52 protein-coding genes and 1 tRNA gene (2 of these 53 running past the window's edge) are annotated in these 56,283 nt (G+C 70.2%); 23 read left to right on the forward strand and 30 right to left on the reverse strand.

Annotated elements, in window-relative coordinates:
- The 3 genes in view from ACUP6Y_RS00235 to ACUP6Y_RS00245 are tightly spaced (at most 16 nt apart) and all read right to left on the reverse strand, a layout consistent with a single transcriptional unit that may run on beyond the window.
- Window positions 1-851, reverse strand: the 5' portion of a protein-coding gene (locus tag ACUP6Y_RS00235; protein ID WP_462553590.1) for an MFS transporter. Its footprint begins 370 nt before the window's first position; the window shows 851 of its 1,221 coding nt (coding positions 1-851); the start codon lies at window positions 849-851; its stop codon lies off the left edge, out of view.
- The gene (locus ACUP6Y_RS00240; RefSeq protein WP_462553591.1) at window positions 848-1,915 is read right to left on the reverse strand and encodes an LLM class flavin-dependent oxidoreductase; all 1,068 of its coding nucleotides are present in this window, start codon (window positions 1,913-1,915) and stop codon (window positions 848-850) included. Before ACUP6Y_RS00240 ends, ACUP6Y_RS00235 begins: the two co-directional genes overlap by 4 nt.
- Before the next feature lie 16 nt (window positions 1,916-1,931).
- Window positions 1,932-3,053: an acyl-CoA dehydrogenase family protein gene (locus ACUP6Y_RS00245; protein WP_462553593.1), complete on the reverse strand. Its 1,122-nt coding sequence runs from the start codon at window positions 3,051-3,053 to the stop codon at window positions 1,932-1,934.
- A 210-nt stretch (window positions 3,054-3,263) separates the two neighbouring features.
- Between ACUP6Y_RS00245 and ACUP6Y_RS00250 the strand changes: the two genes are divergently transcribed.
- From ACUP6Y_RS00250 to ACUP6Y_RS00275, 6 genes are all read left to right on the forward strand, one after another.
- Entirely contained in the window at window positions 3,264-4,511 is a 1,248-nt protein-coding gene (locus ACUP6Y_RS00250; RefSeq protein ID WP_462553594.1) for an LLM class flavin-dependent oxidoreductase, read from the forward strand.
- A 25-nt stretch (window positions 4,512-4,536) separates the two neighbouring features.
- Window positions 4,537-5,499: an LLM class flavin-dependent oxidoreductase gene (locus ACUP6Y_RS00255; RefSeq protein WP_462553595.1), complete on the forward strand. Its 963-nt coding sequence runs from the start codon at window positions 4,537-4,539 to the stop codon at window positions 5,497-5,499.
- Between the two features lie 67 nt (window positions 5,500-5,566).
- Window positions 5,567-6,766, forward strand: a complete 1,200-nt coding sequence (locus ACUP6Y_RS00260; RefSeq protein WP_462553596.1) for an acyl-CoA dehydrogenase family protein — start codon at window positions 5,567-5,569, stop codon at window positions 6,764-6,766.
- A gap of 52 nt (window positions 6,767-6,818) precedes the next feature.
- Window positions 6,819-7,889, forward strand: coding sequence for an aldo/keto reductase (locus tag ACUP6Y_RS00265; RefSeq protein ID WP_462553597.1), 1,071 nt, complete (start codon window positions 6,819-6,821; stop codon window positions 7,887-7,889).
- Between the two features lie 33 nt (window positions 7,890-7,922).
- Window positions 7,923-8,966: an aldo/keto reductase gene (locus ACUP6Y_RS00270; RefSeq protein ID WP_462553598.1), complete on the forward strand. Its 1,044-nt coding sequence runs from the start codon at window positions 7,923-7,925 to the stop codon at window positions 8,964-8,966.
- On the forward strand, window positions 8,963-10,297 hold the full coding sequence (locus ACUP6Y_RS00275; RefSeq protein ID WP_462553599.1) for an NtaA/DmoA family FMN-dependent monooxygenase: 1,335 nt from the start codon (window positions 8,963-8,965) through the stop codon (window positions 10,295-10,297). Before ACUP6Y_RS00270 ends, ACUP6Y_RS00275 begins: the two co-directional genes overlap by 4 nt.
- Before the next feature lie 65 nt (window positions 10,298-10,362).
- Here the strand turns inward: ACUP6Y_RS00275 and ACUP6Y_RS00280 are convergent, their stop codons facing one another.
- Entirely contained in the window at window positions 10,363-11,832 is a 1,470-nt protein-coding gene (locus ACUP6Y_RS00280; RefSeq protein ID WP_462553601.1) for a SidA/IucD/PvdA family monooxygenase, read from the reverse strand.
- Between the two features lie 79 nt (window positions 11,833-11,911).
- Here ACUP6Y_RS00280 and ACUP6Y_RS00285 point away from each other — a divergent pair, with 79 nt between their 5' ends.
- Both ACUP6Y_RS00285 and ACUP6Y_RS00290 read left to right on the forward strand, forming a co-directional pair.
- The gene (locus ACUP6Y_RS00285; RefSeq protein ID WP_462553602.1) at window positions 11,912-12,415 is read left to right on the forward strand and encodes a flavin reductase family protein; all 504 of its coding nucleotides are present in this window, start codon (window positions 11,912-11,914) and stop codon (window positions 12,413-12,415) included.
- Between the two features lie 55 nt (window positions 12,416-12,470).
- Window positions 12,471-13,436, forward strand: a complete 966-nt coding sequence (locus ACUP6Y_RS00290; protein ID WP_462553604.1) for a hypothetical protein — start codon at window positions 12,471-12,473, stop codon at window positions 13,434-13,436.
- A 185-nt stretch (window positions 13,437-13,621) separates the two neighbouring features.
- On the opposite strand, the gene ACUP6Y_RS00295 is transcribed toward ACUP6Y_RS00290, so the two are convergent.
- The 4 genes from ACUP6Y_RS00295 to ACUP6Y_RS00310 all read right to left on the reverse strand — a co-directional run bounded on the left by ACUP6Y_RS00295 (window position 13,622) and on the right by ACUP6Y_RS00310 (window position 17,668).
- Entirely contained in the window at window positions 13,622-15,313 is a 1,692-nt protein-coding gene (locus ACUP6Y_RS00295; RefSeq protein WP_462553605.1) for an ATP-binding protein, read from the reverse strand.
- A 129-nt stretch (window positions 15,314-15,442) separates the two neighbouring features.
- Complete coding sequence (locus ACUP6Y_RS00300) at window positions 15,443-16,231, reverse strand: MBL fold metallo-hydrolase (RefSeq protein ID WP_462553606.1); 789 nt, start codon at window positions 16,229-16,231, stop codon at window positions 15,443-15,445.
- 13 nt (window positions 16,232-16,244) lie between these two features.
- Window positions 16,245-16,949 (reverse strand): sterol desaturase family protein, encoded by a 705-nt coding sequence (locus ACUP6Y_RS00305; RefSeq protein WP_462553607.1) that lies wholly within the window; start codon window positions 16,947-16,949, stop codon window positions 16,245-16,247.
- Window positions 16,946-17,668, reverse strand: a complete 723-nt coding sequence (locus ACUP6Y_RS00310; RefSeq protein ID WP_462553608.1) for a FadR/GntR family transcriptional regulator — start codon at window positions 17,666-17,668, stop codon at window positions 16,946-16,948. Before ACUP6Y_RS00310 ends, ACUP6Y_RS00305 begins: the two co-directional genes overlap by 4 nt.
- A gap of 100 nt (window positions 17,669-17,768) precedes the next feature.
- Between ACUP6Y_RS00310 and ACUP6Y_RS00315 the strand changes: the two genes are divergently transcribed.
- Window positions 17,769-18,563, forward strand: coding sequence for an SURF1 family protein (locus ACUP6Y_RS00315; RefSeq protein WP_462553609.1), 795 nt, complete (start codon window positions 17,769-17,771; stop codon window positions 18,561-18,563).
- The gene (locus ACUP6Y_RS00320; protein ID WP_462553610.1) at window positions 18,560-18,895 is read left to right on the forward strand and encodes a DUF3817 domain-containing protein; all 336 of its coding nucleotides are present in this window, start codon (window positions 18,560-18,562) and stop codon (window positions 18,893-18,895) included. Before ACUP6Y_RS00315 ends, ACUP6Y_RS00320 begins: the two co-directional genes overlap by 4 nt.
- Before the next feature lie 9 nt (window positions 18,896-18,904).
- On the opposite strand, the gene ACUP6Y_RS00325 is transcribed toward ACUP6Y_RS00320, so the two are convergent.
- Entirely contained in the window at window positions 18,905-19,183 is a 279-nt protein-coding gene (locus ACUP6Y_RS00325) for a hypothetical protein (protein WP_462553611.1), read from the reverse strand.
- Between the two features lie 171 nt (window positions 19,184-19,354).
- Here ACUP6Y_RS00325 and ACUP6Y_RS00330 point away from each other — a divergent pair, with 171 nt between their 5' ends.
- Both ACUP6Y_RS00330 and ACUP6Y_RS00335 read left to right on the forward strand, forming a co-directional pair.
- Window positions 19,355-19,864 carry a peptidylprolyl isomerase gene (locus ACUP6Y_RS00330; protein WP_462553613.1) on the forward strand — a complete coding sequence of 170 codons (510 nt, stop codon included), beginning with the start codon at window positions 19,355-19,357 and terminating at the stop codon, window positions 19,862-19,864.
- A gap of 10 nt (window positions 19,865-19,874) precedes the next feature.
- Window positions 19,875-20,795 (forward strand): rhomboid family intramembrane serine protease, encoded by a 921-nt coding sequence (locus ACUP6Y_RS00335; RefSeq protein ID WP_462553614.1) that lies wholly within the window; start codon window positions 19,875-19,877, stop codon window positions 20,793-20,795.
- A gap of 256 nt (window positions 20,796-21,051) precedes the next feature.
- Here ACUP6Y_RS00335 and ACUP6Y_RS00340 read toward each other — a convergent pair whose 3' ends face one another.
- Window positions 21,052-21,558: a cell division protein CrgA gene (locus tag ACUP6Y_RS00340; RefSeq protein ID WP_462553616.1), complete on the reverse strand. Its 507-nt coding sequence runs from the start codon at window positions 21,556-21,558 to the stop codon at window positions 21,052-21,054.
- Between the two features lie 44 nt (window positions 21,559-21,602).
- On the opposite strand from ACUP6Y_RS00340, the gene ACUP6Y_RS00345 reads away from it, so the two are divergent.
- Window positions 21,603-22,409, forward strand: a complete 807-nt coding sequence (locus ACUP6Y_RS00345; protein ID WP_462553618.1) for a DUF881 domain-containing protein — start codon at window positions 21,603-21,605, stop codon at window positions 22,407-22,409.
- A gap of 9 nt (window positions 22,410-22,418) precedes the next feature.
- Here ACUP6Y_RS00345 and pknB read toward each other — a convergent pair whose 3' ends face one another.
- Genes pknB through ACUP6Y_RS00380 form a run of 7 tightly spaced genes read right to left on the reverse strand, consistent with a single transcriptional unit; the run spans window position 22,419 to window position 31,524 of the window.
- Window positions 22,419-24,329: a Stk1 family PASTA domain-containing Ser/Thr kinase gene (gene pknB / locus ACUP6Y_RS00350; RefSeq protein WP_462553619.1), complete on the reverse strand. Its 1,911-nt coding sequence runs from the start codon at window positions 24,327-24,329 to the stop codon at window positions 22,419-22,421.
- Complete coding sequence (locus tag ACUP6Y_RS00355) at window positions 24,326-25,867, reverse strand: serine/threonine-protein kinase (protein ID WP_462553620.1); 1,542 nt, start codon at window positions 25,865-25,867, stop codon at window positions 24,326-24,328. Before ACUP6Y_RS00355 ends, pknB begins: the two co-directional genes overlap by 4 nt.
- Complete coding sequence (locus ACUP6Y_RS00360; protein WP_462553621.1) at window positions 25,864-27,396, reverse strand: peptidoglycan D,D-transpeptidase FtsI family protein; 1,533 nt, start codon at window positions 27,394-27,396, stop codon at window positions 25,864-25,866. Before ACUP6Y_RS00360 ends, ACUP6Y_RS00355 begins: the two co-directional genes overlap by 4 nt.
- Window positions 27,393-28,787: an FtsW/RodA/SpoVE family cell cycle protein gene (locus tag ACUP6Y_RS00365; protein WP_462553622.1), complete on the reverse strand. Its 1,395-nt coding sequence runs from the start codon at window positions 28,785-28,787 to the stop codon at window positions 27,393-27,395. The genes ACUP6Y_RS00360 and ACUP6Y_RS00365 overlap by 4 nt, the downstream gene beginning before the upstream one ends.
- Before the next feature lie 5 nt (window positions 28,788-28,792).
- Window positions 28,793-30,319, reverse strand: a complete 1,527-nt coding sequence (locus ACUP6Y_RS00370) for a PP2C family protein-serine/threonine phosphatase (RefSeq protein ID WP_462553623.1) — start codon at window positions 30,317-30,319, stop codon at window positions 28,793-28,795.
- 10 nt (window positions 30,320-30,329) lie between these two features.
- A complete protein-coding gene (locus tag ACUP6Y_RS00375; protein WP_141005251.1) occupies window positions 30,330-30,794 on the reverse strand; it encodes an FHA domain-containing protein FhaB/FipA in 465 nt (154 codons plus the stop codon).
- Complete coding sequence (locus ACUP6Y_RS00380) at window positions 30,787-31,524, reverse strand: FhaA domain-containing protein (protein ID WP_462553624.1); 738 nt, start codon at window positions 31,522-31,524, stop codon at window positions 30,787-30,789. The genes ACUP6Y_RS00375 and ACUP6Y_RS00380 overlap by 8 nt, the downstream gene beginning before the upstream one ends.
- 157 nt (window positions 31,525-31,681) lie before the next feature.
- Here ACUP6Y_RS00380 and ACUP6Y_RS00385 point away from each other — a divergent pair.
- Window positions 31,682-31,765: transfer RNA gene (locus tag ACUP6Y_RS00385), tRNA-Leu, on the forward strand.
- Between the two features lie 480 nt (window positions 31,766-32,245).
- Here the strand turns inward: ACUP6Y_RS00385 and ACUP6Y_RS00390 are convergent.
- Genes ACUP6Y_RS00390 through ACUP6Y_RS00405 form a run of 4 tightly spaced genes read right to left on the reverse strand, consistent with a single transcriptional unit; the run spans window position 32,246 to window position 35,073 of the window.
- Complete coding sequence (locus ACUP6Y_RS00390; RefSeq protein ID WP_462553625.1) at window positions 32,246-33,703, reverse strand: ThiF family adenylyltransferase; 1,458 nt, start codon at window positions 33,701-33,703, stop codon at window positions 32,246-32,248.
- Window positions 33,664-34,254 (reverse strand): Mov34/MPN/PAD-1 family protein, encoded by a 591-nt coding sequence (locus ACUP6Y_RS00395; RefSeq protein WP_462553626.1) that lies wholly within the window; start codon window positions 34,252-34,254, stop codon window positions 33,664-33,666. Before ACUP6Y_RS00395 ends, ACUP6Y_RS00390 begins: the two co-directional genes overlap by 40 nt.
- Window positions 34,238-34,702, reverse strand: a complete 465-nt coding sequence (locus ACUP6Y_RS00400; RefSeq protein WP_462553627.1) for a hypothetical protein — start codon at window positions 34,700-34,702, stop codon at window positions 34,238-34,240. The genes ACUP6Y_RS00395 and ACUP6Y_RS00400 overlap by 17 nt, the downstream gene beginning before the upstream one ends.
- Before the next feature lie 59 nt (window positions 34,703-34,761).
- Window positions 34,762-35,073, reverse strand: a complete 312-nt coding sequence (locus tag ACUP6Y_RS00405; protein WP_462553628.1) for a hypothetical protein — start codon at window positions 35,071-35,073, stop codon at window positions 34,762-34,764.
- A gap of 227 nt (window positions 35,074-35,300) precedes the next feature.
- On the opposite strand from ACUP6Y_RS00405, the gene ACUP6Y_RS00410 reads away from it, so the two are divergent.
- Window positions 35,301-35,600 carry a hypothetical protein gene (locus tag ACUP6Y_RS00410; RefSeq protein ID WP_462553629.1) on the forward strand — a complete coding sequence of 100 codons (300 nt, stop codon included), beginning with the start codon at window positions 35,301-35,303 and terminating at the stop codon, window positions 35,598-35,600.
- Window positions 35,597-36,700 carry a helix-turn-helix domain-containing protein gene (locus ACUP6Y_RS00415; RefSeq protein WP_462553630.1) on the forward strand — a complete coding sequence of 368 codons (1,104 nt, stop codon included), beginning with the start codon at window positions 35,597-35,599 and terminating at the stop codon, window positions 36,698-36,700. The genes ACUP6Y_RS00410 and ACUP6Y_RS00415 overlap by 4 nt, the downstream gene beginning before the upstream one ends.
- 936 nt (window positions 36,701-37,636) lie before the next feature.
- Here ACUP6Y_RS00415 and ACUP6Y_RS00420 read toward each other — a convergent pair.
- From ACUP6Y_RS00420 to ACUP6Y_RS00440, 5 genes are all read right to left on the reverse strand, one after another.
- Entirely contained in the window at window positions 37,637-37,975 is a 339-nt protein-coding gene (locus tag ACUP6Y_RS00420) for an IclR family transcriptional regulator domain-containing protein (protein ID WP_462553631.1), read from the reverse strand.
- Window positions 37,976-38,140: 165 nt separating this feature from the next.
- Window positions 38,141-39,313 (reverse strand): acyl-CoA dehydrogenase family protein, encoded by a 1,173-nt coding sequence (locus ACUP6Y_RS00425; protein WP_462553632.1) that lies wholly within the window; start codon window positions 39,311-39,313, stop codon window positions 38,141-38,143.
- A gap of 131 nt (window positions 39,314-39,444) precedes the next feature.
- Window positions 39,445-40,311, reverse strand: coding sequence for a 3-hydroxybutyryl-CoA dehydrogenase (locus ACUP6Y_RS00430; RefSeq protein ID WP_462553633.1), 867 nt, complete (start codon window positions 40,309-40,311; stop codon window positions 39,445-39,447).
- Window positions 40,311-41,357: a Glu/Leu/Phe/Val dehydrogenase dimerization domain-containing protein gene (locus ACUP6Y_RS00435; RefSeq protein ID WP_462553634.1), complete on the reverse strand. Its 1,047-nt coding sequence runs from the start codon at window positions 41,355-41,357 to the stop codon at window positions 40,311-40,313. The genes ACUP6Y_RS00430 and ACUP6Y_RS00435 overlap by 1 nt, the downstream gene beginning before the upstream one ends.
- A gap of 50 nt (window positions 41,358-41,407) precedes the next feature.
- Window positions 41,408-44,881 (reverse strand): indolepyruvate ferredoxin oxidoreductase family protein, encoded by a 3,474-nt coding sequence (locus ACUP6Y_RS00440; protein WP_462553635.1) that lies wholly within the window; start codon window positions 44,879-44,881, stop codon window positions 41,408-41,410.
- A gap of 194 nt (window positions 44,882-45,075) precedes the next feature.
- Between ACUP6Y_RS00440 and ACUP6Y_RS00445 the strand changes: the two genes are divergently transcribed.
- On the forward strand, window positions 45,076-46,197 hold the full coding sequence (locus ACUP6Y_RS00445; RefSeq protein ID WP_462553636.1) for a PucR family transcriptional regulator: 1,122 nt from the start codon (window positions 45,076-45,078) through the stop codon (window positions 46,195-46,197).
- Between the two features lie 358 nt (window positions 46,198-46,555).
- On the opposite strand, the gene ACUP6Y_RS00450 is transcribed toward ACUP6Y_RS00445, so the two are convergent.
- The 4 genes from ACUP6Y_RS00450 to ACUP6Y_RS00465 all read right to left on the reverse strand — a co-directional run bounded on the left by ACUP6Y_RS00450 (window position 46,556) and on the right by ACUP6Y_RS00465 (window position 49,631).
- Window positions 46,556-47,194 carry an RraA family protein gene (locus ACUP6Y_RS00450; RefSeq protein ID WP_462553637.1) on the reverse strand — a complete coding sequence of 213 codons (639 nt, stop codon included), beginning with the start codon at window positions 47,192-47,194 and terminating at the stop codon, window positions 46,556-46,558.
- On the reverse strand, window positions 47,187-47,843 hold the full coding sequence (locus ACUP6Y_RS00455; RefSeq protein ID WP_462553638.1) for an RraA family protein: 657 nt from the start codon (window positions 47,841-47,843) through the stop codon (window positions 47,187-47,189). The genes ACUP6Y_RS00450 and ACUP6Y_RS00455 overlap by 8 nt, the downstream gene beginning before the upstream one ends.
- Window positions 47,840-48,508 carry an RraA family protein gene (locus ACUP6Y_RS00460; RefSeq protein ID WP_462553639.1) on the reverse strand — a complete coding sequence of 223 codons (669 nt, stop codon included), beginning with the start codon at window positions 48,506-48,508 and terminating at the stop codon, window positions 47,840-47,842. The genes ACUP6Y_RS00455 and ACUP6Y_RS00460 overlap by 4 nt, the downstream gene beginning before the upstream one ends.
- 208 nt (window positions 48,509-48,716) lie before the next feature.
- Window positions 48,717-49,631: a LysR family transcriptional regulator gene (locus tag ACUP6Y_RS00465; RefSeq protein ID WP_462553640.1), complete on the reverse strand. Its 915-nt coding sequence runs from the start codon at window positions 49,629-49,631 to the stop codon at window positions 48,717-48,719.
- A gap of 203 nt (window positions 49,632-49,834) precedes the next feature.
- Here ACUP6Y_RS00465 and ACUP6Y_RS00470 point away from each other — a divergent pair, with 203 nt between their 5' ends.
- From ACUP6Y_RS00470 to ACUP6Y_RS00495, 6 genes are all read left to right on the forward strand, one after another.
- Window positions 49,835-51,415 (forward strand): sugar ABC transporter ATP-binding protein, encoded by a 1,581-nt coding sequence (locus ACUP6Y_RS00470; protein ID WP_462553641.1) that lies wholly within the window; start codon window positions 49,835-49,837, stop codon window positions 51,413-51,415.
- Window positions 51,412-52,557 (forward strand): ABC transporter permease, encoded by a 1,146-nt coding sequence (locus ACUP6Y_RS00475; RefSeq protein ID WP_462553642.1) that lies wholly within the window; start codon window positions 51,412-51,414, stop codon window positions 52,555-52,557. The genes ACUP6Y_RS00470 and ACUP6Y_RS00475 overlap by 4 nt, the downstream gene beginning before the upstream one ends.
- Before the next feature lie 33 nt (window positions 52,558-52,590).
- The gene (locus ACUP6Y_RS00480; protein ID WP_462553643.1) at window positions 52,591-53,379 is read left to right on the forward strand and encodes an SDR family NAD(P)-dependent oxidoreductase; all 789 of its coding nucleotides are present in this window, start codon (window positions 52,591-52,593) and stop codon (window positions 53,377-53,379) included.
- 35 nt (window positions 53,380-53,414) lie between these two features.
- Window positions 53,415-53,813, forward strand: a complete 399-nt coding sequence (locus ACUP6Y_RS00485; RefSeq protein WP_462553644.1) for a cupin domain-containing protein — start codon at window positions 53,415-53,417, stop codon at window positions 53,811-53,813.
- Between the two features lie 356 nt (window positions 53,814-54,169).
- Window positions 54,170-54,904 carry a hypothetical protein gene (locus tag ACUP6Y_RS00490; RefSeq protein WP_462553645.1) on the forward strand — a complete coding sequence of 245 codons (735 nt, stop codon included), beginning with the start codon at window positions 54,170-54,172 and terminating at the stop codon, window positions 54,902-54,904.
- A 429-nt stretch (window positions 54,905-55,333) separates the two neighbouring features.
- Window positions 55,334-56,283 carry the 5' portion of a sugar ABC transporter substrate-binding protein gene (locus ACUP6Y_RS00495; RefSeq protein WP_462553646.1) on the forward strand. 43 nt of this gene lie beyond the right edge of the window, so 950 of the gene's 993 nt are visible here — the first part of the coding sequence; its start codon is at window positions 55,334-55,336; its stop codon lies off the right edge, out of view.

Raw genomic sequence — 56,283 nt, forward strand, 5'->3', positions numbered from 1 at the left:
GACACCGCGGTCACCCGGGTCATCCCGAACCGGGCCGCCAGCGGGGCCAGTGCCAGCCGCGAGGTGAGCTGCAGGGTGCCGACCGCCAACGGCAGACTGGCCGCGGTGCCGGCCGAGAAGCCGACGTCGCGGAAGTAGGTCACCATCAGCAGCAGGAACGCCGCGTTCGCCCCGCCCTGCAGCACGAACGCCACCAGCAGCAGCCAGAACCGGCTGTTGCGCAGTGCCTCGCCGAGCCGGACGCCGGCCCGGTCGGCGAGCAGCGCGGAATGCATCGCCCGGCTGGGTACGACGAACGCGTGCAGCGGGATCGCGGTGAGGGCCAGCACGGCGCCCAGCACCAGCAGCGACGGCCGCCAGCCGATCTGGGTGTCGAGCCACCCGGTCAGCGGGTAGAAGAAGCTGGTCGCGAAGCCGGTGATCATGGTGACCACGACGATCGCGGTGTCCCTGCGCTTCTCGTCGGTGGCCACGACCAGCACCGCGAAGGCCGACTCGTAGGTCGACGCGGCCAGCGAGAAGCCGATCAGCACGAAGGCGAGGTAGAGGTGGGGCAGGGAGTGGGCGGTGGCCCACAGCCCGACGCCGGCCACGCCGACGACGGTGCCGAGGGTCATGATCAGCCGGCCGCCGTACCGGTCGAGCATCCGGCCGATCGGGACCGCGGTGAAGGCGCCGACCAGGGTCGAGAGCGTCGCCGCGCCGGCCACGGCCGTGCGGGAGGCGCCGAGGTCGGCGGACATCGGCACGAGGAGCACGGTGAAGGACTGGATCAGCGCGCCGTAGCCGATGGTGTTGGTGACGATGAAGGCGATGACCAGCCGGGTGCTGGTCGGGGGCGCTGGGCTCATCCGCGCAGCAGCGGGAGCAGCTGGTCGCCCTGGCGCTTGATCTCGTCGAGGTACGGCGTGTCCGACAGCACGAAGTGGGTGACGCCGAGGTCGGCGTAGCGGCGCAGCGACTTGGCGACGTCCTGCGGCGAGCCGACCAGCCAGGTGGTGGCCGCGCCGCCGCCGCCGACCTTGCCCGGCGTCGTGTAGAGGTTGTCGTCGAGGACCTCGCCGCGCCCGGCCAGGTCGAGCAGCCGCTGCTGGCCGACGGCGGCGCGGCGGTGCGCGTCCTGGGTGACGGCGCCCTGCTGCGCGGCCATCTGGGCGACCTTCGCCTCGGCGTCCGCCCAGGCCTGGTCGGTGGTGTCGCGGACGAAGGTGGTGATCCGCAGGCCGAACTGCAGCGGCGCGTGCCGGCGCCCCACCTCGTGCTCGAGCGCCCGCAGCCGCTCGATCCGCTCGCGTACGCCGTCGAGCGGCTCGCCCCAGAACAGCTGGACGTCGGCCTCCGCGGCGGCGGTGCGCTCGGCGGCCTCGGAGGCGCCGCCGAAGTAGATGGTGGGGTGCGGGCGGCCCTCGCGCGGCGTGATCCGCGGCGCGACCGTCGAGTCGGTCACCGAGAAGTGCTCGCCGTGGAAGGTGACGTTCTCCTCGGTCCACAGCCGGCGGATCAGCTGGATGAACTCGGTCGTGCGCGCGTAGCGGTCGGCCTGCTCGGCGTCCGCGTCGCCGTACGCCGCCAGGCTGTCCTTGCCCGAGACGATGTTGACCCGGACCCGGCCACCGGTGAGGTGGTCGAGGGTCGCGACCGACGCCGCGAAGTTCGCGGGGCGCCAGTAGCCCGGGCGGACGGCGATCAGCGGCTCGAAGGTCGTGGTGCGCGCGGCGAGCGCGGTGGCGACGGTGAAGGTGTCGGGGCGACCCCACGTCGTCCCGATCAACGCGCCCTTCCAGCCGTGGTCCTCGAGGGCGCGGGCCTGCTCGGTGAGGGTGTCCAGGCTGTTGTGGTCCGGCGCGATGTGGTCGTCGCCGCGGTGGCCGGGCTCGGTCTGGTTGGGGATGTACCACAGGTACTCGGCGGTCATGATCTTCCTCCGGGAGTCAGCGGGCGAGACTGGTGAGTTGGGCGGCGCGGACGTCCGGGGTCTGGCCCTGGACGAGGATGAAGAGCACGGAGCGGGCGTGCAGCTGGGCGGTGTCGGTGCCGGCCAGGCCGCGCCCGGAGCGGGCGACGAGCAGGGCCCGGGTCACGACCGACAGCGCGTCGCCGCTGGCGACCTTGGTGTCGAGCCGCTCCTGGATCCGGTGCGCCCCGCCGCCGGCCCGCACGGCCTCGTCCGACAGCTCGTAGGCGCGGGCCCGGATCTCCTCGATCCGGGGGCGCCATACGGCGGCGACCTCGCGGGCCAGGGGGTGCTCGGCGCGGTCGAGCTCGTCGAGGACGCGGCGGGCCAGGCCGAAGTGGTGGGCGCGGGCGTCGCTGGCGGTGCCGAGGTCCTCGTGGCGCCACCGCTCGAGCGTCTGGACGCCGAGCACGTGGCCCTCCGGCACGAACACCTGGTCGAGCACCACCCGCTCGGTGCGGCTGCCCTCGACCGCGCTGAGCTGCAGCGGGGTGGCGTGCAGCCGGTCGCCGACCTCGACCAGGGCGGTGACCACCCGGTCCGGCTGCGAGCCGGCGGCGGGGTGGACGGCGGCGACGGTGATGGCGGAGTTCAGGCCCCAGCCGCTGACCCAGGAGATGGTGCCGCTGAACACCCAGCCGCCCTCGACCTCGTGGGCGAGGATCGCGCTCGTGGGATAGCGGCGTACGTCGCTCACCGCCGCGCCCAGCAGCAGCTCGCCGCGCAGGATCCGCAGCGCGAGGTCGGGCAGCGGGTGGCCGGCGGCGCGGACGGTCGCGATCCGGGCGGCCAGGGGAGCATGCTGCGCCCAGACGAGCCAGGTGTTGAAGCAGCCGCCGGCGAGGATCTCGTGCAGCCGCCGGTCGGTGGCGCGGTCCAGCTCGCGCCCGCCGAACTCGCGGGGCGCGAGGTGGTTGAGCAACCCGAGCTCGCGCAGCTCCGCGATCCGCTCGGGGGTGACCCCGCCGACCTCGGTGGCCAGCGCCGTCGGGGCGAGCACGCGCTCGGCGTACTCCCGCACGCGCTGCACGAAGGGATGGCCGTCGGCTGTGTCCACGGCCTCGGCGGCCGGGGTCGCCACCAGTTCGGGGGGCGTCATCTCTCAACTCCTGGGATTCAGGAGGTCCCACCAGCAAGCGAGTGCCGGCTGCGGGCCGCGACGCTCGCGACGACGCCGGCTGCGGGTGGGACCCCGGTGACCACGATGTGGACGCTATCTTAGTCAAGCAACTAAACTCAATCGAACTACTACAGTATCTGGACAGGGGTGCTGATCCAGACCGACGCAGGGGAGTAAGGGGACAAGCGCATGACCGACGGGCCGCAGCTGCACCTGAACGTCAACATCCTCAACGCGGGCGTGTTCGGGGGCTCGTGGCGACTGCCCGGCACCGACGGCACCGCCAGCTACGGGATCGAGCACTACACCGACATCGCGCGCCGCGCCGAGGAAGCCTGCCTGGACGCGGTGTTCCTGGCCGACGGGCCGGTGCTCGACCCGCAGATCCGGCACCGCCCCAACAACAACCTCGAGCCGACGACCGTGCTCGCGCGGATCGCCGCGCGGACCGAGCGGATCGGGCTGATCGCGACCCTGTCGTCGTCGTACAACGACCCGCGCGAGCTGGCCCGCCGCTTCGGCGACCTCGACGTCGTCACCGGCGGCCGGGTCGGCTGGAACGTCGTCACCACCGCCGGTCCGGTGGCCGCCGCGAACTTCGGCCGCGAGGGCGAGCCGGACCACGCGCTGCGCTACCGCCGCGCCGCCGAGTTCGTCGAGCAGGTCGTCGCGACCTGGGACGTCGCCGAGCGCCCCTCGCCGCAGGGCCGGCCGGTCGTGGTCCAGGCCGGCGGGTCCAGCGACGGCAAGCGGCTGGCCTCCCGCGTCGGCGAGGTGATCTTCTCCGCCGAGCAGGACGTCGCCAAGGCCCGGGAGTTCCGTGCCGAGCTGCGCGCCGGCGCCGCGGACTTCGGTCGCGACCCCGGCGAGATCGTGGTGCTGCCGGGCATCTCCACCGTCATCGGCAGCACCGAGGCCGAGGCCCGCGAGCGTCGCACGCTGCTCGACGACATCCTGCCCGACGCCTACGCGCGCGGCCGGCTGGCCGGTCAGCTCGGCTTCTCACTGGACGGCCTCGACGACGACCGGCCGATCCCGCCCGAGCTGCTGTCCGACCCCGACGAGGCGGGCGGCTCGCAGACCTTCTACCGGGTGGTGCGCGGCATCATCGACCGGGAGAACCCGACCCTGCGCCAGCTGCTGCGCAAGCTCAGCGGCGGCGGTGGCCACCGGATCGTGGTCGGCACGCCCGAGCAGATCGCCGACGACATCGAGCTGTGGTTCCGCACCGGCGCGGCCGACGGGTTCAACGTGATGCCCGACGTGCTGCCCTCGGGCTTCGACCAGTTCGTCGAGCACGTGGTGCCCGAGCTGCAGCGCCGCGGCCTGTTCCGCCGCGAGTACACCGGCTCCACGCTGCGCCACCACCTCGGCCTCGGACTCCCGCCCGCGCCGCGCCCCGTGGCCGACCGCGCCCCGCTCGAAGCCGCCCGCTGACCCGGATCCAGGAGGACGACACCCGATGACCACCATCCCCCCGCGCGCCGTGCTCGTGGAGCTCGCCGTGGGCGCCACGCCCGGCAGCGTCCCCACGGTCGCCGAGGCCGCCCGGATCGCCGTCGCCGCCGAGGCGGCCGGCGTCACCGCGCTGCGCCTGGTCGACGAGCTCGCCGACGGCGCCGTGCTCGACCCGTCCGTCGTGGCCGGCTTCCTCGCCGGTACGACGACCGCGCTCGGCTATGTCGTCGACGTGCCGACGACCCGCAACGCGCCGTACAACGCGGCCCGGCGGATCCTGTCCCTGGACCGCGCGGTCGGCGGCCGGGTCGGCCTCGCCCTGCGCCCCGGCGCCGGCGACGAGGTGAGCGAGGCGGTCGCGCCCGATCCCGCGGCCGCGGATCCGGTCGAGCGCTGGGCGGAGTACGCCGACGTGCTCGCCCGGCTCTGGGAGAGCTTCCCCGCCGAGGCGCTGGTGGGCGACCAGGACGCCGAGGTCTTCGCCCGTGACGAGCTGATCCGTCCGATCGCGCACCACGGGCGCTACTACCGGGTCCGCGGCCCGCTGGACGGACCGTCGTCGGTCCAGGGGCGCCCGGTGCAGGTCGTGGTCGACACCGACGCCGTCGACCTCCGCACGCTCGCGCCGCTCGCCGACGTGGTCGTCGTCGACCGGGAGCGTGCCGCCGGGTACGCCGCGGCCCTCGCCGACGCACTGGCCGCCGTCGGTCGCTCGCGCGAGGACGTCGCGCTGCTCGGCCGGGTCCGGCTCGACCGCGCCGACCTCGCGACCCCGATCGCGGTGCTCGCCGAGCTCGAGAGCTGGGCGGCGGCCGACGGTCTCGACGGCTTCGACCTCGCCGGTGACGACCCGCTCGCGCTGGTCGACCTCGCCGGTCGACTGGGGTCCCGCGGCGGCGACACCCTGCGCGCCGCGCTCGGCCTGACCCCGGTGGCCGACCGTCTCGCCCGGGCGGACGTCGCATGAACCACCCCACGAAGCTCTGCGTCTCCCCCGCTTCGCTCCTCCGCCGCACGACTTCGCGGGGACCCCGGTGAGCGCGCTGCCCACCGACACCGTGCTCACCCCGGCCTCGATCCGGGCCGCGGTCGCACCGGTGCTGGCCGAGCTGTCCGCGACCTCGCGCGAGCGCGAGGGGACTCGGGACTATCCCCACACGCTGGTCCGCCGACTCGCCGATGCCCGGATCACCCTGATCGCCGTGAAACGCGAGGACGGCGGCGCCGGCGGCGACCTGCGCGATCTCGCCGACCTGGTGATCGACATCGCGCGCGCCGACTCCAGCGTGGCGCAGTCGTTGCGCTCCAGCTTCCTGACGTCGTGGACGGTCGTCTCCGACCCGGCCGCGCCGCAGCGCGAGCGCACCCTCCAGCGCCTGCGCGCCGGACACCTGTTCGCCGGCACCGCCAACGAGCGCGGTGGGGCGGCCGGCGGCGTCGCGACCACGCTGCGCACGCGGGCCGACGGGGTCCGGGTCGTCGACGGCGAGAAGTACTACTCGACCGGGAGCCAGTACGCGACCTGGTTCGGCGGCACCGCCGTCGACGAGCAGGGCCGGCTGGTCCGGTTCTCGGTGCCCGTCGACCGGGACGGCGTCGAGGTGGTCGACGACTTCGACGCCGTCGGACAGCGGCTGACCGCGTCCGGGACCACCCGGCTGCACGCCGTACCGGTCGAGGACGACGAGTGGAGCCTCGCCAAGGACACCCCGCCGCGCAACCCCTGGCAGGGCTCGCTGGCCCAGCTCTACCTGGCCGCCGTCGAGGCCGGCATCGCCGCGGCCGCCCTGGACGACGCGGTCCGGTTCGCGCGCGAGGTGGCCCGCCCGATCAAGCACTCCACCGCCGAGACCGCCGTCGACGACCCGTACGTGCGTCACGTGGTCGGCGAGATCGCGGCCCGGGCCAACGCGGCCCGCGCGGTGGTGCTGCTCGCGGCCGAGGTGCTCGGCGCGGTGCCGGCGGCCGGCGACGACGAGGTGCGCGAACGCGGCGCCGAGGCGTCGGTGACCGTCGCGCAGGCGCAGTACGTCGCGATCGAGTCCGCCCTGCGCGCGGCCGAGCTGCTCTTCGACGTCGGCGGCGGCTCGGCCACCGACCGCGACCACGCGCTGGACCGCCACTGGCGCAACGCGCGCACCGTGGCCAACCACAACCCCCGCAGCTGGAAGGCCGGCGTGACCGGCGGCTGGCTGCTGGTCGGCGAGGAGCCGCCGACCACCGGACTGTTCTGACCCTCCCCATCCAGGCGTCGCGACCGAGTCGGCGCCGTACGAAAGGAAACCCATGTCCCTCGAGCTGACCAGACGACTCGGGCGCACCGGAGTCCGGATCAGTCCGCTGACCCTGGGCACCATGAACTTCGGCCGCTGGGCCGAGGAGCCCGAGAGCATCGAGATCATCCACGCCGCCGTCGACGCGGGGATCACCGTGATCGACACGGCCGACGCCTACGGCAGCGGCCGGTCCGAGGAGATCGTCGGCAAGGCGCTGGCGAGCGCGTCGGTGCCGCGCGAGGACCTCTTCCTCGCGACCAAGTTCCACGGCCAGATCGGCGACAACCCGCAGCACGCCGGCAACAGCCGGCGCTGGATCACCCAAGCCGTCGAGGACAGCCTGCGTCGCCTGGGCACCGACTACCTCGACCTCTACCAGGCTCACCGACCCGACCCGCACACCGATCTCCTCGAGACCCTGGTGACCCTCGACGGCCTGGTCCGCGCGGGCAAGATCCGCTACTACGGCACCTCCACCTTCCCGGCCCACCAGCTGGTCGAGGCGCACTGGCTCGCCGAGAAGCACGGCCTGATCGCGCCGCACACCGAGCAGCTGCCGTACTCCATCCTGGTGCGCGGCGTCGAGCGCGAGGTGTTCCCCGTCGTCGAGAAGTACGGCGTCGGCGTGATCTCCTACGGACCGCTCGCCGCGGGCTGGCTCTCGGGCAAGTACCGGATCGGCGTGGAGCAGCCGGTCTCCCAGCGGGCCGACCTGATCCCGGGCCGCTTCGACATCGGCCTGGAGCGCAACGAGCGCAAGCTGCGCGCCGCCGACGCCCTGGCCACGCTGGCCGAGGAGAACGGGCTGAGCCTGATCGACCTGGCCGTCGCCTTCGCCCTCAACCACCCGGCGATCAGCTCGGTCATCATCGGCCCGCGCACGCCGGACCACTTCGAGGCCTACCTCAAGGCGGCCACCGTGCAGCTCGACGACGCGATCTTGGACCGCATCGACGAGATCGTCGACCCGGGCACCCAGTTCCTCGAGCGCGACACCGGCCAGCACACGCCGTCCCTGCAGCCCGCGGCCCTGCGCCGCAGCCACGCCGTCGTGGGCCCGCCCGCGGCCAACCGGCACTGACCCCCGACCGAAACCACCAGCGAGAGACGAGACATGAGCGAGCAGACCTTCCCCCACTACCACCGCGTCCACCAGGCGGCCGAGAACCGCTACGAGCAGGTTCCCTACCGGCGTACCGGCCGCTCCGGGCTGGACCTGCCGGCCTTCTCCTTCGGCCTGTGGCAGAAGTTCGGCGCCGACTACGCCTTCGACAAGCAGCGCGACATCATCCTGCACGCCTTCGACCTGGGCATCACCCACTTCGACAACGCCAACCGCTACGGCCCACCGCACCGCGGCGCGGAGCAGACCTTCGGCCGGGTGCTGCGCAAGGAGCTCGGCGCCTACCGCGACGAGCTGGTGCTCTCGACCAAGGCCGGCGGCGTGATGGGCCCGAGCCCCTACCTCAAGGGGGGCAGCCGCAAGAACCTGCTGACCTCGCTGGACTGGAGCCTGCGCGACCTCGGCACCGACTACGTCGACATCTTCTACCACCACACCCCCGACGAGACGACGCCGCTGGAGGAGACCGCGTCGGCGCTCGCCACCGCCGTCCGCTCCGGCAAGGCGCTCTACGTCGGCATCTCCAACTACAAGACCGACCGCGCCGCCGCGATCGCCGCGCTGCTGAAGGCCGAGGGCGTCCCGCTGCTGATCCACCAGCCGCGCTACTCGATCTTCGACCGCAGCATCGACCAGAACGGCCTGGCCCAGCTCGCCCTCGACGAGGGCTTCGGGCTGATCGTGTACTCGCCGCTCGCTCAGGGCCTGCTCACCAACAAGTACCTCGAGTCGATCCCCGAGGGCGCCCGCGCCGAGAACTCCGAGTTCCTCGACAAGTCCCTGATCGACGAGACCTACCGTCAGCGCACGGCGGAGCTGGTCAAGCTCGCCGAGGCCCGCGGCCAGTCGCTGGCCCAGCTCGCGCTGCAGTGGGTGCTGCGCAACCCCGCCGTCACCTCCGCCCTGATCGGTGCCAGCTCGACCGAGCAGCTCGACCACAACGTGCAGGCGGCCCAGGGGCCGGAGTTCACCGCCGAGGAGCTGGCCGTCATCGAGGAGTACGGAGTCCACGGCACCGGAGTCGTCCTGCGATGACCCTCCACCTCGTCGCGTCCCTGATGACGCCCGGCCACTTCCGAGCCGCCTGGCGCCTGCCGCACAACGACCCTGGCGACCACCTGTCGATCGACTACTTCCAGGGACTGGCCAGGGTCGCGGACGAGGTGGGCCTGGACGCGATCTTCCTGGGCGACGCCCCGGCGCTCTCCCCGGAGATCGCGTCCCACCCGGCCAACGGGATCGACCCGCTGGTGCTGCTGGGCAACCTGGCCGCGATCACCGAGCGGGTCGGGGTGCTGATCACCAGCTCGACGACCTACAACTCGCCGTACAACCTCGCGCGGCGGTTCCAGGCGCTCGACATCGTCACCCGGGGCCGGGCCGCGGTGAACCTGGTGACCACCTTCGCGGGCGGCGCCTCGGCGAACTTCGGGTACGCCGAGAACCCCGACAAGGAGACCCGCTACCGCCGCGCCTACGAGTTCCTGCAGGTGGTGCAGGGGCTGTGGGACGGCTGGGAGCCGGGGGCGATCCTCGCCGACAAGGAGGCCGGGCGGTACGCCGACACCGACCGGATCCACCCGATCGAGCACCGCGGCGAGTTCTTCACCGTGCGCGGCCCGCTGCCGACGCCGGCCGGACCGCAGGGCCGTCCGGTGGTCTGCCAGGCCGGCGGCTCCGAGGGCGGTCTCCGGCTCGGCGCGGAGCTGGCGGACGTGATCTTCACGGTGGCCCAGACCCAGGACAAGGCGGTCGCCTTCCGCGACGACATCCGGGCGCGGGCGGTCGCCGCCGGCCGGCGCGCCGACGACGTCAAGGTGTCGCTGGGCGTGATCGTCCTCGTCGGCACCGACGAGGACGACACCGCGGCGCGCTTCGAGGAGCTCTACGCCACGGTGCCGGAGGAGCAGATCGCCCGCACCACGCTGGCGCTGCTCGGCCTGGGGGATCGGGACCTGGACACCCCGATCTCCCTGGCCGACCTGCCCGAGGTGCCGGTCGGTGAGGCCGGCTCGGCCGGCTTCCAGGTCAGCACCCGCGGCATGCTCAAGGACGGTCCGCTGACGCCGCGCGAGCTGGTCCGGCGCACCGCCGGGGTGGCCGGCGGTGGACACCGGCTGCTGGCCGGCACCCCCGAGCAGATCGCCGACGACCTCGCTGCCTGGTACGCCGCGGGCGCGGCCGACGGCTTCACCATCATGTACGCCGACACCTCGGTCGACTTCGAGAGGTTCGCCCGGCTCGTCGTACCGCTGCTGGTCGAGCGGGGACTGTTCGTCCCCGGCGAGGTCGGCAGCACGCTGCGCGAGCGGCTCGGGCTGCCCTTCCCCGCGCAGGCGCGTGGGTCGGAGCGGCTGGTCGGCTGACCGGCTGACCGGCTGACGGCGGAGCCGGGCGGGTGATCCTCGCCCGGCTCCGCCTTCTCGCGCGCTCAGGTGACCGGCACCGCCCGGTCCTGGTTGTCGTCCTGCGGGCTCCACACCGCGTGGGCGTAGGCCGCGCGGTGGCCGGGGTCGGGCGCGGCCGAGGCCGTCGATGCGGGGGCGGGCAGGGCCAGATCCTCGAAGAACAGGTCGCGACCGAGCGCGTCGACGAGCCGGGGCACGCCGGTCGACAGGCTGGCGACGTCGCCGACGGGCAGTCCGAAGCTCATGGCGGCGGCGGCCGAGAACACGTGGATCCGGCCCAGCCACGGCGCCTCGCCGGGGTGCCTCTCCTCCAGCTCGTAGCCCGTGCCGAGGTAGGGCCACCGGCCGAGCGCGGGATCGGCCAGCTCGGCCGGGGGCTGGTAGCGGTCCTCCCACAGCGCGATCCGGTCGGCGATCGGGCCGAGGTCGGGGCTGGTGGCCGGGTCGTACTGGTAGCCGGTGCCGGCGATCGCGAAGTCGAAGTGGTGCGTGCCGTCGGCCGCCTCCACGCGTAGGCCCGCGCCCTCGGGAGCCGCGGCGGCCCAGCCGGCGGACAGATGCACCCGGAAGCCGTCGTGTGCCGCGGCACGCTGGACCGACTCGAGCGTGCAGCTGCGTCCGGCGCGGGCGGTGGCGACCTTGAGCTGCCACCGGTCGGCGTCGCTGCGGCGGTGGAAGTTCTCCCGGCCGCCGAGGTTGGGCGGCGGGAAGCCGCCGCCCTGGACGATCAGCTCGGGACGGCGGGTGAACAGGTGGACCTCGGCCGCGCCGGCCTCCAGCGCGGTGCCGGCCGCGTCGAGCGCGGAGGCGCCGGCGCCGACGACGGCGACCCGGCGACCGCGCAGGGCGGCGAAGTCGATGTCGTCGCCGGTGTGCGCCCACAGCGAACGTGGCAGGTCGGCCAGGGCGTGCGGGACCTGGGGCCCGCCGGTGCCGGCGACGCCGTTGGCGAACACCAGCTTGCGGGTGGTCTCGGTGACCCGGCGGGTGGTGCCGTCCTCGGCGGTGAGCTCGAGCTCCGCGGCGACGTGCGTGGGGTGGCCGGTGAGCCCGACCAGGCGGGTCCGGTGCCGGACCGGGACGCGGACGATGCCCTCGACCCAGGTGAGGTACTCCGCCCACTCCAGGCGGGGGATCCGCTCCAGCTCGTCGTACGCTGCGACGCCGTGGCGGCGCTCGTACCAGCTGCGGAAGCTCAGCTCGGGGAAGCCGAACTCCGGCTCCGGCCAGGCCTTGGGGGTCCGCAGTCGCCGCATCCGGGCGATGGTGGTCCACACCCCGGCGCCGCCCGGCGCGGCGGCGTCGATCACCGACGTGGCGGCGATCCCGGCCCGCCGCAGCGCGAAGCCGATGGCCAGGCCGGCCTGGCCGCCGCCGACGACCAGGACGTCGTGGTCGGTGTCGGTCTCCCGGACCCAGGGGGCGGGCGGGGCGCCGAACAGTCGGTGGATGCGGGCGCCGTACTCGTGGTCGCTCTCAGGCGGTGGTGTCATGCATTGGACTATATCTCCAGTAACTTACTCGTCTTACGGTATGTTCATGTGTCATGCAGTCATCGATCCAGCGGGCCCCATGAGCATCTTCCCGACGAACCAGGACCTCGACCCCTCCCGGCTCCGCAAGGCCTTCGGCGTCCATCCCACCGGCGTGGTCGCCGTCGCGGCGGTGGTCGACGGCCTGCCGGTGGGGCTGGCTGCCTCGTCGTTCCGCTCGGAGTCGCTCGACCCGCCGCTGGTCTCCTTCTCGATCGCGGCGGGATCGAAGACCTGGCCGGACCTGCGCCGCTCGCCCCGCCTGGGCGTCACCGTCCTGGCCGAGCACCACGGCACTCTCGCCCGGCAGCTGGCGGGCGAGCCCGACCAGCGCTTCGCCGGCGTCGGCGTCTCGGCGTCCGACGACGGCGGACTGGTGATCGACGACGGGGTGGCCTGGTTCGACACCTCGATCTACCGGGAGGTGGAGGCAGGCGACCACGTCATCGTGCTGCTGCGGATCCACGCGGTCGAGCAGCCGGACGCCGGAGCCCCGCTGATCTTCCACCGCTCGGCCTTCGGTCGGCTCGCCGTGTCGCTGTGAGTCGCCCGTAGCGAAGGTCGGACCGCCTACCCCGCCTCATGGCAAGATTCGGCGCGTGAGTCGTGTGGGGAGTCTGGGTGCCGTGCTGGCCGGTGCCCTCCTCCTGACGGCGTGCAGCGGCGACCCCGAGCCGGTCCACCAGGTGGTGCCGACGCCGGAGGCGGTGGTCACCGAGTACGACGCCTCGAAGGAGCCGTCCGCCGCGGTGCTGACCCTGGTGCCGTCCGCCGCGACCACGCTGGCGGTCACCGACTTCGACCAGCTCCGCCTGGTGCTGGGCTTCTCGACGCTCGACGGCACCACGCCCGCGCCGGAGCGGGAGAGGTTCTGGCGTCGTCTCCCGCGCACCGCCGCACTGTCCGAGGGCCTGCTGCGACCGGTCGACCAGCGGCTGCGCAACCAGTTCGGGATCAGCCAGGACGACGTCGCGTGGGAGGCGAGCTGGACCGGCGCCGACGGAGCCGAAGGCTGGGTGCTGGCGTTCCACGACAAGGTGCCGATGCCTGCCGTCCACCGGGCCGTCGAGGCCGGCGTCGGCCGGCTGGCCGGCGCGGTCGTCGACGACCAGCGCCACCTGGTCACCTCCGCCGCCCCGCCCGCCGTCGCCGACTCCTGGGGCGCCGACCCCGCGCTCGTCGCGCTCACGGGCAGCGAGGCGGTCTCGACGTACGTCGAGCGCGGCTGCACCCCCTTCGACCAGGTCTTCGGCGCCGGCATGGAGCAGCAGCTCGCCGCGGCGCCGGCCGCCGCCCTGCACGGGCTCGACCAGCTCGACGCCTGGTCGGTGGCGCTCGGCACCGAGCTGGTCACCGCCCAGCTCGGCGCGAAGCGCAGCGACGCCTTCGACCGGGTCCGGCTGGCCGACGTGATGCCGCCGACCGACCCCGAGTTCGGCCTGGTGATGAGCCGCGGCGTCGCCGACCCCGCCAGCGGCCGGCTCGGCTATGTCCTCGACGACCCCGCCGCCGCGGCCCGGCTCACCCGCCAGGGTCACCTGCCGTTCACGGTCTGCCCGAGCTGATCCCGAGGGCGACCCCGGTGCTCGGTCCGCTCGTTCGCAATGACGGGTTCGCCGCGTCGGGCCCAGGGCGATTGGTTTGTTGCACCAGCCGTCGAGGAGCACCTCGTCGCCCATGGCTCACACGTTGCATCGCATGCTCGCTGCTCGTTCTGGAGAGCGAGATGCGCTTCCTCGGATCCAGCTGCTCAGGACGACGACGCTCGTAGGTATCGCCGATGGCGGCTTGTCGCGGGGGCGGTCGCGGTCACCCGACCCATGGCCACCAGCCGTCTCAGGATCGGGCGAAGCGAACCTGGCGTCTTCCCGAGCAGCGCCGACAACTCGTTGACGTCCAGCGGATTGAACTCGTTCAAGGCGTTGACGACGTCGCGCTCCGAAGGGCGTAGACCCGGCTCAAGGCTCCAGAGCTCGTACTCCTCGCCACCGATCTCGCGGAGAAGGCCTGCGTTCACCAGTTCTGTCAGGAGGTCTCGGGCGTCGTCGGAGTCGATGCGGAGATCGGCACGGAGTCGGGAGGCGGAAACGGTACCTTCGCGTCTGGCCATCAGGAGCGCGGCGTCCTCGCGCCAGGTGAGTGGGTGGTCGGTGAGGTCGCGAAGCCAACTCCTCAGTGCGGGGATCTCGGCGCCGTGTCGCCGGAACTCGACGGAGACCTGGTCAGCGGTCGCACTGAAGCGTGGCCGGTCGAGGGCGTGCGCCTCCATCTCGTGGATCATCAGCTTGACCCCGCCGCCCTGCCCTTCGACCGTCAGACCGGCTCCGCTTGGAAACGGCACGCTTTGAAGAAGCTGCATCAGTGTCTGGTTGCGGCACCTCGACGTGCCGTCGTCCAGGTTCTCCAGGGTCTTCCCGCCCCACAGACCACCCGGGCTGGTGACGATGACTCGGTCGGGGTAGACATCGACCGTGACCGGCTGCCCGCGGAACAGCTCGTGGTACTCGCGATGCACCACCGCGTTGGCGATCGCCTCGCGCAAGACCTCGCGCGGAATCTCGAGATGTTCCTCGCGCGCGACGCCGTCCACGACGGAGTAGGTGCGCAAGTTGCGAGCCACAGCCTGCACTGCCTGGTCGATCGCCTCGGGAAGCGGCCCTTCGCAGGCAAGTCGATCGACGAAGCGGACCTTGGCTCCCGGCATCGACTTCTCGTTGGCTGGGTGGACAGTCACGTCGATCAGGAGCCGCGGGAGGAACTGCTGCGGATAGATCCCCGCAACGACCAAGCCCGCGAGCCTGACGACGCCGTCCTTGGTCGTGGCGTTCAGTCGAGCGAGTTGAACAGTCCGATCGGCCGCGCCGCGCAGTGCCTTGGACTCTCTCTTCAGATCTAGGAGCTTGTCGATCAGGACGGGATCGAGGTCGGTGACGTCGGCCTCCGGGATCGGTGAGCGATCGGATTCCTGGGGGACAAGAGTCCGTTGCATCTCGAAGATCTCGGTCGGCGACAACTTGATGTCCTTGTCGTCGACCCGCTTGTAGCTCCCGCCCTGGACACCCTTCGCCTTGACGTAGCAGGGCTTGGTGCCCAAGTCGTTCTCGGCGATCCGGATGAGCAGCACCGATCCGTCATCGACGAAGTGGCGTTCCATCGCATATGCCGGCGGCATCGCCAGCCGGCCTCCACTGCCACCATCCCCGATTCCGTCGACGAACTGGTCCCGTACGCGCTCCAGGTCGAAGCCCTCGGTGGGAGTGAATCCCACCGACTCGTCCAGCCCGAGCAGCAGGTAGCCGCCGTGAGTGTTGGCGAAGGAACTGACGGTGTCCCAGACGTTCGCTCCGAGTCCGCCGCCGCAGGCCTTGACCTCGCAATCGGCATCGTCGGTCGCTTGACGGCGGAGCCGTGCGACCAAAGTCTCGAGTTGGTCTGCCTCCATTGCCCGTTGCTCCACTCGTCTCGATGAAGCTCGTTTGAAAAACGACCTCACTGTACCTCAATGAGGTCTCACTGTACCTCAGTGAGCATTCAGTGACGTCTACTGATTCAGTGACAGATCCACGCGGTGTCAGGTGGGCCGTTGCGCGGACTTCCTGAGCTCGTCGTACTGCGCCTGGTCGTGGGCGCAGATCACGCTCACCTCGGCGTTGGTCCGGGCCAGCTCCTGGAGCCGCTCGAGGTTGGCGACCCGCTGCCTGTTGTCGACCGCCATCAGCCGCTGGAACGCGGCCAGTGAGACGGGGCAGGTCGGCGGGTCGGCGAGCTGGCCGCCGTGGAAGAAGGCGTCGCCGGCGTGGAGCAGCCAGCGGCCGTCGTCGCGCCGTACGGCGACCCCGGCGTGGCCGCGGGTGTGCCCCGCGAGCGGGACGATCACCACGTCGTCGGCCAGCGCGGTGACCGAGGCGAACCCGAACCAGTCGTCGCCGTCCTCCTCGTGCAGCGTCCACCGCGGCGCGTGCGCCCACTGGCCCGCGACATAGCGTGCCCTCTCGTTGAGGCGGGGGCGGGTGGCCGCGGCGTGCTCGGCCCGGTGGACGTGGATCCGGGCGTTCGGGAAGTCGCCGATGCCGCCCGCGTGGTCGAGGTCGAGGTGGGTCAGCACGATGTCGGTCACCTCCGCCGGGTCGTGGCCGCGCGCCCGCACCTGCGCCAGCGCCGTCTCGCCCGGGTCGAGGTCGGGCCGCACGGCCGCGAGGAACGGACGGCCGAGGCGCCGGCGGTCGGCCAGGTCGCCGGTGCCGAAGCCGGTGTCGACCAGCGCCAGCCCGTCGGGTCGCTCGAGGAGCAGGACGTGGGCGACCATGGGGGGAGCGAGGGCGGGCCTCATGGTCGCGCAGTTGAGGTGGGAGATCCGCACGGCGCTCAGCCTGTCACGCGTCCCGGTCGTGCAGGCGCTGAACCGTCGGCGAGGTCGGCACCGTGCTCGGGTCGGGAGCGGTGCCGAACAGCCGGTCCGCCGTGCCCGCGCTGGTGACGGTGAACCAGTAGTGCTCGCTCTTGTAGTGGTGCAGCCGGTGGTTGCGCCAGACCTTGCGGTACCACGCCGACCTCGGCCGGTAGTCGCTGTGGAGCAGGTAGTGGGTCCACTCGTAGGCGGACGTGATCGCGTAGACCGCGCTCAGCAGCGTGAACATCGCGCTCGTGGTCGGGGTGACCAGCCAGGCCACGAGGGTCCAGGTGGGGGCCAGCCACAGCTGGGCCTGCCAGGGGATGAAGACCAGCGGGATCGCGCGCGGGTCGGCGTGGTGGGCACGGTGCTTGCGGGCGAGGAGGGGGTCGAGGGTGAGCCGCCCGAGCTGTCGCGGGCGCCAGTGCAGGACGAACACGTGGATCACCCACTCCACGACCGGCAGCATCGCCACCAGCCCCACCGGGATCGCCAGCTCCCACCAGCTCCCCGGCCCGGCGTCGCCCCGGCCGGCCTGTACTCGACCGATCAGGGCGGCGACCAGGCAGGTGGCCAGCAGGTACGGGCTCGGGTGGCGCCAGAACTCGGCGTGGACCTGGCCCATCGTGAGATTGGTACGGCGCCCTCCGACGTACCGCTCGTCGAGGTCCGCCTCCCGGCGGCTCACCGGTCCTCCCCCATGGCCGCGAACGCGCCGAGCAGCGTGTCGGCGGTCGGGGTGAGCACCCGGGCCGCGGCCGCGCGGGCGGTGGCGGCGTCGCCGGACCGGACGGCGGCGGTGAGCAGCAGGTAGGGCTCGACCTGCCCGACCTCCCCGGCGAGGACGGTCGCGAGTGCGGGGAGCGCGGGCTCGTAGGCGGCCCGCAGGCTGTTGAACATCAGCCGGAACACCATCGAGTCGGCGCCGTCGGTGAGCAGGTCCCAGTAGTCGAGGGCCAGCACCTGCCAGTCGACGGCGTCGGTGGTCTCGGTCATGGTGTCGGTGACCGCGTCGAGGCCGGACGCCAGCGTCGGCCCGCCGCGCTCGGCCGCGAGCGCCGCGATCCCGGGTCCCACCTCGGCACGCGCCTCGAGCACACTGCGGCCGATCGAGGTGTCGAGCCGGTCGCCGCGGACCAGCAGCCGGGGCAGCAGGTCGAGCCCGGCGGCGCGGCGGAAGTCGCGGACCACGGTCGCGCCGCCGTGGCGTACCTCGACCAGCCCGGTCGCCGCGATCCGCTGCAGCGCCTCGCGCACCGCCGGCCGGGAGATGCCGAGCACCTCCGCGAGCCGGCGCTCGCTGGGCAGCGGCTCGCCGGCCGCCAGCTCGCCGTCGACCACGTCGTCGACGAGCTGGTCGACGACCTGGTCGGCCACGGAGCGGCGGGTGACGGGACGCAGGGCCATGGCGCTCACGTTAGGCCGGACTGGTCGTGTGGTCAAGTGGTAAGACCAGTTGGTCGATCCCGGTGCCGGCCGGCGGCAGTCCGGCTCGTAGGCTGCTGGCGTGGCGCGCTGGTGGAGCATGAGGCTGTGGGGCGCCCATCTGCTCGGTCTGGTCTGCGTGGCGATAGCGGTGGGCATGGGCGGGTGGCAGTACGACGCCTGGCAGGCCCGCCGCGACGCCGAGCGGGTCGACCTGACCCACGCCGAGCCGGTGCCGATCACCGAGCTGATCGGCCCCGACGACCCGTTCCCGACGATCGGCCTGGGCCGGCCGGTGGAGGTGCGCGGCACCTTCCTGCCGGAGGGCACGGTGCTGGTGTCCGGCCGGGCCGGCGCGGCCGGAGCCGACGGTGGCTGGCTGGTCACGCCGATCACGGTCGGTGACGCGTCGGCCCCCGCCGTACCCGTGGTGCGGGGGTGGGTCCCCGCCGGTACCGATCCCGCCACCCTGCCCGCGCCGCCGGCCGGCGAGGTCGACCTGGTCGGCTGGCTGCAGCCCCCGGAGGGCAGCGGCCAGGTCGACGACGACCCGCGCGACGACGTGCTGCCCGAGCTGCGGATCGCCGACCTGGTGCAGCGCGTCGACCAGGACCTGTACGGCGCCTACGTGGTCGCCGAGGAGCCGCTGGCCGCCGACGCCGCGGCCGGGGTGGACGGCGCGACGCTCGACCAGCTGCCGGAGGCGAGCCGGTTCACCGGGCTGCGCAACATCCTGTACGCGATCGAGTGGTGGGTGTTCGCGGCCTTCGCGGCCTTCTTGTGGTGGCGCTACGTGCGCGACGCCACGGCGGAGCGGGACGTGGAGGAGGCCGACGCGGAGGCGGCCGGGGACGTCGTCGTACCCTCGGACTCGTGACCAAGCTCTTCAACGTCTACCGCGTGCTGGCGCTCGTGGTCGGCGTGCTCCTGCTCGTCGGCACCGTCGGCTCGCTGCTGAAGTACCTGCTCGAGGACGGCACCACGCTGCAGCGGCTCGGTGACGACCTCACCCCGATCTGGCTGGTGCATGGCTGGATCTACATCGTGTACGTCGTCGTCGCCTTCCTGCTCACCCAGAAGGCGCGCTGGACGATCCCCCAGCTGCTGCTGATGCTGGTGGCGGGCCTGATCCCGGGCCTGATCTTCTGGGTCGAGCGCAGGGTCGCCCAGCGCCTGCGCGAGGACCACGCGGAGCTCGCCCAGGGCTGAGGTCCCGGCTCAGCCCTGCGGCTCCTCCGGCAGCGGGTCGGTCAGCGGGTCCGGCCGCTCGTCGGACGGCGGCGGGACCTGGTCGGGCTCGTCGATCGGCTCGGGCGCGTTGTCGACGAGCAGCTCGTCCGGCGCCGGCGGTGCCGGTGGTGCGGGTGCGGGCGGCGTGGCCGGCTCCGGGGCGGACTGCCACGGCGAGTCGTTCCCTCCGCCCTGCAGCCTCTTCGCCACCGCGGTCACCACCGCCCCCAGCGCACCGAGGACCACCAGCTTCTTCAGCTTTCCCATGCCCTGCGCTCCCTTCGTCGTTCCCGACCCGGTCGGGTCGACGACTCCATCCCACCACGCGCCCGGTGGCGGGGGTCAACCCCTGCCGGGCCTGTGGTCGGGCGGGTGGGCGTCAGTAGGATCGACGTCGTTCCGCATCACACCCGCACCAGCTGGAGACGAGGCACTTCCATGGCAGAGCAGCAGGCCGTCCTGAAGACCAACAAGGGCGACATCACGCTCAACCTGTTCCCGAACCACGCGCCGGAGACGGTCGCCAACTTCACCGGCCTCGCCTCGGGCGAGAAGTCGTACGACGCCGGCAACGGTCGCACGGGCAATTTCTACGACGGGCTCACCTTCCACCGCGTCATCCCCGGCTTCATGATCCAGGGCGGCTGCCCGCTCGGCACCGGCACCGGCGGCCCGGGCTACACCTTCAAGGACGAGCCGCACCCCGAGCTGGTCTTCGACAAGCCGTACCTGCTCGCCATGGCCAACGCCGGCCCGGGCACCAACGGCTCGCAGTTCTTCATCACCGTCGGCAAGACCGACTGGCTGAACTTCAAGCACACCATCTTCGGCGAGGTCGCCGACCAGGCCGGCCGCGACGTCGTCGACGCCATCGCCGCCGTCCAGACCGGCCCGATGGACCGTCCGGTCGAGCCGGTCGTCATCGAGTCCGTCGAGCTCGTCGGCTGACCCACCCCGCATGCCTACCCCTCCGGTCGGAGTGCCGACCTGCTACCGGCACTCCGACCGCGAGACCTGGATCCGCTGCCAGCGCTGCGACCGCCCGATCTGCCCCGACTGCATGCACGAGGCGTCCGTGGGCTTCCAGTGCCCCGAGTGCATCGCCGAGGGGCGCGCGTCGGTGCGCCAGGCCAGGACGGCGTACGGCGGTCAGCTCACCGGCAGCCCCGGCGCGGTCTCCATCGCGCTGATCGGCATCAACGTCGTCGTCTGGATCGCGATCATGGCGACCGGTCGCTACGGCAGCCGGCTCTTCGAGCTGTTCGCGCTCGCGCCCCGAGGGGCGTGCCGCGAGGGCAACGGCGCCTGGTACCCGTTCATGGACGAGGCCTCGTGCGCGGCCGGCACCACCGCCCACTGGGCCGGCGGCGTCAGCGACGGCGCGCCGTGGCAGCTGCTCACCTCGGTGTTCACCCACGTCGAGCCGCTGCACCTCGCCTTCAACATGTTCGCCCTGTGGGTGCTCGGTCCGCAGCTCGAGGCGCTCTTCGGCCGCAGCCGCTACCTGGCCCTCTACCTGCTCTCCGGCCTCGCCGGATCGGTGGCCGTCTACTGGCTCTCCAGTGAGCAGGGCACCACCGTCGGCGCCTCCGGAGCCGTCTTCGGTCTGATGGGCGCGCTCGTCGTGGTCGGCCTCAAGCTCGGCGCCAACATCCAGAGCCTGCTGCTGTGGATCGGCATCAACGTCGTACTCACCTTCACGCTCTCGAACGTCTCCTGGCAGGGCCACTTCGGCGGCCTGCTCGGTGGCGCCGCCATCGCCGCCGTGCTGGTGCTGGCCCCGAAGGAGCGTCGTACCGCGATCCAGGTCGCCGGCCTCTCCGCGATCGGCGCCCTGCTCGTCGTCGCCGCCGTGCTCCGCACCCTCACCCTCACCTGACCCGGCTCGAACTGACTCCGAGATCCCGCCGACCCGGCGCAAACGAACGCATCTCGGCGTTCACTTTGCGCCGGGTCGGCGTTTTCCCCAGGGTTCTCCACCGATGTGGACGAATGACAGCGGTGTGTTTCGTGGCCGGCCTGGGCGAGTTACACCGAGGTAGTTTCTCCCCAGCTGTGGAGATCCCTGGGGAAAACCACACCGCGCCGGGGACCACGAGAGGTCCACCGGCGCGGCGTACGAAAGAGGGGGAGGACTACTCCCAGCGGGTGGCGAAGGCGAAGCCGACGGCCATGAAGCCGATGCCGACGAACAGGTTCTTCTGGCCCAGGTCGTTGAGGATCGGGATGTCCTTGGGGTCGTTGCCCGTGAGGAAGATGTAGAAGAGGCAGATCCACAGCAGCCCGATGAGGAAGCACGCGAGCATGCTGACCACCACGCCGCGGCCACGGCCCAGGGGGGTCGACGGGTGGGCGGAGATCATCAGGCCGAGGAACAGCGCGATGAACCCGATCAGGTAGTTCTTGGCCTCGAGGTCGGCGAAGAACGACGGGCCGCCGGGCTGGCGCACCTTGCCGTTGGCGCCGATGCTGCCGAACCCGTCAGTGGGCCGGATGCCGAAGTAGTAGTAGAGGATCCAGGCGATGCCACCGAGGATCAGCAGCAGCGCGATGGCGAACCGCACGCTCATCAGCGGGCCGCGATCGGGGTCGCCGAAGACCTCGCGCTCCTTGCGCTTCGACAGGCGGGACGACTTCGCCACGGGTGGCTCCTCGATCAGGTTCTGTGGTGGTGGACACTGTCAGTATGACGGGTGCCCACGCCGGAGGTACGACGGGCCGCCGACCCGACGCGCAGAGGCGCTCCCGGCTGTGGCGGGTCGGCACGCCGGCGGTCGTGCTGCTGAGCGGCGCGCTGCTCGCCGTCTCGGCCACCAACAGCGAGGGCTCGGACCTGCGCCCCGGCCGCTACACCGACCTCGCGGGCCTGGTGGAGGGCGAGGCGGCGGACTACCGCAAGGTCGAGCAGCAGTACCAGGACCTGTCCGAGCAGGTCGACCGACTCAGCGAGGGGGTCGGTGACAAGAGCGTGCGCGACGCCCGGCGTGAGATCGCCAAGCTGCGCGACCCGGCGGGGATGACGCCGCGCACCGGCCCGGGCCTGAAGGTCACCCTGTCCGACGCGCCCGAGGAGCTGCTCGACGAGGCGGTCGAGCGCAACAAGCATCTCGACCCCGACGACCGGCTCAACCTCAACCGGTTCGTGGTCCACCAACAAGACATCCAGGCCTTGGTCAACGCGCTGTGGAAGGGCGGCGCGACGGCGGTCACGATCGCCGGCCAGCGGGTGATCTCGACGACCGGCATCCGCTGCAAGGGCCCGGTCGTCCAGCTCCAGGGTGAGCCGTTCCCCCAGCCCTACGTCATCGAGGCGGTCGGCGACCCGGACGAGCTCTACTCCGCGGTCGCCGGCGACCCGATCGTCGCCGGCTACCGCAAGGACGCCGACAACCCGCTGATCAAGATGGGCTGGGACCTCGACGTCGAGGACCGGATCGAGGCGCCGGCGTACGACGGACTGGTCGACCTGCAGTACGCCCGCCCCCTGCGCTGATCGGCAGGCCTATCGCCGTACCCGCCCCAGCGGGTTGAGCGGGTCGGTCCCGGCGGCCACCTCGGCGCCGTCGCTGACACCGTCGCCGTCGGTGTCCGGATTGGCGGGGTCCGTGCCGCGGGTGGCCTCGTCGGCGTCCGGCAGGCCGTCGCCGTCGGTGTCGGTGACCGGGGGTGGCGGCGCGGGCTCGTAGGTCGACACGAAGATGACGACGTTGGAGCCCTTGGCCAGGGTGCCGTTGGCGGGGATCTGCTCGGTGACCCGTCCCTTCTTCTGGCTGGAGTCGTCGGGCCGGGCCTCGCGGACGACGGGCACGAAGCCGGCGTCCTTGATCGCCTGCTCGGCGGCGGCCTGCTTCATGCCGACCACGCTCGGCACCGTCTCGGGGCCGTCGGAGAGGCACAGTTCGACGGTGGCGTCCTGGTCGACCATGGTGTTGGCGGGCGGGCTCTGCTCGACGACGGTGTTCTTCGGCTCGTCGGTGTCGCACTCGCGCTCGCTGATGTTGCGCTCGACGATGCCCGCGTCGACGAGGGTCTGGATCGCGTCCTTGCGCTTCTGCTCGACCACCGAGGGCAGCGCGAACTGCCCCTTGCCGAGGGAGACCACGAAGTTGATCCGGCTGCCCTCGGCGACGTAGTCGTCACCGACCGGGTCCTGCTCGATCACCCGCCCGGCCTCGATGGTGTCGTCGTTGCGGACGCTCACGGTGCCGACCTCGAAGCCGGCCTTGCCGATCGCGGCGCGGGCGTCGTCCTCGGTCATCCGGACCAGGTTGGGGACCCGTACGGGCGGTGGCGTGGTGTCGAAGAGCCGGGGCAGCACGAAGAACGCGGTGCCGATCAGCGCGGCGATCAGGACGCCGAGGAGGATCCACAGGGTCGCCCGGCTGCGGCGGTCGCTGTCGCGGTCCCGGCTGGGCGGCAGCGGCTGCCGGATCGCGGTCTCGGCGTGCTCGACCGGCGCGGCGTGGCGCGGTGTGACGGCCGCCGTCTCGCTGGTCTGGGCCGACAACGCTGCGGGCAGCACGGCCTGCACCGGCCGACCCGCGAGATAGCGCTCGATGTCGGCGCGCATCTGGGCGGCCGACTGGTAGCGGTCCTCGACCCGCTTGGCGAGCGCCTTCATCACGATCGCGTCGACCTCGGGGGTGAGGTCGTCCTCGTGCCGCGACGGGGGTACGGCGGGCTCGCGGACGTGCTGGTAGGCGACGGCCACGGGGGAGTCGCCGACGAACGGCGGCCGCCCGGTGAGCAGCTCGTAGAGCAGGCAGCCGGCGGAGTAGACGTCGGAGCGGGAGTCGACGGTCTCGCCGCGGGCCTGCTCGGGGGAGAGGTACTGGGCGGTGCCGACGACAGCCGCGGTCTGGGTCATCGAGGACTGGGCGTCGCTCATCGCGCGGGCGATGCCGAAGTCCATCACCTTGATATCGCCCGACGGGGTGAGCATCACGTTGCCGGGCTTGATGTCGCGGTGGATGATCCCGGCGCGGTGGCTGTAGTCGAGCGCCGACAGCACGCCGCTGGTGATCTCCAGGGCCCGCTCGGGCAGGATCTTGCGGCCCTCGCGCAGGATGTCGCGCAGGGTGCGCCCGGCGACGTACTCCATCACGATGTAGGGGACCACCTCGGTGCTGCCGTCGAGATGGGTGGTGCGCTCCTCGCCGGTGTCGTAGACCGCGACGATCGCGGGGTGGTTGAGCGACGCCGAGGACTGGGCCTCGCGGCGGAACCGGGCCTGGAAGGTGGCGTCGCTGGCCAGGTCGGTGCGCAGCCGCTTGACGGCCACGACCCGTCCGAGCCGGGTGTCGGTGCCCTTGCGGACCTCGGCCATGCCGCCGCGGCCGAGGAGCTCACCGAGCTCGTACCGTCCGCCGACGACGGGCCGGCCGGGGCCGGGCTCGTGCGGAGGAGTGGTCACTGGGCACCACCTGTCAGGTCGGTGGGTGCAGTGGGCAGGGTGATCGGGTCGCTCGGCGTCGTGGGCGCCGTGGTGGGCTCCTCGGGCTCCGGACCCCAGTAGTAGACGACGATCGCGTCGCCCACGGTGAGGGTGCCGTTGCGGGAGAAGCGCGAGACGGTGCCCTCGTCGCAGCCGTCGTTGGTCGCGGAGTCCTGCTCCCAGGTGACCTTGAGGCCGTCGGACTTCAGGTCCGCGACGGCGTCGCGGTAGTTCTTGAAGCAGGTGTACTGCTCCTGGTCGACGTCCACCGTCTTCGGCGCCTCCGTGGTGGGCTCGGTCGTCGGCTCGGTGGTGGGCTCCGTGGTGGGCTCGGTCGTCGGCTCGGTGGTCGGCTCCGAGGTCGGCGTGTCCTCGGCGACCGGAGTGTCGTCGCCGCGGTCGCCGAGCAGCAGCACGGCCGCGACCACGGCGAGGATGACCAGCACGACCACGGCGATCGCGATCGGCCACGGCGACCGGCGCTGCTCGTCGTCGGCGTCGGGACGTGCGTCGCCGGCGTACGCCGAGGGGCTGCCGAGGCGGCGCATCGGCTGCGACGGCGGGTTGGGCGCGGGCGTCGGGACCGGGACGGACGGCACCACGCCGGTCAGCACCTGGGTGTGGCCGTCCTCGGGCTCCTCGGCCGCCGCGGCGGCGACCTCGGGGGAGCGGAGCGCGGCGGCGAAGGCGGCGCCGTCGGCGTACCGCTGCGCGGGGTCCTTCGCCAGCGCCCGGCGGACGACGGCCGCCAACGGCCCCGGCACACTCGGCGGCAGCTGGGGCACCGGCTGCTGGAGGTGCGCGAGCGCGGTCGCGACCGGCGTCTCGGCCTCGAACGGGCGCCGCCCCGACAGGCACTCGAAGGCCACGACGCCGAGGGAGTAGACGTCGGAGGCCGGCGTCGACGGGTTGCCGCGGGCCTGCTCGGGACTGAGGTACTGGGGCGTGCCCATCACCGAGCCGGTGCGGGTCAGCGCGACCGAGTCGAGGGCGCGGGCGATGCCGAAGTCGGTGATCTTGACCGTGCGGTCGGAGGTGACCAGCAGGTTGGCCGGCTTCACGTCGCGATGCACGATCCCGGCGCGGTGCGCGACGCCGAGCGCCTCGGCGGCCTGCGCCATCAGGTCCTGCACGACCGCGACGTCCAGGGTGCGCCCGCTCGCGCGGGCGTTGGACAGCAGTGCGGACAGCGGCTGGCCGTCGACCAGCTCCATCACGAGGTACGGCGGCAGGTCGTCGCCGGCGCCCTCGGCATGGCCGCCGGCGCCGGCGCCGTAGTCGTAGACCCCCGCGATCCCGGGGTGGTGCAGCGCGGCGGCACTGCGCGCCTCGCCCTCGAACCGGCTGCGGAACATCGCGTCGTCCGCGTACTCCGGCTTGAGGACCTTCACCGCGACCGGCCGGCCGAGCCGGGTGTCGGTCGCGCGCCAGACCACGCCCATGCCGCCGGTGGCGATCATGGAGTCGAGGCGGTAGCGACCGGCCCGGTCGGCGTACCTGCTCTGCTCGGAGGTCACTTCTTCAACACCGCTTCCATCACTGCCTTCGCGATCGGACCACCGAGCTGGCCGCCCGCGATCTCGCCGCACGCCCGGTCGGGCGCCTCTTCGATCATGACTGCCACCGCCACCTCGGCGTCCTCCGCGGGCGCGAAGGACACGAACCAGGCGTACGGCGGCTTCCCGCCCGCGCTGCACAGCGAGTCACCGCGCTGCGCCGTGCCGGTCTTGCCCGCCACCTTGACGCCGTCGATCGCGGCGGGCGAGGCCGTGCCGTTGTCGACGGTGGCCTCGAGGAGCTGGGTGAGCTCGCCGGCGGTCTGTGCGGACACGGCGTGCTCGTTGAAGACCTCGGGCTCGGTCGTGCGCAGCACGTTGAACCCGGCGGTCTGCACCTTCTCGACGAGGTACGGGCGCATCAGGGTGCCCTGGTTGGCGATCGCCGCGGTGACCATCGCCATCTGCAGCGGCGTGGCCTGGACGGTGTTCTGGCCGATGCCGGTCTGCGCGGTCTCGGCGAGGCTGAGCTCGCGGGTGCCGCCGCCCTCGCTCTGCGGCACCTCGACGCTGGTCGGGTAGACCGACTGCACCTGGCCCTGCAGGTCGCGCAGGTAGTCGCTGTTGAACCCGAACGCCTCGGCCTGGGCCCGCATCTTCTCCGGTCCGACGTCGACCGCGAGCTGCGCGAAGGTCGTGTTGCACGACCACTCCATGGCCGTGGCGAAGGAGATCTTGGCGGGACTGCACTGGCCGCGCCCGTCGTTGCCGATCTTGTGGGTCGTGCCCGGCGGCTGGTACGTCGCGCCCGCGGCCACCTGCTCGCCGGCGTGGGCCTTGTCGTTCTCGATCGCGGCGGCCGCGGTGACCAGCTTGAAGGTCGAGCCGGGGAACAGCCGGGTGCGGATCGCGCGGTTGAGCAGCGGCTCCCGGTCGTCGGCGTCGAGCTCCCGATAGGCCGCGGACGCCTTCGCGGAGTCGTGGGTGGCCAGCTCGTTGGGGTCGTACGACGGGTAGCTGGCCATCGCCAGGATCCGGCCGGTCTTGGGCTGGATCGCCACCACCGAGCCCTCGCCGCGGGGCCCGAGGGTGTCGCGCAGGCCCTCGAACGCCGCCTTCTGGGCGGCAGCGTCGAGGGTGAGCACGACATTGCCGCCCTGCGCGGTCTCGCCCTTGAGCAGGTCGACCAGTCGGGTCACGAACAGCTGCGGGTCCTCGCCGGTCAGCACGGCGTTCTGGCTGCGCTCGATGCCGGTCTGGCTGCCGAGCTGGAGGTAGCCGGTCACCGGGGCGAACATCCGAGCGCCGGACTCGGGGTAGACCCGCAGGTACTTGTAGCGGTCGTCGACCGGCTTGCTCGTCGCGACCGGCTCGTCGCCGACGATGATCTGGCCCCGCTCGCGGCTGTAGGACGCCTCGGCGACCCGGGCGTTGCGCGGGTCCTTGTTATAGGAGCCGGACTTCACGAACTGCACGTAGGTCACGTTCGCCATCAGGGCGACGAACAGGAACATGCAGAAGATCGAGACCGCTCGGATGGGCTTGTTCATCGCCACTCCGGCCTGACCTTGACGACCTGGGTGGACTGCTCGTCGGGATCGCCCCCGTCGTCGGCCGCCAGGTCGGGCAGCGGCCGGCGGGCCTGGTCGGAGATCCGCAGCAGGATCGCGATGATCACCCAGTTCGCGACGAGGGACGAGCCGCCGTAGGACAGGAACGGTGTGGTGAGGCCGGTCAGCGGGATCAGCCGGGTGACGCCGCCGATGACGACGAACACCTGCAGTGCGAAGACCGCGGCCAGACCGGTGGCGACCAGCTTGCCGAATCCGTCGCGGGAGATCAGCGCCGCGCGCAGCGCCCGCTCCACGACCAGGCCGTAGAGCAGCAGCACCGCCATCACGGCGGTCAGGCCCAGCTCCTCGCCGATGGCGGCGAGGATGAAGTCGGACTCGACGTACGGCACCCGCTGGGGCATGCCGTCGCCGAGGCCGCGGCCCACCAGTCCGCCCCAGGCGAAGCCGTAGAGCGCCTGCACCAGCTGGTAGCCCTTGCCGTCGGCGTCGGCGAACGGGTGCAGCCAGATGTCGACGCGGCTCTGCACGTGGCCGAAGAGGCGGTACGCCGCCGTGGCGCCGCCGAAGAACAGCAGCGCGCCGACCACGAGCCAGCCGGGACGCTCGGTGGCGACGTACAGCATGACCAGGAAGAGGCCGAAGAAGAGCAGGCTGGAGCCCAGGTCGCGCTGCAGCACCAGGATGCCGAGGCTGACCACCCACATCATCAGCACCGGGCCGAGGTCGCGGCCGCGGGGCAGGTCGACGAAGACCACCCGCCGCCCGGCGAGCGCGAGCGCGTCGCGGTGGACGACGAGGTAGCCGGCGAAGGTGATGACGAGCAGCAGCTTGGCGACCTCGCCGGGCTGGAAGCTGAAGGGCCCCAGCGAGATCCAGATCTTGGCGCCGTTGATGGAGGTGCCGAGGCCGGGGACCATCGGCAAGATCAGCAGCACGATCGCGGCCAGGCCGGAGGTGTAGGTGAACCGGGCCAGTAGCCGGTGGTCGGGCAGCGCGATCAGGGTGCCGACGAAGAGCGCGACACCGAGTGTCATCCAGGTCAGCTGCTGGCTGGCCAGGCTGGTGTCCTTGGCCAGGTCGACGCGGTGGATGATCGCCAGGCCCAGGCCGTTGAGGGCCGCCACGACGGGCAGCAGCACCGGGTCGGCGTACGGCGCGACGATGCGGACCGCGACATGGGCCGCCACCACGAGCAGGGTCAGCCAGCCGCCGTACCCGATCAGGTTGGCGGGCACCTCGCCGTCGACGCCGAGGCCGACGGCGGCGTAGGCGCCGATGCCGACGATCAGGGCGAGCACGAGCAGGAACAGCTCCGCACCCCGCCGGCGGCGGTGGACGAACCCCATCAGAGCCGAGTTGGTGGCCATCGGCCTCACGACCCCTGGGGGCCGAGCGTGGTCAGGTCGGCCGCGCCGCCCTCGGTCGGGGTGGTGAACGGCGAGGCCGAGTCGGTGGGCGGCGTGGTGGGCGGCGTGGTGGTCGGCGTGGTGGTCGGGGCGGGGGTCGTCCGGTCCTGGGACTGCCGGCCGTTGGCGCCGATCCGGGTGATCGCGGCGCGCGCCCGCTCGACGCTGCCGTAGATCATCGCGCCGCCCCGGACCTCCTCCTGCGTGGACTCCTGCAGGTCCTCGACCTCGAGGTCGGAGACCTCGTAGACGTGGGACAGGCCCGGCACGTCGACGCCGCGGTAGATGACGACATAGCCGTCCTGCTCGCCGACGTAGTACTTCTGCTGGCTCCACCAGTACGCCGTGCCGAGCGCGATCCAGACCAGGCCGAGCGCGATCGCGGCCGCCAGCACGCGTCGGGCCCAGGCGAAGCGCGGCGGCGGCTGCGGGGCATAGCGCAGCGCCTCCGGGTCGACGATCGGGTCCTCGGGGATGGCGTAGCCGACCCCGGCGGGGATCTCGGCGGTGACCGGCTCGAGCTCGCCGGTGTCGCCGGAGCGGTGGCCGCGGAACAGGCCGCGCGCCCGCCGCCGGCTCATGTCGGCCGCGGCGCCGACCACCATCGGGTCGCCCGGTGTCCGCTCGGCCGGGTCGACGACGTCGGCGACCACGCAGGTCACGTTGTCGGAGCTGCCGGCGTCCAGGCTGGCCCGGACCAGCTCGATCGAGCTGAACTCCGGCGTCCCGTCGCCCAGCAGCGCGGTGATCCGGTCGTCCTCGAGCACGCCGCACGCGCCGTCGCTGCACAAGAACAGCCGGTCGCCCGGCACCAGCTCCAGCGCGAACAGGTCCGGCTCCACGTCGTGGAGGCCGTCGAGCGCCTTGAGGATCAGGTTGCGGTGGGGGTGGACCCGCGCCTCCGCCTCGGTGATCCGGCCCTCGTCGATCAGACTCTGCACGAAGGTGTGGTCGTTGGTCAGCTGGGAGAGCTCGCCGTCGCGCAGCAGGTAGGCGCGCGAGTCGCCGATGTGGCCGACCGCGAGCCGCTGGCCGTCGAAGAGCGCGACCGTGGCCGTCGTACTGGTGCCGTTGAGGGCGGGGTCCTGGTCGACCTGCGCGCCGATCGAGACGTGCGCCTCGTGGAGGCCGTCGTTGACCCGGTCGATCACGTCCACCGAGCCGGGGGACTCGTCGAGCTGGCGCAGCTCGCCGATCGCCGTACCGGAGGCGATGTCGCCGCGGGCCGCCCCACCCACGCCGTCGCAGACGGCGAGCAGCCACGGGCCGGAGTAGCCGGAGTCCTGGTTGTCCTTGCGCACCCGGCCGACGTCGGACACGGCGTACCCGTCGAGCTGGAGCAGCGGGCGGGTCACCGGGAGGGGTACGTCGACCGTGTCGGGCTGGGGGTCGTGCGGCACCCCCTGCGCATCGATCGGTACCTCGGGCGCGGCGTCGGGGACGGGCACCTCCTCGGTCTCCGGGGCCGGGGAGTCGTTGCCGGGGTCGGTCATGCGGCCATGCCTACTTCCTCAGCTCCACGATGGTCTTTCCGATTCGGATCTGCGAGCCGAGACCGACCGGGACAGGCTGGGTGAGCCGCTGGCTGCCGAGGTAGGTGCCGTTCGTGGAGCCGAGGTCCTCGACGTACCACTGGCCGCCGGACTCGACGATGCGCGCGTGCCGGGTGGAGACGTAGTCGTCGTCGAGGCGGATCGCCGCGTCGTTGCCGCGTCCGATCAGCACCGGCGCCTGCGAGAGGTCCGCCACGATCCCGGTGTTGACACCCTGGACCACCTCGACCTTGGTCGGCTGGCCGCGGCGCGGGCTGGCCGGCTTCGGCGCCCGCGGCTGCTTGCCGGGCGCCGCCGGCGCCGGCACCCGGGCCCCGAACATGTCGGAGCGGATCACCGAGATCGCGGAGAGCACGAAGATCCACAGGATCGCGAGGTACGCGATCCGCACGAGGAACAGGGTCAGCTCAGACACCGCCGGCCTCCTGGAGCAGTCGGAGCACGAGCGAGGTGTGCCCGATCTGGACCCGCGAGCCGTCGCGCAGGGCCGCCCGCGCGACCTTCTGCCCGTCCACGCGGATTCCGTTGGTCGAGCCCATGTCGTGGACCTCGACGTGGACGGGGCCGGCGGTCGTCGTACCGGACCGGGGGGGCGGGCTCGTGATCAGGAACTCGGCGTGTCGCCGGCTCACCCCGGGGTCGTTGATCCGCAGGTCGGCCTCGCTGCCGCGCCCCACGACTAGTCCCGGCGCCTGGAGCGGGTGCTGGGTGCCGTTGACCTCGAGCACCGCGCGGGTGCGCTGGGTGCTGGATCGCCGGCTCTGGTCGGTGACCTCCGCCTCCGCCTGGCTGCGCACCCGGAACCGTCCCGTCCCCAGGTCCTCCGCCGACTCGAACACGATCCGGATCGGGCCCGGGAAGACGTACGACTGCAGCTCGGCGTGCTCGCTCAGTTGGGTCGACAGCTCGCTCTCCAACGCCGAGTCGTACGGCGCCAGCCGCTCCAGGTCGCCCTCGGACAGCTCGACCACGAAGCTGTTGGGCACCAGCCGCCGCTGACGCGACAGCACCTGCGCCTTGTTGTCGAGCTCGCGCTGCAGCGCCGCGGCCACCTCGACTGGCTGCACCGCACTGCGGAAGGTGCGCGCGAACACGCCGGAGATCGCCTGCTCGAGCCGCTGCTCGAACCGCTGCAGTCCACCCACGTCGCTCGCCCTCCTTCCGCACGCCTCACTCGCCGAGCCCCCTGCCCGACAGTCCCACGATCGTATCGGTGGCGCCCCGCACGACCCGGGACCTTCGCTGCCCCGCCCCCCGTTTTGGGCGAGGGGTCCTGGCTGGGATAACCTTGCGGGGCTTCACGCGCGAGTGGCGGAATAGGCAGACGCGCACGGTTCAGGTCCGTGTGTCCGAAAGGACGTGGGGGTTCAACTCCCCCCTCGCGCACGTCAGCGGCTGGCCCCGGATCCTCGGATCCGGGGCTTCGTCCATTCCGGCCAAGGTTGTATCGCCGGGGGTGGAGCGCCTCGCGATGTTCGCTTGTCGCCGTTGCTGCGGCGTGGCCTCCTCAGCTGCGTGGGTGTGCTGGTCTCAGTCACCTACGTCTCAGCGGTGGGTCCGGGCGATCAGTCTGCGGCGACTTTCTGACGACGATTTTGAAGCCGTCGTGCACCCCTGGGGGCGCACCGTCTGTTGTGACTGCGCTGAACGGCAGCCCGGTCGGCGCGGAGACGGCTCCGGCTGGTAGCAGCCGGGGTTTCCAAACGGCGTCTACGCCGGACGCTCGGTTGCGGCATAGGACGTCGGCCGAGCCGGTGTTGACGCCTACCTGCCCCTGGTCAGCGTGCTCGACGACATCGAGCACGGCCCTTTCGGTTCCTGAGGGTCCGCTCGTCGTGTTCGCCTGACGAACATCGGTGCCGGCAGTCACTCCCAGATCCGTCGCCACGTCCCCGGCAGTGCGCTTCGCGGCCCGCAAGCAGGGCACCCAGGCTCAGCGACTGACGGCTGCGGCCCCTGAAGGCGTTCGCCCGGCCGGAGGAGTTGCGCCCGGGCGATAATCGGAGCGCCCAGAGGCTCGTGCTGGGCCCGGATTGCGGTCCCGGCGAGCAGGACGCCGGAGAGGGCGGAGACGAACCCGACCGAGAAGGTGGCGGCCCCCTCCTGCCGGAGGGCGGGCAGGACCGTGGCGTCGAGCTCGCCACAGCCGGGGGCGGATGCCCAAGTGAGGAGCTTCACGACGTCTTGGCCGGCTTGGACGGCCAGTTCTTCGAGCTCGTCCGCCTTGGCAGCGAGCACTCTGGCCTTGACGTCCCGGTCCGGCTCCACCGGTTCGGGCGCGTTGCCGCAGCGCAGGCAGGGACCGGGTTGGCCGAATGTGTTGGTCTGGACTCGCAGGTTGAAGGTGCTGCCGGCGAGTGCGGTCCGCGGAACGAGCTGGTTGATCGCCTGGCGGGCGCGGTTGGTGTCGACCGCGCTGACGAGGGTCGGGACAGGGGTGTTGCGGAAGGCCTGCTCAGCCCGCTCCGGTGTGACTAGCAGGGCCGCCTGGGGCTGACCGAGGTCGCGGGTGACGGCGTTGGCGACGTCGGCCTTGAGGTGGCCGAGGTGGTCGCGGACGAACAGCAGGCAGCGGTTGAGGTTGGTGAGGTCAACGCCGTCGTAGTCGGCAGCGCGGAGGGTCCCCCTGGCGCCGCGATGGGTAAGGGCGGTAAGTGCGAAAGCGTTGCCGACGGCGCCCATGCCGGCGAGGGCCAGGTCGTCGAGGCGGAGGGTGGCGCGGCTGGGGCCGGCGGAGGGCGTGGCCTCGGTTAAGTTGCTCAGCTGGAGGGTCCAGGCGTCGTGCCAGACGCTGCTGGGGCCGGGCTCGGAAAGCCGGGCCTGTCGGAACAGGGCGGCCGCCGCGTGGCAGGCCCCGATGAGGGACCCGATGAGCAGGGCTGGATCGTCGAGGCCGAGGTGAGGGGCTTCGCCTGGGGTGCGGACGCCGCCGGCCCAGTTGTCTGCGATGACCTCGAGTTCTGCGGCCGACCTGCCCGGCCCGACGCGGACCGTGATCGCGTCCAGAGGCGCATTGTCGGGAAGGGCGGCCGGAACGCCGCCGATCGTGGCGGAGCGGGCCACGAGGGCGGGCCCGAAGGCCTCGCCGACTGCGACGCCCGGCAGGGCGATGACGGCGGTCGTGTCGCCGGTGACGATCGTGAGCGTCGAGGCGTGCCCGAGGCCGCGGCTGACGAGCTCGCACAGCAGCCACGTCGCGGCCTGCCATGCGGGCGATGCTGCAGCCGCCGTTTCGAGGACGACGGCGACATTGGGCTGCTTACCGGGTGGGAGCAGCGTCCCGTTCAGCGTCGACGCGTGACGTGCGCCCAGATCGTCGCCCATGGCCCCCACCTCCTCCGGCCTCGCGACGAACCTGTGCCGGGCTGCCCAGCGGGGACACCGACCCCAATCGGGCGAGTGTCGACGGTGGCGGGAATGACGCGGATGAGCGTCTCGGCGTCGACCTGGTTGAGCTGACGCCAGCCGTGGCCGTCGTGGACCTGGACGGTGCCGTCGGTCGGGGAAGGGTCACCGGCGGCGTGCCAGGGCAGGACGATCGAGACGGCGCCGGCCTTGCGGCTGTAGGCGCGCTCGTCGTCGGTGGGGCTGTGGCGGGTGTCGTGCCCGGGGTGGGTGTGGACCTGGGCGAGGCGGACGAGGCCGTGGCGGCGGAGGTGCGCGCCGGCGCGGGACATCTCCTCGGCGCTGACGGTGAAGTGTCCGGCGCTCTGCATTGCATGGGGGACGGTGACGGTCGTGACGATCCCCGCCCTGAGGCCGGCGCCGTCGCCGGTGCGGACGCCGTCGAGGTAGGCGACTCGCTCCACGCCAGGCTGGCTCGTGGCCAGCATCGCGAGCATCTGTCTCCAGGTGGCGTCAGAGAGGATCAGCACCGGAGGGTCCCTGGTAGTACGGCGCGGTCAGCACATGACGCAGCCGGGTGAGGGTCGCGGCGACGGTGTGCCTCCCCTGCTGCCAGCGCTGGCCGGGCTGCGGGCTGTGTCCGGAGTAGTAGTAGTCGCGGCTGTGGCTGAAGCAGACGAGCTGTTCTGGGCGGGTCCCGTTCTCGAACGGGAAAGAGTGGTGCAGCGCGAACTCGAACGGTGGCGCCCCCTCGAACTTCGGCCACCAGATGCTGTTGCTGGTCGGCTGCTGGCCGTAGGCGTCAGGCAGGACGAACCGGACGCGGGGCGGCTCGACGTCGTAGGTGGAGAACTCGAGGTCGACGACGTAGGGGTCGGCCTGCCCGTCGGCGCGGACGCCGAGGGCGTCGACGCGCAGCTGCACATCGCCGACCCACCTGGTGGTCCAGCCCCACTCGGACAGCCGCGGGTCGAGCACCTGAAGGTGTGCTTCCGCGGCTGCCCGGGCGAGGGCGTGCGCAGGGATCACTGCCGACGTCACAGGGTGGCGCCGCCGGTCGGGCCGGAGATCAGCCAGACGAGGACGCCGCCGTGGGCGAGGTACGCCGCGACGGTGTCGTGCGCGCCGGCGGTGATCGGCGTGCCGGTGCCGTCGGCCTTGATCTGGTCGCCCTCGGCGGGGGTCCGCTTCACGGCCGCGTACGCGGCGGCGATGGCGGCGGCGAGGCTGGAGCCGCGCTTGACGGTGAAGGTGCCCGACGCGCCGTCGTCCTCGTCGTGAACGGTGAACGTGACGTCCTTGCCGTGGTCGGGTTTGTCGTCGGCCTTGCCGTTGACGGTGGTGTTCATTCCGTTGGTACTCCTCTGCTCGGCGGCTCCCGAGGTGGGTTGACCGCTGTGTCCACCCAGGAAGGCCGGGCTTGACTTCAGTGTAGCATGGTGGGCATCACCTAAGAGGTGAAGACGTGTATACGAGTAACGCACCGGCGTGTCGGCGAGAGCGACTCGCCGCCGAGGCCGCTAGCGTCCTGCCCGTAGGGATGTCATCAGCCCATGGGTGATGGAGACTGGACAACGTGGATCGGGAGTACCTGGACGGAGACTTGAGCCGTCTCGTCAGGGACGCCGCATTTCGGCCGGACGGCTGGAGCCACACTGAGGCGAAGGAATACCGCCGCCTCGACTACTGCGCACGGGCCGCGAAGACCCACACGGATCTTCGGAACCTGCGCATGCTGCGGGTCGAGCCGCACACCGAGGACCCCGCCAAGGCGCGGGCCACGTTGAGCTCGGGCCGCGTGGTCGGACTGAACTTCAAGAGCGCCGAGGGCCCCGTGGTCTTCGAGCTCCTTTCTCCCGAAAGGGACACGCCGTGAACACCACCTCTGCGCATGACCCGCTGCCAATCGACCAAGACCCGGTCGGAAAGCTGCTCGCCGATGAGCTCGAGGCCCGTGACTGGTCGCAAGGTGACTTCGCCGCGATTCTCGGACGACCGACCCAGTTCGTCTCCGAGATCATCAACGGCAAGAAAGAGATCACGCGCGAGTCGGCTGCCCAGATCGCGGCGGCGCTCGGCACCAGCGCTGAACTATGGCTCAACCTGCAGGACCAGTTTCTGCTCGCAAAGCAGGCAAAGGACGCAGGGACGCAGACCCGCCTTAGTGAGGTCCGCACTCGAGCCTTGATCAGCAAGCACGCCCCCGTCGAACTGCTACGCAAGCGCCGCATTCTCACCGCCACCAATCTGGGTGACCTCGCGAAGCAGGTCATGGAGCTGTACGAACTCGATTCCCTCGAAGACGAGCCGGCGTTTCTGGTCGCGGCCCGCCGCGCGAACAAGCACGAGGATCTGAGCCTCCTGCAGACCACCTGGTTCGCCTGTGTCCGCCGACAGGCGCGAAGGCAACCGCCGGCAGAGCCCTACAGCGCCAAGAAGCTCAGGGACTTGGCCCGGAGCCTGTCGCAGACCCTGCACACGTCGGAGGACTTCGAGCAACTTCCGGATCGATTCCGGGAGGCCGGCGTGCGTCTGGTCTTCGTCGACGCCTTCCCGTCAGCAAAGATCGACGGAGGAGCCATGTACGTCGACGGCTATCCGGTGATCGGCCTGTCCGGGCGAGGCAAGCGCCTGGACAAGGTGTTGTTCACGCTGCTGCACGAGATCGCTCACATCCTGAAGGGGCACGCCGACGAACACCACTACATCGTCGAGGAGATCGTCGACCCGCACGCCGGGCACGGCGTTCAGGAGTCGGAGGCTGACGACCTAGCTGGCGAACTACTGTTTCGGTCCGCATTCCCACAGGTCCCAGCCCGGATCGGCGGACCGTGGGTCGACCAAGTCGCCAACCAACTCGGCGTCGCCCGCATCGTCGTCATCGGCCATCTGCAGCACAAGCGCCGACTGGATTGGCGAACCACCCTGGCGAAGAACGCGCCTGTGGTGGGCGACGCACTGGAGACGTGGAAGTAGCACTGTTGACTGCGGCACGCCCGCCCCGCCGACCGATGACTTGCAGTAGCGACGCTTGGGACGTTGTCGGCGAAGTCAGAACGGTGCAGGTGCTCTGACAACTTCGTCTTACCGACGTCGCGTGGAAACAGCCCGTCCCGAAGTCATGAGGGCGACCGCCTCATGAGGTAGTCACGGTGTCCGGCACCCGCTCATCGGCTACGACCGAGCGGGACGCGGCCAGTAGTGGGCGCCCCATCGGCTGACCGACCGACGTACCAAAGTGCCGTTTCGCGCACGGGCTGAGCGTGGGAAACGAGGCCGCGTCCGGCCTTGGTATGTCCGCCGGCAACGCGCGTACTCGGCATGTGAGGGCGGATCGGCGGCGTCTTGGGAGCGGTTGCACCGGGTGGCATTCAGTGCCGGACCTACGCGCTCATCGACTATGGTTGCTGTGCCGGCGAGAGCCGGCTCAACTGGATACGGCTGGTGCACCCCCGGGGTGCACGGACCCGAGGAAACGGGAGGCAACTGGAGGCAAACGGACGCCGGTTTCACGCTCAGAACGGTCGTTCACGCGTGATCGAGCGTGGTTGTCTTACGGTTCAACTCCCCTCTCACGCACAACTGTGACGGGCCCCGAGTCCTTGATCCGGGGCTTCGTCCATTCCGGGGCGCTCCCTGGGGTCGGTGGAGTTGCTCGTGTTCGGATGTCGCCGTTGCTGAGGCGTGGCCTCCTTGCATGCGTATCTGGTGGTCTCAGTCACCTAAGTCGCGTCGGGCGTCTTCAGCGATCAAGTCGTCTGAAAAAGATCCTGGGCCGGCCCACTGGGTCTTCCGGGTGCCGGAACCTCGAGGGGTGCACGGGCGGAGACGCGTGGGGTCGATCGCCGGAGTGTTGCCGAGTTCGGTTGACGGGGATGTCGTCGGCTCCGTTTGTTGGTGTTCGCGCCGTAGTCACGCGAGGCGGGACAGGCGGTGTGCCTCCTCGAGCAGGAGTCTGCCGAGGGAGGGTTGCCGGTCTCGGCGGAAGCGTTGTTCGATCCCGGTCAGGGTGAGTGCCCACTCGGGTCGGTCGGTCTTGTCGAAGACGGCAGCTGCCATGCCCCACGAGCCCTCCACGACGTGGCCTGGGTTGAGGGACCAGCCGGTTCTACGGGTAGCGGCGAGGCGTCTTCGGACGGCGGCCTCGCAGTGCTGTGGCCCCCATTCGGTCGTCAGGTGGGTGTGGGCGAAGAACGCATCGATCTCGGGCTCGGGGAGGTGGGCGAGGATCGCCAGGCCGGCGGAGACCACGCCGAGGAGGCGCGAGTGGGGCCGACGTGGCGCGCGGAGTCGACTGGGTAGGCGATGTTGACAGCGCGGGCGACTGTTTCGCCGAATCATCTGCTGGTGGTCCCAGGAGGCCACTTAGCAAGGCGGAGGCGCTGGAGCTGGCAATACGCCCTGCCTGTCGGCGGATCAGATCTGGGACTGCACTCTGGCCAGCAGCTGGCGGGCGATCACGATCCGCTGGACCTGGTTGGTGCCCTCGTAGATCTGGGTGATCTTGGCGTCGCGCATCATCCGCTCGACCGGGTAGTCGCGGGTGTAGCCGTAGCCGCCGAGGACCTGGACGGCGTTGGTGGTGACCTCCATCGCGACGTCGGAGGCGAAGCACTTCGCGGCGGCGCCGAAGAACGTCAGGTCGGCGTCGCCGCGCTCGGACTTGCCGGCGGCGGCGTAGGTCATCTGGCGGGCGGCCTCGACCTTCATGCCCATGTCGGCGAGCAGGAACTGCAGGCCCTGAAAGTCGCTGATCGGCTTGCCGAACTGCTGCCGCTCCTGGGCGTAGTCCAGCGCGTAGTCCAGCGCGCCCTGCGCGACGCCGACCGCCTGCGCGGCGATCGTGACCCGGGTGTTGTCGAGGGTCTTCATCGCGGTCTCGAAGCCGGTGCCCTCGGCGCCGATCACCCGGTCGGCCGGGATCCGGACGTTGTCGAGGTACACCTCCCGCGTCGGGCTGCCCTTGATGCCGAGCTTCTTCTCCGGGGCACCGAAGGTGACGCCCTCGTCGGACTTCTCCACCACGAACGCGGTGATGCCCCGCGAGCGCTTCTCGGGGTCGGTCACGGCCATCACCGTGTAGTACTCCGAGACGCCGGCGTTGGTGATCCACCTCTTCACGCCGTTGAGCACGTAGTGGTCGCCGTCGCGCACCGCCCGGGTCTTCTGGTTGGCCGCGTCGGAGCCCGCGTCGGGCTCCGACAGGCAGTAGGAGAACCCGCCCTCGCCGGTGGCGAGCTTGGAGAGGTACTTCTTCTTCAGCTCGTCCGAGCCGCCGATCTGCACGGGCAGCGAGCCGAGCTTGTTGACCGCGGGGATCAGTGAGGACGCCACGCACGCCCGCGCGACCTCCTCGATGACGATGCAGGTCGCCAGCGCGTCGGCGCCGGCGCCGCCGTACTCCTCGGGCACGTGCGGTGCGTGGAAGTCCGCGGCGACCAGGGCGTCGTGGGCCTCCTGCGGGTAGCGCGCCTGCTCGTCCACCTCGGCGGCGAACGGGGCCACCTTGTCGTCGCAGATGGCGCGGACGGCCTCGCGGATCGCCTGGTGCTCTTCGGGCAAGGCGAACAGTGGCAGTGAGCTGTCCACGACTCAGTCCGATTCAACCGTGCTGAGGATTGCCGCTCGCCATTCCTCTGGCGTCAGCGGCTCAATGGTCGTTTCGCGTCCCGCCGCGTCGGATAGTGCCTCGCTCCCGTCGCAGTCGGTAGTCACGCGGTTCATAGCGAACTCCCCTCGTAGTTGTAGAAGCCTCGTCCGACCTTTCGTCCCAGGAGGCCGGCTGCCACCATCCGTTGAAGCAGGGGCGGCGCGGCGTAGAGCGGCTCCTTGAACTCGTCGTAGAGCGAGTCGGCCACGGCCTTGGTCGTGTCCAACCCGATGAGGTCCGCGAGCGCCAGTGGGCCCTGCGGGTGCGCCGCGCCGAGGACGAGGCCTTGGTCGATGTCCTCGGGTGTCGCGAAGCCCGATTCGCACATACGGATGGCGGAGAGGACGAAGGGGATCAACAGCGCGTTCACGACGAAGCCTGCGCGGTCCTGACAGTCGATCGCTTGCTTGCCGAGCTGGTCCTCGACGAATGCTCGGGATCGCTGCACGGTGTCGGGTGCGGTGAGCAGCGAGGGGACGAGTTCGACCAGCGGCAGCACCGGGACGGGATTGAAGAAGTGGATGCCCACAACGTGTTCCGGCCGCTCAGTCGCCACCCCCAGCTTCATGATCGGTATGGACGATGTGTTCGACGCGAGGATTGCATCGGGCGTCGTGACGATCCTGTCCAGTTCACCGAAGAGGGCTGTCTTGGCCCGCTCGTCCTCTGTGATGGCCTCGACAACGAGGTCGCGATCCCAGAGGGCGTCGAGATCCGTGGTCACAGCGATCCGGTCCAGTACCTGGTGCGCTGTCTTGCCCTGGCCCAGTTTTCCCTTTGCCTCGGCACGCTGGAGCGAGGCGTCAATGCGGGATCGCGCGGACGCCGCCGCTTGCGTGCCGGACTCCACGAGAATCACGTCCAGCCCCGCGCGAGCGCCCACCTCGGCGATGCCCGCGCCCATCAGTCCACCTCCGACTACACCGATCCCACGCATCAGACAGCGCCCTGGCGAGAGCGGGCAGCAGCGAGACGTCGCTCCACCCTGGCGTCGGCGGCGCGAAGCGTCGTGGACCCATTGGCCTCGGCGTCCTCGAGGACCTCGAGTACCGTGGCGCGGATTCCAAGCACGCGTTCCCGCGCCGAGGCCGGAGTCTCCCCATGCAGCTCAGCCACCGCCTGGATGAGTCCACCCACGTTCGCGACGAAGTCGGGGACCCAGGTCACCCCGGACCGGGATAGGGCCTCCGCCACGTCGGGGGCGGTCAGTTGGTTGTTCGCGCCACCGCAGACGATCTCGGCTCTGATCCGGCTGGCGAGGTCGTGGTTGAGGCTGCCGCCCAGCCCGCAGGGGGCGTACACGTCCGCGGGCAGCTCACGGACGGACTCCACGACCCGCAGATCGGGAACGGCCGATGTCGCCCTGGCGCGGGCCGACTCGGACGGGTCCGCTGCGGTCACCGTGGCGCCGGCCTGGTGCAGCATCACGGCCAGCTGGAATCCGACCTTGCCCAGACCCTCGACGCCGACGTGTCGGCCACGGAGCTCGGGCGAACCCCACCGGTGTTCAGCCGCAGCGAGAATGCCTTGGAAGACTCCGAGCGCTGTGTTCCTGCCGCTGTCGCCGGATCCACCGCTGCCGGCGGTGCGGAAGGCAACATGACGGGTGGCGCGGCCGATGATATCCATGTCGTCGGAGTCGGTGCCGACGTCGCCGGCCGTGGAGTAGTTGCCGCCGAGGCGGTCGACGAACCTACCGAAAGCCTCGAGCAGCTGCGGGGTCTTGTCGCGGGTGGGGTCCCCGATGATGACGGCCTTGCCCCCGCCCGTGTCGAGCCCGGCAGCAGCCGCCTTGTAGGTCATGCCACGGGACAGCCGGAGGACGTCGGCCAGCGCATTCGCCTCGTCGTCGTACGGGAAGAAGCGACAACCGCCGACCGCGGGCCCCAGTGCGAGCGAGTGGATGGCGATGATCGCCCTCAGCCCCGAGTGCGGGTCGTTGCAGTAGATGACCTGCTCGTGAGGGCTGTTGGGCTCGCTCATTGCCTCGAGCACGGACGAGTTTGGATCCTGGCTGGTGAGGTGTCGCATGGTCACGGGGCAACCGCCTGCCTCTCGGCCAGGAGCGCGCTGAGCTCGCGCTCGTAGGCCTCGGCGTTCTTGACCTTGATGTCCTCATATCCCCGCACCATCTCCGGCAGAGCCGCGATCCGGGTCGAGATCTCGTAGTTCGTCGGCGAGAGCGACCTGATCAGTTCGTGCACCACGGCTTCGTACTCGCTCGCCAGTCTCCTCTCCAGACGTCGAACAGCCGTGTGGCCGAAGGGATCGAACCAGTGGCCTCGGACGAACTTGAGCGTCGCTAGCAGACGCATCACCGGGTGGAACCAGGGACCGAGCTGGATCTTCTTGCCGACGCCGAGGGCACGCAGGGCCGGAGGGTGCAAGTTGAAACGGACCTTCCCGGGTCCACCCTCGGCGTGAACGGCGGCCAGGGCGTCCGGCGCCATCAGCAGCCGCGCGACTTCGTACTCGTCCTTGTAGGCGGTGAGCTTGTAGAAGTTACGCGCGACCTGCTCGCTGAAACCCGTGTCGACGCCTATCGCTCGCTCGGCGCTCCACGCCTTTGCGACCACGTCCACGTACGAGCGCGCCAGGGAAGGGCCCTGGTAGGACTCGAGCCGGGCCGCCCGGTCCGTGGCGATCCGCAACGTCTCGCCGCCGATGCCCGATGCCTCGAGCCCCTTGCGGGTCCTGACCGAGGGGTCTCGCGTCGCAGTTCCCGCACGAGCCGGCAGCGACCGCGGATCAGCGACGACGGCGCGTCCCCACCGGAAGGCGGCGATGTTGGTCTCCACGGCTACGCCATTGAGCGTGATGGCGGCCTCGATGGCCTGGGCCGGAATCGGCAAGCTTCCTGCCTGGTAGGCAGCCCCGACCAGCAACAGGTTCGCGGTCTCGACCGAGCCGAAGAGCTGCTCGGCCACGAACTGCGCGTCGAAGTCGACGACGTGCTTCGAGTCGCCACGCAGGCGCTCGAGCAGCAGGTCGGTGTCGGGGTAGGTGATGGATGCGTCGGCGACCATGTCGCCCGTAGGCGTCGCACTGGTTGAGGCGATCACCGTCGTCTCGGGCCCGGTGCGTGCCGCGTTCTTCGCGTCAGCCGCCACGAGCAGGTCAAAGGCCAGGTACAGGTCTGCCGCCTGCTCACTGACGCGGTTCGCTGGGGCGCCGGTGTCGACGACCAGCTGGAGGTGCGACACGACCGGTCCGGCCTTCTGGCTCAGACCAGTCTGGTCCAGGCCCCGGACCTCGTAACCCGCGCTCATCGCCGCTGTCGCGATCACCTGATTGACGGTGACGATCCCGGTCCCGCCGATCCCGGCCATGAACACGTTCGAGTCGGCCAACTCGATGTCCACCTCCGGCACCTGCGGCGCTGGAGGGACGGTCCGCTTGGACCGGGTCCTCCTCGGCGCGTCGGTCACGGTGACGAAGCTCGGACAGTCTCCGTGCAAGCAGCTGTAGTCGGAGTTGCAGCTGGTCTGGTCGATGTGGGTCTTGCGGCCGAGCTCGGTGTCGACGGGCTGCACGGAGAGGCAGTTGCTCTTGACCCCGCAGTCCCCACATCCTTCACAGACATCGGGGTTGATCACCACGCGGGTCGGACGCGGCTCGAGCTTGCCCCGCTTCCGCAACCGACGGGCGTTCGCGGCGCACTGCTGGTCGTACACCAGGACGGTGACGCCCTCGACGTCGCGAAGGAGGCGCTGCGCCTCGTCGAGTCGCTCACGCGGCCACACGACCGTGCCCCGAGGCATGCGGACCCTCCGGTAGCGCTCCGGCTCATCGGCGCACACGATGATCCGAGTGACCCCTTCGGCGAGGAGCTTGCGCGCGAGGGCGGGTACCGGGAGTGCTGCCTGCGGGTCCTGGGCGCCGGTCATGGCGACCGCTGAGTTGTAGAGGACCTTGTAGGTGATGTTGACGCCTGCAGCGATGGCCGCCTGTACAGCGAGCTGACCAGAGTGGAAGAAGGTGCCGTCCCCGACGTTCTGGAAGATGTGATGGTGCGAGCTCCACGCCGCCTGGCCGATCCACTGCGCGCCCTCGCCGCCCATCTGGGTCCATCCGGTGATCGCGGAGTCCTGGCGTGAGGACACCGACGCCAGAGTGTGGCAGCCGATCCCCCCTCCTGCCACGGAGCCCTCCGGCACCACGGTCGAGGTGTTGTGCGGACAGCCCGAGCAGAAGTAGGGCGTGCGCTGCACGCTGAGCAGGTCGAGGGTGACGCGACGCGGCGGCTTCGAGGTGAACGAGACGCTGTCGCCGGCGAAGCGACGCACTGGGCCGTACAGCCGCTCGGCGACGAGTTCTCCGTCGGCCGGGACCAGCACAGCTCCCGACTCGTCGCGTTTCCCGAGGATCGTCGGGCGGTCAGGGTGGGCGTACAGGAGATCCTTGATCTGCTGCTCGATCACCGGACCCTTCTCCTCGATCACCAGGATCTTCTCGAGGCCCTGGGCGAACGCTGCGACCCGCTCCCGGGCGAGCGGGTACGGCGCGGCAACGTCCATCAGGCGGATCCCACTGCGGGACAGTGCCTCGTCGTCGAGACCGAGGTCGCGGAAGGCCTGCACGGCAGCATCGATTGCCGTCCCGCTACCGATGACGCCCAGAACGGCAGGGGCAGCGGCGGGACGTACGGTGTCCAGGTCGTTGGCCGCCAGGAACGACTCGACGGCAGCCCAGCGTGGACCGACGAGCTCGGACTCGACCCGAAGGCTCTCGGACGGCGTCCGCACCGGTCGTTGGGCGTAGGCCCAGGGACGTCCCTCCCATTCGACAAGCGGCCGCTCGAACTCCAGTGACTGGAAGTCCCGAGCAACCGTCCACATGCCGTCTGCGACGTCGCTCACGACCTTGACCCCGACCCAACACCCAGAGAACCGTGACAGCTCGACCGCCGCGAGCGTGTGTACGATGACCTCCTCAGCGTTGCGTGGGGTGAAGAACGGCATGTTCAACGCCGCCAGGGTTGCGTCGCTGGCGTAGGGGAGCGTGGACGACTTCGACGACGGGTCGTCACCGACGAAGGCCACCACTCCGCCTCCGGGGTCGGTCCCGTACATGTTGGCGTGACGGATCGCGTCCGAGGCGCGGTCGAGGCCTGGCCCCTTCCCGTACCAGACGCCCACGACCCCATCTACGGTCCTCGTGTCGTCGGGAATCGACAGCTGAGTACCCCACACCGACGTCGCCGCCAGTTCCTCGTTGACCCCGGGGTTGAGGTGGATGCGGTGGTTCTCACGCAGACCAGGGATGGACCCGAGCAGGCTGTCGAGGCCGCCCAGCGGTGAGCCTTGGTACCCCGAGACGAAGACGGCGACGTCTCGACCGCGTGCCGCGTCGCGTGCGCGGAGCTCGATCAGGGCTCGCGCGATGGCCTGCACGCCGGTGAGGAGCGAGCGTCCGCCCCCGACCTCGTAGCGGTCTTCGAGTCGGTACGCCGCCGGGTCTGTTGCGGCGTGATCGGGCGTGTCGTGATCGGGCATGGCGACCGTCATGTCAGTTCCTGACTACTCACGCTCCAGCACTACTCGGTGGGCAGCGCGGGAGACGGCGGCAACCTGCCGCACTTCGGGATCTTCCCCATATTGTCCGGAACGCCGCCCGGTGCGCGCTACGGCAGAACCGACGAAGCGCGTAGCATCTCCACGTGCAGATTCGTGATAATCCCCAATCTGGCTCGAGTTCGCCCGTGGAGGTGCAGGCGCTGTGCTCTCGCGTGCGCAGCGACCTGGACGCGGTGGTCTCCAACGCGGTCAGACGGATCCGGCACGAGCTGCCCGAGTACCTCGTCGTCGCTGAGGACGAGCATTGGGAGGCTGTTCACGAGCAGCTCCGCCGTCGTCTGGAGGCGGTGAGGTACGACCGGCCACCTGACGCTGCAGACCTCGAGTCCGCTGCACGGTTGGCCAGGGCTCGGGCACGGCAGCAGGTACAGATCTCGAGCCTCATCGACGCCTACCACATCGGTGACAGCGAGGTCTGGAACGCTCTCGTGCGCGCTTCCGACGAAGCGAGTGACCCCGCGCTGCCGCGGCTCGCCAGCCGGATGATGGACTCGCTCCACGTTCTTTCCTCAGCGCTCACCGCGGCCCATTTCGAGGTGGCGCAGAGTCTCCAAGGCCACAGGATCACCCTGATCCACCGCCTCGTGGAGCGGCTCACCAGTGGTGTGGTCGACGACGAGGTCCGCGCCATCGCCGAGACGTTGCGTATGCCGGCCACCGCGCGCTGGCAGGCGCTCGTGTGGGCGCCGCCACGATCCAGTGCCGAGGTGTCCTTCGAGCTGCAACGCAGCATCACCGGTCTCGGTGCCCAGATCATCTGTGCCGCGCGAGGAGCTCACCTCGTTGTGATCGCCGACGAATCATCGTCGAACGTCGTCCGCGCCTACGCGGAGACTCACCCGGAGGGCCGGTGGGGCACCGGGATGCTCCGCCCGGGTCTGGATGGTGCTGCCGCGAGTCTGGAAGATGCGCGACTGGCCGTGGATGCTGCCACGGCGCCGCGACGGGTCAGTGACTTCTCGGACAACTGGGTTCTCGCCTGTGTCGCGGCGCACCGCGACCGCCTCGTGCCCGTGATGGCCGGCCTCGTGGCGGTCGCTCGTGAGCACCCACATCTCGCTGACGCCGTGATCGCTCACTGGGAGAACTCGCTGTCGTTGGCGGCCACAGCCAAGTCGCTCAACATGCACGCGAACACCCTCACGTACCGCTTGGCCAAGTGGCGGGATCTGACAGGCCTCGATCCCCGGTCGGCACCGACACTTCTCCAGTCGTGGATCGCTGCCCAGGAGGCTCGTCGGCCCTGAGGGGCGCCATGGCTGCCGCGCAACCGCCGAAGCAGCCCGTCACCTCGGGATGCGGCGCGTCCGCTCCCGAGCCTGGGGGTCGTCTCGCCAGCGTTCAGCCGCGTCGGACGCCCCGACCCACTAGATCGAGATCGACGCTGAACTCCCGGGGGAGTGTTCACCGAGAGGGCGACCGGCCGCACAAGCCAATCCCTGCCTTCGGTCGGCGCAGGGTGTCGGTGGTCGCGCAACGGCGGGCGCGTTCCACGCCGCGGTTCCGCCGGCCTGTCGGTCATGCCCGCCTGCGGTCGCGCCTCGTGGGCTGACCTCGGCTCGTTGATCGAACAGGGGAGGCGGTCGAACTCGGACCCGGGAGGTCCTAGGCCGAGGTCATGGTTTCCGGAATCCCCGGCAGACCGAACTGTTCGTGGGTGGTGACGCCCTTCCGTAATGCGGGGAAGGCTGCGGACTCCCGTGCGAGCCGGTCACGCGCGGCGACGAGCGTGCCTCGTGCTGCGGGCTGGGGGAGGACCAGGACCCCGTCGGCGTCTCCCAGGACCAGGTCGCCTGGTGCGACGCGGACCCCGGCGGCGGTCACGACCTGGTTGTGGGTGCCGTGGTGGTGCTTTCCGGTGCGGTGGACGCTCACGCCGCGCGCGAACACGGGAAAGCTCATCTGGCGCAGGGCGTCGATGTCGCGGACGCCGCCGTCGATGACGAGACCCGCGATTCGCTTGGCACGGGCGGCGACGGCGAGGACCTCGCCCCAGTAGCCGGCCAGGTGGCCGCCGACCGCTGCGACGATGACGGAACCGGCCGGCGCAAGCGCGACAGCATGGTGCATCCAGAGGTTGTCGCCCGGGTGTCCCATGACGGGGTACGCCGGACCGCACACGCGGGCGCCATCCCACACCGCGCTGATGGCGGTGTCCATGGCGCATTCCAACGTCGACGCCTCGTACACGGTTGCGACGTCGAGGTCTGCGAATTCGGCGTACTCGTTTGCCTGGTCAGCCATGACGTCGCTGCAGCTCGTGGTAGCCGTATCGTTCCCGAGCCTCACGCAGCAGTCCGGTCTCCACGGCGAGTTGCTGGATGTGCTCCTCACGCTGGGCGATCTCCTGAGCGACCGAGATGGCTTCCTCCACCACGGCGCTCGCCACGACGACGACACCGTCGGCGTCGCCCACGACCCAGTCGCCGGGGTCGACGCGAACACCACCGATGTTGACGGGGACCTGGGTGTCGGCCAGCTGCACGCGGTCTTTCCCCGTGCGCATGAAGTGACCCATGGAGAAGACCGGGTAGTTCAGCTCGATGCAGCGGCTGATGTCGCGGCAGACGCCGGCGATGAGGGTGCCGGCGACTCCACGCGAGGCTGACACCGAGGTCATGATGTCGCCCCACACGGTGCAGTCGGTTCGTCCACCGTTGTCGATGACCGCGACTTGGCCTGCATCGACCTCGTCGAGCCAGTCACCTGAGCTCGTCTTGACCGCGCCCATCGGCACGTACCGCACCGTGTAGGCCTGGCCCACCATGCGCATGGAGCTGGTGATGGGCTTGAGGCCCAGGGGCGTCGCATGAACTCCGAGCTTGTCGAGCGCATCGGAGAGGTTCGCGGTGGCGAGCCTGGCGAGATCGCTCCGGATCTGTGCGGGCGTCACTGGACGATCGCCTGGAACTGGGTGTCGTGCATGACATCGACGACCGATGTCCCGGTCTTCACGGCGTCCACCATGCCGTCCTCACGCTCGACGATGAGCGCTGCCAGCCGCAGTACCTCGTCAATGTGGTCCTTCGGCACGAACACCACGCCGCAGTTGTCGGCCAGCACGTAGTCGCCGGGAGACACGGTGACGCCGGCGAACGTCACCGGAGTCTGGTGGGACTCCTCGACGATTCGTCCCCGTGCGCTGATGGCCACGGTGGCGCGTCCGAAGACGGGGAACTCGAGCTCGGCGCTGCCGTCGATGTCGCGGCAGGCGCCGTCGACGACGGCACCGTTGATGCCGCGAGCAAGCGACGCATGCGTCACGATCCCGCCCCAGCAGGAGACATCGAGCCTGCCCCCATTCGCCATCACCATCACGTCGCCGGGCTCTGCGCTGGCGATCGCTGCGGTCGCGAGATGTTTGGTCACGGCTGCGTCGGGATCACGGGGCGCCACAGCTACGGTGCGGGCACGACCAGCGAGACTGCCGCAAGGCCAGAGAGGGCGAATGCCGTACGTCGCACCGGGAAGGCCGAGAAAGTCCAGAGCGTCGGAGATCGTCGTCGTCTCGTGCTCGCGCAGCGCCTCGATGGTTGACAGGTCATTAGGGGTTGGCACGATGCCTCCTTGCCGGTCGGACCGACTGGTCCGAGCGTGAGACGGACCTTGCGGTCCGAGAAGTCCTGCGCTCAACCCAACACACCAACTCGAACCGGCGTCCAATACCAGATGGATTAGCGGCTCATACCGTGGCGACCGCGCGCTGCTTGCTGGGCGGGCCCCGCCGTGTCAAACCTGCTGGTGGCTCACCGGGGTGCGCGGGCGGTCATCCGAAGTCGTCGACAGTTTCGGCAACCGATGCCTCGAAGATGTCCTCCAGCAGGCGTTGGAAGTTGCGCAAGCTGACGGGGAGGCGATCCTTGGACCACAGCGCGGCGATCTCGATGAACGGGACCCGGTGGCGCAATGGGACGTACTTCACTGACGAGATGAGCCAGGCACGGGACGAGGAGGGAACCAGGGCGATGCCGAGGCCGCACGCCACGAACGAGAGCATGGACTGGATGCTGGTGCCCTCGAATGCCACCTTCGGGCTGAAGCCGGCGGTCCGCAGCGTCGTCAACGTATGGTCGTAGAAGTCCGGTGAGACAGCCCGCTTCGGCATCACGAACAGGGCAGCCGAGAGATCCGCGAGGTCGACCGAATCCTCGTGCGCCAGCGCGTGGTCCTCGGGAACGGCGAGGCAGAACACGTCTTCCTGGATCGGCCTCAGCTCCAGGTCGTCGTCAGAGGTTCCGGCCCGGACGAAGGCTAGGTCGAGGGTTCCCGCTCGGAGTTCCTCCACGGCTCGGGCCGTGTCCAGCTCCTTGAGACGCAGGTCCACGTCGGGAAAGTGCCGTCGATATGCGGGCACCACCTTTGGCAGGACCGCGTGGAAGGCAGACGACACGCCACCCACGTTGAGGGTCCCCATGGTGCCGTCTGCGGTGCGGTGGACAGCGCGTTGTGCGTGTTCGGCCTGCTCGAGGAGGACGCGGGCCTCACCGAGAAAGATCTCACCCTCCTTCGTCAACCGGACTCCGCGGGGATTGCGGTCGAACAGCTTGACGCCGAGTTCCTTCTCCAAGCCCTGGATCTGGACGCTCAGCGGTGGCTGGGCCATGCGGAGGCGGTTCGCGGCGCGCCCGAAGTTCAGCTCTTCTGCAACCACCACGAAGTAGCGCACTCGGCGGAGTTCCATGTCCCGATGCTAAGGGCCGGGACGGGACATATCCCCATCGTATGGCGGTCATGTCAACCGGTATTGGACGGTGCGAGGAACGTCTGCCGATACTTCTGGCCAGCCAACCTGTGGCGTCGGTCACGCGGCGTTCCGACTTGGTCGCACGTGATGCGTCGCGCGCACCGGCTTCGTCGCAGCATCTCCTCGAAGGAAAGGTCCCGATGAGTTTCGAGAGCCCTCAGGGCACCACGAGTGCTCACGGCACCTTTGCCTCGGGCACAGCGCCGCTTGCGGTTCAGATGCGGAACGTCCACATGCGGTTCGGCGGTGTGACCGCCCTGGCGGGTGTGGACTTCGAGGTCCGCGAAGGCGAGGTGCACGCGTGGTGTGGCGAGAACGGTGCCGGCAAGAGCACGGCTGCGCGAGTCCTGGCAGGTGCGTTGGAGCCGGTTGCGGGCTCGGTCGAGGTCTTCGGGGCGACCATCGACCCGCGTCCGGCTTCCGCCATCCGGGCGGGCGTCCGCATGATCACGCAAGAGATCTCGTTGTTCCCACCCTTGACGGTCGCAGAGAACCTCGTGACCGGGGGCGCTGGCCACGCCGGACGCCTCGTCAACTGGCGGTCGATCCGCCGTCGCTCAGAGGAGTATCTACGTCTCATCGGCTTGGACGTCGACCCAGCTGCTCCCTTGGCCGGACTCACGATCGGTGAGCAACAACTTGTCGAGATCGCGCGCGCCATGTTCTCGGGTGGGCGAGTGGTCATCCTCGACGAACCCACCTCGGCGCTCGGCACGGCCGAGGCTGCTCGGCTGTTCGACTTCGTCCAGCGCATGGCGGCCGGTGGCACCAGCTTCGTCCTCATCACCCACTTCCTGGATGACGTGATGCAGCATGCCCACCGCGCCACCGTGTTGCGCAACGGCCGGGTGGTCGGGACCTTGAGGACGGCAGACTCCGACAAGGCCGACCTCGTTCGCCTGATGGTGGGACACGATGAGCTGCTCGCCGAGGCGGCCAGCGGAGAGGACTTCGCGATGGCGACGGTCCCGGCCGGCGAGCCGCGACTGCGTCTGGACGGCGTCGCCAGCGCTCCCACGGTCCGGGACGTCACTCTGGAGGTGCACCCGGGCGAGGTCGTGGGAGTCTTCGGCGATCTGGCCTCGGGGTGCATGGAACTCGGCGACCTCGTCCTCGGGCTGCGCCAGGCATCCCGGGGGTCTGTGACGGTGGACGGTGTCTCGCCGCGCTCACCCGAGCACGCCGTGCGCACGCTCGGCGTGGGCTACATCCCCGCCGACCGCCGCTCAGCTCTCGCCCTGCACAAGTCGGCCACGGCGAATGTGACGGTGGCTCAACTGCACAAGTTCTTCGGTCCTCGGGTGTCTGCTCGCACCGAACGCGACCTCGCCGAGGCCCAGATCAGGAACCTGTCGGTCAAGAGCTGCTCCCCGACCACCGCTCCGGCCACCTTGTCGGGAGGCAACCAGCAGAAGCTGCTGTTCGCCCGCTGGCTGATCTCGCCCCCGAACGTGCTCGTCCTGGTCGAACCGACGCGCGGCATGGACCTGAAGGCCAAAGCCGACGTTGTCGACCTGGTGCACCGCGCCGCACATGAGTCCGGGGCAGCCGTCCTCGTGATCTCAGCCGAACCCGAAACCATCCTGTCGATGGCCAACCGTGTCTACGTGACCCAGCAAGGGCGTGTCGTCGCCGACCTCTCCGGCAGACAAGCATCGGCACAGACACTCATGGCCGCCGCTCACGGTCACGACACTGGAACCAAGGAGGGTGTTGCATGAGCACCACCACACACCGGATTCGCCGCTTGGCGCTCGCCAACCTCACCACGCTCGCCCCCCTCGGGGCTCTCGTGCTGGTGGTGATCATCTTCAGCATCCTGGCTCCGTCGTCGTTCCCCACGACGGACAATCTCCGCAACATCGCCGTGCAGTCAGCCGTGCTGGCCATCTTGGCGACCGGGCTCACGTTGGTTACTCTCCTGGGAGAGATCGACCTTGCCTTCGCGGCCGTCGCCTCCGTCACTGGGCTCACCGCCTCCCTACTGGTCAGCCAGGCGCCCCTGCACCTCCCCTTCATCGGGGAATTTGCCTATGGCGGCGAAAGCGACATCGTCGCCGTCGTGTCGGCCATCGTGCTCGGAGCCTTGTTCGGCCTGCTCTCGGGCGTCGTGACGACCCGCCTCGGGGTGCCGAGCTTCGTCGGGTCATTGGCTCTCCTGCTCGTCGCCCAGGGATTGTCCTTCTACTGGGCACAGGGCCAGTCAGTGCCGGCGGCCACGGACCTGGGCCAGCGGATCGCGACCGGCTCGGTCGGTCCGTTCCCCACCATCGCCCTGTTCGCAGCCGCGGTCATGCTGTTGTGCCACGTCATGCTGACCAGGACGAGGCTCGGCCGATACGTCTACATGGTCGGCGCCAACCGCCAGGCCGCGGTCCTGAGCGGCCTTCCTGCCAGTAGGATCCTGCTCTACGTGTTCACGCTCGCCGGTGCGTTCTACGCCATGGCCGGCCTGCTCAACGTCGGACGCCTCGGCTCAGCCCAGGCCGACACAGGTCTGACGCTCCTCCTCCCAGTGTTCGCAGCGGTCGTCCTGGGTGGCAACTCCCTCTTCGGCGGGATCGGTGGCATCCCCCAGACACTGGTCGGCGTCCTGCTGTACTCCGTCCTCCAGAACGGGCTGGACCAAAGTGACCTCGACATCTACATCAAGCCCCTGATCGGTGGCTGGATCCTGGTTGCTGCCGTGGTCCTCAACGTGTGGCTCGGACGCATCGCAACCAGAGCCGCAACCTCGGGCGAGGCTGAAGCCTCGAAGCCCGTGGATCCACCCGACACCGCGCTTGAGGCAGCCCCCACATCCTCATCGGTCGCGCCGCACTCCGTCCCAGGCCCGCGCCTCGAACGAGTCAACGGCTCCTAGACGCTCTGCACACCACCACCAAGGAGAACTCGCATGGACTACCAACTCGCCGGCAAGACCGTCATCGTCACGGGCGGCGCGTCCGGTATCGGCCTCGAGACCACCGAGCAACTGCTCGCCGAAGGGGCCAACGTCGTAGCCGTCGACCTGAACGTCGACGCCCTCGACGCCCGCTCCGAGTCCTCCCTGAGGGCACACAAGGGTGACCTGACGGACTCGGGCACCGCCCCCGCCGTGGTGGCCACCGCCCTCGAGACCTTCGGTGGGATAGATGCACTGGTGTCCTGCGCAGGAATCGCCCCCGTCCGCGAGAGTGCCCTCCAGGGCACAGATGACGACTGGCGGCACACCATCGACGTCAACTTCCTCAGCATCGTTCGCATGTGCCGCGAAGTGGTTCCGCACATGAAGGCAGCAGGCACCGGGTCGATCGTCAGCGTCGCCTCGGACGCCGGCCGCATGCCTGACCCCTTCTTCGCCGAGTACAACGTGTCCAAGGCCGCCATCTTGATGTTCATGAAGACGCTGTCCATCGAGTTCGGCAGCTCGGGCATCCGGGCCAACACCGTGAGCCCAGGCCCCGTGCGAACCCCGATGTGGGACCGCCCAGGCGGATTCGCCGACGCACTCGCTGAGTCGTTCGGAATGGAGAAGGAAGAAGCCATCAACCACTTCGCCGTCAACATCCGCCGACTCCCGCTGGCCAGGCTCGGCACGGTTTCTGAGGTGGCCGCGGTGAACGTCTTCCTCGCCAGCCCCGTCTCGTCGTTCGTCACCGGAGCCGAGTACTCCGTCAACGGCGGCAGCGTCCCGACCGTCTGATCTGGTCACCGAACCCAACAGGAGGTAGAAGCAACGTGTCCACCAATGCTGGATCTGCCGACGACAACCCTCGGTTCGACGTCAACGACTTCGCCGAGGAGCTGTCTGCAGCACCGACGAACTTCGCCGTCGGCGAGGACGTGCTGTTCGAGAACGACAGAGTGCGGGTGTGGTGGTCGACGATCGACCCCGGGAACCGCGTGCACTTCCACAACCACACGATCGACTACTTCTGGGTGTGCGTGCGAGCGAGCCGTGCGTACCAGCGCTTCGAGGACGGCACGGCCCGGTTCATCGATCCCGTTCCGGGGCAGGTCTCGTTCCAGACCTACGGACCGGGCGAGAGCCTGATCCATGATCTCGAGAACGTCGGAGACGGCCCCCTCGAGATCGTGACGGTCGAGCTCCTCGACCGGGTGAGCCCGTCGTCTTGACCGTCGCGAACTGAACGATCCCGACTCGCGTACCTCTGCCACGAGAACGTTTGGCCACGTGAACGGCTGAATTCCGGACCGCCCGGGGTTTAGCACGGTTCTTCATCGGCATGCGGAACCTAAAGAGCACTGAAGTCTCCGGTCCGTCTGGATACCCAGGTTCGTGCATCGATGGCGTACCGACCGAACTTCTGCGACCAAACAGCGAAACTCGCGGAACGTTGCTGCGAGGTCCTCAGCCTGATGGACGTCTCGAAAGGACGACCTTCGCATCGAGGCGGACCGCACGTGGTTTCAGGTAATCGTCTTTGGCCTGAATCACAACGACCGACCACACTTATTGAAAGGCACTTGGCATGGACACTGCCGTCGCTTCCGAACCCGGGCTGATCCCGTTGTCCCGGGAGCTCATCAAGGACGCGCGCATGATGATCATCGGCTATCGACCGGCCGACCCCGACGTCGTGCGCCGAATCCTCCCGGACAAGCTCACGCCACACCCGGACGGCATCGTCCTGCTGAACCTGTGGACGGTCGAGGACCCGGGCCGGTCGTCGGGACTCGGCACCTACGGGCGACTGTCGTGCGGCTACCTCGCACCCGAGGTGCAGGGATACGACACGCAGACCTCCGACGGGAGCGCAACCGGGCACGGACGGTACTTCGCCCATCACTGGCTGGAGTCGGACGGCATGCGGGCGTTCGCCAAAGCGTCGTGCGGCAACGTCGCGGACGTGGGTCGCGTCGAGCAGCACGAGCCGGAACCGGGGGTGCTGGTAGCGGAGCTCTTCGTCAACGATGAAGTCGTCATCAGGACCACAGCCCGAGTCGGCAACGAGCAACTCGCTTCCGTCGGCGGACACCTCAACTACTTCACGTCCGTCGGCGAGTCGCCGGCGGACGGCGACCTGGCCCGCGTGTCGGTCCCGTTCGTCGCCGACGTGATGGAGGCCCATGTCGAGTCGATCGAGTGGCTGTTCGACGAGAGTCACCCCGCCGCGGCCTTGGCCCCACGTGCCGGCGACGCGGTCGACAGCGTGCTCTACGGGAACATCTCCTGGGTCCCTTTCAGCGTGGCGGAAACACTCTGAGGTCTCGTTTGCGACGATCCCAGCGATGAAGCAGACCTGCACGTTTGCAGGTCAACTGGAAATCCCTCGCGCCGACGAATTCGAAGGACGGCAGCCGGCACCGTGGCAATCGCCACCGGTGCTGGCTGTCGTCGTATTCCGACTCGGTGGGTCAGCCAAGGATTCGCGACTCGTCGTTCCCCGTGGCCACCCCAACTCTGGACTTGTGAGCAGGGATATTCCGGAGACATACGCCAGCGATATGGCGAGCGTCACAAGTGGTATTGGACGGCCCGCGATGGCGCCCCCAAGGATGTCTCTCACCAGCAATCGCCTGGATTGATGGGAGGGCGAGCAGCCCTCGCAGCAACTTAGGAGACAACAGTGCCAAACAAGTCTGCTCGTGGTGCCGCGGAGCCGGCGCCGGTGCACGGACCCAGCCGACGCAGCGTGCTCAAGCGGGGCTCTCTCGGCGCGGTCGCCCTCGGTGGATTGATGCCCATGCTCGCTGCCTGCAGTCAGGACGATAACTCCCCTGCGGATGGCAAGCGGGTCAAGATGTTGTCGACGTCGTACGGAAACGTCATCCCGTGGACGACCCAGGGCTACACCTCGCAGAAGTACTGGGCCGAGAGGTTCAACGTCGACCTCCAGCAGCTCGATCCCGGCGCGGATCCGGCCAAGCAGCTGGACCAGCTCGACAACGCGCTGTCCCAGAAGTGGGATGTCGCCGTCATCAACAGCATCGTGCAGGGCAACGTCACGACGGCCGTTCAGAAGCTCATCGACGCCGGCACGATCGTCATCGGATATCTCGGGGACGTCGCCCTCGAGGACAAGCCTCTCGATGGTCTCCTGACCACCGTCCAGGCCGACAACTACCAGATGGGTTTCGACATGACGACCGCCCTGTGCAACGAGCTCGGGGGCAGCGGCACGATCATCGAGACGCAGGGCATCTCGGGTGGCGACAACGTGGTGGACCGGCATCGAGGCTTCGAGGACGCCCTGAAGGCGTTCCCGAACATCGAGGTGCTCGCCTCCGACTACGGAGAGTTCACCAAGGACCGGGCGCAGGAGCTGTGGAGCACCTACACCACCAAGTATCCCCGGATCGACGCGGCGTTCTGTCACAACGACGACATGGCCCTGGGGGCCGCCAATGCCCTGAAGGAAGCGAACCGTGCCGGTGACACCCTTCTTGCCGGCGTCGACGGAACGATCGAGTCATGCCAGGCGGTCATGGACGGCACCTTGTTCGCGACCGTCCGTCACTCGGCCTCTCAGGTCTACGGGTGGCCGATCATGCTCGGTGCGCTCAGCTTCCAGGGAAAGCTCGAAGGCGACGTTCCGGAACTCGTCACCGTTGACAGCCCTGTCGTGGACAAGGACCGCGCGCC

It is taken from the genome of Nocardioides sp. S5-5, from assembly GCF_054954065.1.

Excerpts from the sequence above, each read along its gene's own strand:
- ACUP6Y_RS00435 (WP_462553634.1), bottom strand. The coding sequence starts at position 41,357 with ATGAGCGAGCCCAACAGCCCTCACGAGCAGGTCATCTACTGCAACGAC.
- ACUP6Y_RS00345 (WP_462553618.1), top strand. The coding sequence starts at position 21,603 with ATGACGGGTGCCCACGCCGGAGGTACGACGGGCCGCCGACCCGACGCG.
- ACUP6Y_RS00335 (WP_462553614.1), top strand. The coding sequence starts at position 19,875 with ATGCCTACCCCTCCGGTCGGAGTGCCGACCTGCTACCGGCACTCCGAC.
- ACUP6Y_RS00475 (WP_462553642.1), top strand. The coding sequence starts at position 51,412 with ATGAGCACCACCACACACCGGATTCGCCGCTTGGCGCTCGCCAACCTC.
- ACUP6Y_RS00240 (WP_462553591.1), bottom strand. The coding sequence starts at position 1,915 with ATGACCGCCGAGTACCTGTGGTACATCCCCAACCAGACCGAGCCCGGC.
- ACUP6Y_RS00280 (WP_462553601.1), bottom strand. The coding sequence starts at position 11,832 with ATGACACCACCGCCTGAGAGCGACCACGAGTACGGCGCCCGCATCCAC.
- ACUP6Y_RS00465 (WP_462553640.1), bottom strand. The coding sequence starts at position 49,631 with ATGGAACTCCGCCGAGTGCGCTACTTCGTGGTGGTTGCAGAAGAGCTG.
- ACUP6Y_RS00325 (WP_462553611.1), bottom strand. The coding sequence starts at position 19,183 with ATGGGAAAGCTGAAGAAGCTGGTGGTCCTCGGTGCGCTGGGGGCGGTG.
- ACUP6Y_RS00310 (WP_462553608.1), bottom strand. The coding sequence starts at position 17,668 with ATGGCCCTGCGTCCCGTCACCCGCCGCTCCGTGGCCGACCAGGTCGTC.
- ACUP6Y_RS00480 (WP_462553643.1), top strand. The coding sequence starts at position 52,591 with ATGGACTACCAACTCGCCGGCAAGACCGTCATCGTCACGGGCGGCGCG.
- ACUP6Y_RS00430 (WP_462553633.1), bottom strand. The coding sequence starts at position 40,311 with ATGCGTGGGATCGGTGTAGTCGGAGGTGGACTGATGGGCGCGGGCATC.
- ACUP6Y_RS00250 (WP_462553594.1), top strand. The coding sequence starts at position 3,264 with ATGACCGACGGGCCGCAGCTGCACCTGAACGTCAACATCCTCAACGCG.
- ACUP6Y_RS00330 (WP_462553613.1), top strand. The coding sequence starts at position 19,355 with ATGGCAGAGCAGCAGGCCGTCCTGAAGACCAACAAGGGCGACATCACG.
- ACUP6Y_RS00270 (WP_462553598.1), top strand. The coding sequence starts at position 7,923 with ATGAGCGAGCAGACCTTCCCCCACTACCACCGCGTCCACCAGGCGGCC.
- ACUP6Y_RS00255 (WP_462553595.1), top strand. The coding sequence starts at position 4,537 with ATGACCACCATCCCCCCGCGCGCCGTGCTCGTGGAGCTCGCCGTGGGC.
- ACUP6Y_RS00295 (WP_462553605.1), bottom strand. The coding sequence starts at position 15,313 with ATGGAGGCAGACCAACTCGAGACTTTGGTCGCACGGCTCCGCCGTCAA.
- ACUP6Y_RS00285 (WP_462553602.1), top strand. The coding sequence starts at position 11,912 with ATGAGCATCTTCCCGACGAACCAGGACCTCGACCCCTCCCGGCTCCGC.
- ACUP6Y_RS00245 (WP_462553593.1), bottom strand. The coding sequence starts at position 3,053 with ATGACGCCCCCCGAACTGGTGGCGACCCCGGCCGCCGAGGCCGTGGAC.
- ACUP6Y_RS00275 (WP_462553599.1), top strand. The coding sequence starts at position 8,963 with ATGACCCTCCACCTCGTCGCGTCCCTGATGACGCCCGGCCACTTCCGA.
- ACUP6Y_RS00365 (WP_462553622.1), bottom strand. The coding sequence starts at position 28,787 with ATGGCCACCAACTCGGCTCTGATGGGGTTCGTCCACCGCCGCCGGCGG.
- ACUP6Y_RS00440 (WP_462553635.1), bottom strand. The coding sequence starts at position 44,881 with ATGACGGTCGCCATGCCCGATCACGACACGCCCGATCACGCCGCAACA.
- ACUP6Y_RS00390 (WP_462553625.1), bottom strand. The coding sequence starts at position 33,703 with ATGGGCGACGATCTGGGCGCACGTCACGCGTCGACGCTGAACGGGACG.
- ACUP6Y_RS00470 (WP_462553641.1), top strand. The coding sequence starts at position 49,835 with ATGAGTTTCGAGAGCCCTCAGGGCACCACGAGTGCTCACGGCACCTTT.
- ACUP6Y_RS00450 (WP_462553637.1), bottom strand. The coding sequence starts at position 47,194 with ATGGCTGACCAGGCAAACGAGTACGCCGAATTCGCAGACCTCGACGTC.
- ACUP6Y_RS00360 (WP_462553621.1), bottom strand. The coding sequence starts at position 27,396 with ATGAACAAGCCCATCCGAGCGGTCTCGATCTTCTGCATGTTCCTGTTC.
- ACUP6Y_RS00405 (WP_462553628.1), bottom strand. The coding sequence starts at position 35,073 with ATGAACACCACCGTCAACGGCAAGGCCGACGACAAACCCGACCACGGC.
- ACUP6Y_RS00370 (WP_462553623.1), bottom strand. The coding sequence starts at position 30,319 with ATGACCGACCCCGGCAACGACTCCCCGGCCCCGGAGACCGAGGAGGTG.
- ACUP6Y_RS00265 (WP_462553597.1), top strand. The coding sequence starts at position 6,819 with ATGTCCCTCGAGCTGACCAGACGACTCGGGCGCACCGGAGTCCGGATC.
- ACUP6Y_RS00490 (WP_462553645.1), top strand. The coding sequence starts at position 54,170 with ATGGACACTGCCGTCGCTTCCGAACCCGGGCTGATCCCGTTGTCCCGG.